This is a genomic window from Abiotrophia defectiva ATCC 49176 (genome assembly GCF_000160075.2).
Classification (GTDB): domain Bacteria; phylum Bacillota; class Bacilli; order Lactobacillales; family Aerococcaceae; genus Abiotrophia; species Abiotrophia defectiva.
Map to the genome: position 1 here is coordinate 1,082,546 of NZ_KI535340.1, position 55,631 is coordinate 1,138,176.

Annotated in this window: 57 protein-coding genes and 1 tRNA gene (2 of these 58 running past the window's edge); 45 read left to right on the forward strand and 13 right to left on the reverse strand. The window is 49.6% G+C overall.

Features of this window, described 5'->3' with window-relative positions; genetic code table 11:
* The 6 genes from GCWU000182_RS04995 to GCWU000182_RS05020 all read left to right on the forward strand — a co-directional run.
* Positions 1-1,269, forward strand: the 3' portion of a protein-coding gene (locus GCWU000182_RS04995) for an ABC transporter permease (protein ID WP_023391693.1). It extends 27 nt beyond the left edge of the window; the window shows 1,269 of its 1,296 coding nt (coding positions 28-1,296); its start codon lies off the left edge, out of view; the stop codon is at positions 1,267-1,269.
* Positions 1,270-1,282: 13 nt separating this feature from the next.
* Positions 1,283-1,933: an ABC transporter ATP-binding protein gene (locus GCWU000182_RS05000; protein ID WP_035364132.1), complete on the forward strand. Its 651-nt coding sequence runs from the start codon at positions 1,283-1,285 to the stop codon at positions 1,931-1,933.
* A gap of 15 nt (positions 1,934-1,948) precedes the next feature.
* The gene (locus GCWU000182_RS05005) at positions 1,949-3,328 is read left to right on the forward strand and encodes an ABC transporter permease (protein ID WP_023391695.1); all 1,380 of its coding nucleotides are present in this window, start codon (positions 1,949-1,951) and stop codon (positions 3,326-3,328) included.
* Between the two features lie 310 nt (positions 3,329-3,638).
* Entirely contained in the window at positions 3,639-4,295 is a 657-nt protein-coding gene (locus tag GCWU000182_RS05010; protein ID WP_023391696.1) for a response regulator transcription factor, read from the forward strand.
* Positions 4,292-5,626: a sensor histidine kinase gene (locus GCWU000182_RS05015; RefSeq protein WP_023391697.1), complete on the forward strand. Its 1,335-nt coding sequence runs from the start codon at positions 4,292-4,294 to the stop codon at positions 5,624-5,626. Before GCWU000182_RS05010 ends, GCWU000182_RS05015 begins: the two co-directional genes overlap by 4 nt.
* 94 nt (positions 5,627-5,720) lie before the next feature.
* Entirely contained in the window at positions 5,721-6,173 is a 453-nt protein-coding gene (locus tag GCWU000182_RS05020; RefSeq protein WP_035364134.1) for an HIT family protein, read from the forward strand.
* Between the two features lie 49 nt (positions 6,174-6,222).
* Here the strand turns inward: GCWU000182_RS05020 and GCWU000182_RS05025 are convergent, their stop codons facing one another.
* Positions 6,223-6,405, reverse strand: a complete 183-nt coding sequence (locus GCWU000182_RS05025; protein ID WP_035364136.1) for a YdeI/OmpD-associated family protein — start codon at positions 6,403-6,405, stop codon at positions 6,223-6,225.
* 143 nt (positions 6,406-6,548) lie between these two features.
* Between GCWU000182_RS05025 and GCWU000182_RS05030 the strand changes: the two genes are divergently transcribed.
* From GCWU000182_RS05030 to GCWU000182_RS05075, 10 genes are all read left to right on the forward strand, one after another.
* Positions 6,549-6,944 (forward strand): hypothetical protein, encoded by a 396-nt coding sequence (locus tag GCWU000182_RS05030; protein ID WP_023391700.1) that lies wholly within the window; start codon positions 6,549-6,551, stop codon positions 6,942-6,944.
* A gap of 414 nt (positions 6,945-7,358) precedes the next feature.
* A complete protein-coding gene (locus GCWU000182_RS05035; protein ID WP_023391702.1) occupies positions 7,359-8,651 on the forward strand; it encodes a DUF2130 domain-containing protein in 1,293 nt (430 codons plus the stop codon).
* Position 8,652: 1 nt separating this feature from the next.
* Positions 8,653-9,048, forward strand: coding sequence for a hypothetical protein (locus GCWU000182_RS05040; RefSeq protein WP_023391703.1), 396 nt, complete (start codon positions 8,653-8,655; stop codon positions 9,046-9,048).
* A 1-nt stretch (position 9,049) separates the two neighbouring features.
* Entirely contained in the window at positions 9,050-9,385 is a 336-nt protein-coding gene (locus GCWU000182_RS05045; protein WP_023391704.1) for a TfoX/Sxy family protein, read from the forward strand.
* Positions 9,382-9,837, forward strand: coding sequence for a GNAT family N-acetyltransferase (locus tag GCWU000182_RS05050; protein ID WP_023391705.1), 456 nt, complete (start codon positions 9,382-9,384; stop codon positions 9,835-9,837). Before GCWU000182_RS05045 ends, GCWU000182_RS05050 begins: the two co-directional genes overlap by 4 nt.
* An 18-nt stretch (positions 9,838-9,855) precedes the next feature.
* On the forward strand, positions 9,856-10,335 hold the full coding sequence (locus GCWU000182_RS05055) for a GNAT family N-acetyltransferase (RefSeq protein ID WP_023391706.1): 480 nt from the start codon (positions 9,856-9,858) through the stop codon (positions 10,333-10,335).
* An 18-nt stretch (positions 10,336-10,353) separates the two neighbouring features.
* A complete protein-coding gene (locus GCWU000182_RS05060) occupies positions 10,354-11,697 on the forward strand; it encodes a low temperature requirement protein A (protein ID WP_023391707.1) in 1,344 nt (447 codons plus the stop codon).
* A gap of 33 nt (positions 11,698-11,730) precedes the next feature.
* Entirely contained in the window at positions 11,731-12,447 is a 717-nt protein-coding gene (locus GCWU000182_RS05065) for a response regulator transcription factor (protein WP_023391708.1), read from the forward strand.
* Entirely contained in the window at positions 12,447-13,343 is an 897-nt protein-coding gene (locus GCWU000182_RS05070; protein ID WP_023391709.1) for a sensor histidine kinase, read from the forward strand. The genes GCWU000182_RS05065 and GCWU000182_RS05070 overlap by 1 nt, the downstream gene beginning before the upstream one ends.
* 42 nt (positions 13,344-13,385) lie before the next feature.
* Positions 13,386-16,982: a P-loop NTPase family protein gene (locus GCWU000182_RS05075; RefSeq protein WP_023391710.1), complete on the forward strand. Its 3,597-nt coding sequence runs from the start codon at positions 13,386-13,388 to the stop codon at positions 16,980-16,982.
* Between the two features lie 97 nt (positions 16,983-17,079).
* Here GCWU000182_RS05075 and GCWU000182_RS05080 read toward each other — a convergent pair whose 3' ends face one another.
* Both GCWU000182_RS05080 and GCWU000182_RS05085 read right to left on the reverse strand, forming a co-directional pair.
* Positions 17,080-17,844, reverse strand: coding sequence for an ABC transporter permease (locus GCWU000182_RS05080; protein WP_023391711.1), 765 nt, complete (start codon positions 17,842-17,844; stop codon positions 17,080-17,082).
* Positions 17,828-18,766, reverse strand: a complete 939-nt coding sequence (locus GCWU000182_RS05085) for an ATP-binding cassette domain-containing protein (RefSeq protein WP_035364138.1) — start codon at positions 18,764-18,766, stop codon at positions 17,828-17,830. Before GCWU000182_RS05085 ends, GCWU000182_RS05080 begins: the two co-directional genes overlap by 17 nt.
* A 190-nt stretch (positions 18,767-18,956) precedes the next feature.
* Between GCWU000182_RS05085 and GCWU000182_RS05090 the strand changes: the two genes are divergently transcribed.
* Genes GCWU000182_RS05090 through GCWU000182_RS05100 form a run of 3 tightly spaced genes read left to right on the forward strand, consistent with a single transcriptional unit; the run spans position 18,957 to position 22,957 of the window.
* Positions 18,957-19,412: a MarR family winged helix-turn-helix transcriptional regulator gene (locus GCWU000182_RS05090; RefSeq protein ID WP_035364140.1), complete on the forward strand. Its 456-nt coding sequence runs from the start codon at positions 18,957-18,959 to the stop codon at positions 19,410-19,412.
* Positions 19,405-21,174 (forward strand): ABC transporter ATP-binding protein, encoded by a 1,770-nt coding sequence (locus GCWU000182_RS05095; protein WP_023391714.1) that lies wholly within the window; start codon positions 19,405-19,407, stop codon positions 21,172-21,174. The genes GCWU000182_RS05090 and GCWU000182_RS05095 overlap by 8 nt, the downstream gene beginning before the upstream one ends.
* On the forward strand, positions 21,164-22,957 hold the full coding sequence (locus GCWU000182_RS05100; RefSeq protein WP_023391715.1) for an ABC transporter ATP-binding protein: 1,794 nt from the start codon (positions 21,164-21,166) through the stop codon (positions 22,955-22,957). The genes GCWU000182_RS05095 and GCWU000182_RS05100 overlap by 11 nt, the downstream gene beginning before the upstream one ends.
* A gap of 62 nt (positions 22,958-23,019) precedes the next feature.
* Here the strand turns inward: GCWU000182_RS05100 and GCWU000182_RS05105 are convergent, their stop codons facing one another.
* Positions 23,020-23,898 (reverse strand): YitT family protein, encoded by an 879-nt coding sequence (locus GCWU000182_RS05105; RefSeq protein WP_035364142.1) that lies wholly within the window; start codon positions 23,896-23,898, stop codon positions 23,020-23,022.
* 138 nt (positions 23,899-24,036) lie between these two features.
* On the opposite strand from GCWU000182_RS05105, the gene GCWU000182_RS05110 reads away from it, so the two are divergent.
* The 5 genes from GCWU000182_RS05110 to GCWU000182_RS05130 are packed head-to-tail and all read left to right on the forward strand — an operon-like array spanning position 24,037 to position 27,209.
* Complete coding sequence (locus GCWU000182_RS05110; RefSeq protein ID WP_023391717.1) at positions 24,037-24,588, forward strand: hypothetical protein; 552 nt, start codon at positions 24,037-24,039, stop codon at positions 24,586-24,588.
* 30 nt (positions 24,589-24,618) lie between these two features.
* The gene (locus tag GCWU000182_RS05115; RefSeq protein WP_023391718.1) at positions 24,619-25,203 is read left to right on the forward strand and encodes an NAD(P)H-dependent oxidoreductase; all 585 of its coding nucleotides are present in this window, start codon (positions 24,619-24,621) and stop codon (positions 25,201-25,203) included.
* A gap of 20 nt (positions 25,204-25,223) precedes the next feature.
* Positions 25,224-25,742, forward strand: a complete 519-nt coding sequence (locus GCWU000182_RS05120) for a hypothetical protein (protein ID WP_023391719.1) — start codon at positions 25,224-25,226, stop codon at positions 25,740-25,742.
* Between the two features lie 3 nt (positions 25,743-25,745).
* Positions 25,746-26,360 (forward strand): hypothetical protein, encoded by a 615-nt coding sequence (locus GCWU000182_RS05125; RefSeq protein WP_035364144.1) that lies wholly within the window; start codon positions 25,746-25,748, stop codon positions 26,358-26,360.
* A 27-nt stretch (positions 26,361-26,387) separates the two neighbouring features.
* On the forward strand, positions 26,388-27,209 hold the full coding sequence (locus GCWU000182_RS05130) for an HAD family hydrolase (protein WP_023391721.1): 822 nt from the start codon (positions 26,388-26,390) through the stop codon (positions 27,207-27,209).
* A gap of 47 nt (positions 27,210-27,256) precedes the next feature.
* On the opposite strand, the gene GCWU000182_RS05135 is transcribed toward GCWU000182_RS05130, so the two are convergent.
* The gene (locus GCWU000182_RS05135; RefSeq protein ID WP_023391722.1) at positions 27,257-28,930 is read right to left on the reverse strand and encodes a formate--tetrahydrofolate ligase; all 1,674 of its coding nucleotides are present in this window, start codon (positions 28,928-28,930) and stop codon (positions 27,257-27,259) included.
* Between the two features lie 59 nt (positions 28,931-28,989).
* On the opposite strand from GCWU000182_RS05135, the gene GCWU000182_RS05140 reads away from it, so the two are divergent.
* The 5 genes from GCWU000182_RS05140 to GCWU000182_RS05160 all read left to right on the forward strand — a co-directional run bounded on the left by GCWU000182_RS05140 (position 28,990) and on the right by GCWU000182_RS05160 (position 33,137).
* Positions 28,990-29,199 carry a hypothetical protein gene (locus tag GCWU000182_RS05140; protein ID WP_035364146.1) on the forward strand — a complete coding sequence of 70 codons (210 nt, stop codon included), beginning with the start codon at positions 28,990-28,992 and terminating at the stop codon, positions 29,197-29,199.
* Between the two features lie 207 nt (positions 29,200-29,406).
* A complete protein-coding gene (locus GCWU000182_RS05145) occupies positions 29,407-29,859 on the forward strand; it encodes an Rrf2 family transcriptional regulator (RefSeq protein WP_023391724.1) in 453 nt (150 codons plus the stop codon).
* Between the two features lie 57 nt (positions 29,860-29,916).
* Positions 29,917-30,519 (forward strand): nitroreductase family protein, encoded by a 603-nt coding sequence (locus tag GCWU000182_RS05150; RefSeq protein WP_023391725.1) that lies wholly within the window; start codon positions 29,917-29,919, stop codon positions 30,517-30,519.
* Between the two features lie 467 nt (positions 30,520-30,986).
* Complete coding sequence (locus GCWU000182_RS05155) at positions 30,987-32,240, forward strand: DUF4767 domain-containing protein (RefSeq protein ID WP_023391727.1); 1,254 nt, start codon at positions 30,987-30,989, stop codon at positions 32,238-32,240.
* 576 nt (positions 32,241-32,816) lie between these two features.
* Positions 32,817-33,137, forward strand: coding sequence for a hypothetical protein (locus GCWU000182_RS05160; RefSeq protein WP_023391728.1), 321 nt, complete (start codon positions 32,817-32,819; stop codon positions 33,135-33,137).
* Between the two features lie 353 nt (positions 33,138-33,490).
* Here the strand turns inward: GCWU000182_RS05160 and GCWU000182_RS05165 are convergent, their stop codons facing one another.
* Genes GCWU000182_RS05165 through GCWU000182_RS05175 form a run of 3 tightly spaced genes read right to left on the reverse strand, consistent with a single transcriptional unit; the run spans position 33,491 to position 35,264 of the window.
* On the reverse strand, positions 33,491-34,360 hold the full coding sequence (locus GCWU000182_RS05165) for a DUF4097 family beta strand repeat-containing protein (RefSeq protein WP_023391730.1): 870 nt from the start codon (positions 34,358-34,360) through the stop codon (positions 33,491-33,493).
* A gap of 24 nt (positions 34,361-34,384) precedes the next feature.
* On the reverse strand, positions 34,385-34,954 hold the full coding sequence (locus tag GCWU000182_RS05170; protein ID WP_035364148.1) for a DUF1700 domain-containing protein: 570 nt from the start codon (positions 34,952-34,954) through the stop codon (positions 34,385-34,387).
* Positions 34,947-35,264 carry a PadR family transcriptional regulator gene (locus GCWU000182_RS05175; protein WP_023391732.1) on the reverse strand — a complete coding sequence of 106 codons (318 nt, stop codon included), beginning with the start codon at positions 35,262-35,264 and terminating at the stop codon, positions 34,947-34,949. Before GCWU000182_RS05175 ends, GCWU000182_RS05170 begins: the two co-directional genes overlap by 8 nt.
* Positions 35,265-35,451: 187 nt before the next feature.
* Between GCWU000182_RS05175 and GCWU000182_RS05180 the strand changes: the two genes are divergently transcribed.
* From GCWU000182_RS05180 to GCWU000182_RS05230, 11 genes are all read left to right on the forward strand, one after another.
* The gene (locus GCWU000182_RS05180) at positions 35,452-37,926 is read left to right on the forward strand and encodes a heavy metal translocating P-type ATPase (RefSeq protein ID WP_409360454.1); all 2,475 of its coding nucleotides are present in this window, start codon (positions 35,452-35,454) and stop codon (positions 37,924-37,926) included.
* A gap of 20 nt (positions 37,927-37,946) precedes the next feature.
* Positions 37,947-38,147: a heavy-metal-associated domain-containing protein gene (locus GCWU000182_RS05185; RefSeq protein ID WP_023391734.1), complete on the forward strand. Its 201-nt coding sequence runs from the start codon at positions 37,947-37,949 to the stop codon at positions 38,145-38,147.
* 448 nt (positions 38,148-38,595) lie between these two features.
* The gene (locus GCWU000182_RS05190) at positions 38,596-39,024 is read left to right on the forward strand and encodes a Dps family protein (RefSeq protein ID WP_023391737.1); all 429 of its coding nucleotides are present in this window, start codon (positions 38,596-38,598) and stop codon (positions 39,022-39,024) included.
* 158 nt (positions 39,025-39,182) lie between these two features.
* A complete protein-coding gene (locus GCWU000182_RS05195; RefSeq protein ID WP_051372926.1) occupies positions 39,183-40,961 on the forward strand; it encodes a glycerophosphoryl diester phosphodiesterase membrane domain-containing protein in 1,779 nt (592 codons plus the stop codon).
* Positions 40,962-41,191: 230 nt separating this feature from the next.
* Positions 41,192-41,683 carry a preQ(1) synthase gene (gene queF, locus GCWU000182_RS05200; RefSeq protein ID WP_023391739.1) on the forward strand — a complete coding sequence of 164 codons (492 nt, stop codon included), beginning with the start codon at positions 41,192-41,194 and terminating at the stop codon, positions 41,681-41,683.
* 8 nt (positions 41,684-41,691) lie between these two features.
* Positions 41,692-42,345: a 7-cyano-7-deazaguanine synthase QueC gene (gene queC / locus GCWU000182_RS05205; protein ID WP_023391740.1), complete on the forward strand. Its 654-nt coding sequence runs from the start codon at positions 41,692-41,694 to the stop codon at positions 42,343-42,345.
* Entirely contained in the window at positions 42,335-42,805 is a 471-nt protein-coding gene (locus GCWU000182_RS05210; protein ID WP_023391741.1) for a QueT transporter family protein, read from the forward strand. Before queC ends, GCWU000182_RS05210 begins: the two co-directional genes overlap by 11 nt.
* Positions 42,806-42,956: 151 nt before the next feature.
* On the forward strand, positions 42,957-43,931 hold the full coding sequence (locus GCWU000182_RS05215) for an asparaginase (protein ID WP_023391742.1): 975 nt from the start codon (positions 42,957-42,959) through the stop codon (positions 43,929-43,931).
* 88 nt (positions 43,932-44,019) lie between these two features.
* Positions 44,020-44,853 carry a DivIVA domain-containing protein gene (locus GCWU000182_RS05220; RefSeq protein ID WP_051372927.1) on the forward strand — a complete coding sequence of 278 codons (834 nt, stop codon included), beginning with the start codon at positions 44,020-44,022 and terminating at the stop codon, positions 44,851-44,853.
* Between the two features lie 57 nt (positions 44,854-44,910).
* Entirely contained in the window at positions 44,911-46,485 is a 1,575-nt protein-coding gene (locus GCWU000182_RS05225) for a peptide chain release factor 3 (RefSeq protein WP_023391744.1), read from the forward strand.
* Between the two features lie 29 nt (positions 46,486-46,514).
* Complete coding sequence (locus GCWU000182_RS05230) at positions 46,515-47,999, forward strand: nicotinate phosphoribosyltransferase (protein WP_023391745.1); 1,485 nt, start codon at positions 46,515-46,517, stop codon at positions 47,997-47,999.
* 74 nt (positions 48,000-48,073) lie between these two features.
* On the opposite strand, the gene GCWU000182_RS05235 is transcribed toward GCWU000182_RS05230, so the two are convergent.
* Positions 48,074-48,352, reverse strand: coding sequence for a DUF1827 family protein (locus tag GCWU000182_RS05235; protein ID WP_035364153.1), 279 nt, complete (start codon positions 48,350-48,352; stop codon positions 48,074-48,076).
* A gap of 275 nt (positions 48,353-48,627) precedes the next feature.
* Here GCWU000182_RS05235 and GCWU000182_RS05240 point away from each other — a divergent pair, with 275 nt between their 5' ends.
* From GCWU000182_RS05240 to GCWU000182_RS05250, 3 genes are all read left to right on the forward strand, one after another.
* Positions 48,628-48,894, forward strand: coding sequence for a phosphocarrier protein HPr (locus tag GCWU000182_RS05240; protein ID WP_023391747.1), 267 nt, complete (start codon positions 48,628-48,630; stop codon positions 48,892-48,894).
* The gene (gene ptsP / locus GCWU000182_RS05245) at positions 48,894-50,630 is read left to right on the forward strand and encodes a phosphoenolpyruvate--protein phosphotransferase (protein WP_023391748.1); all 1,737 of its coding nucleotides are present in this window, start codon (positions 48,894-48,896) and stop codon (positions 50,628-50,630) included. The genes GCWU000182_RS05240 and ptsP overlap by 1 nt, the downstream gene beginning before the upstream one ends.
* Before the next feature lie 271 nt (positions 50,631-50,901).
* Positions 50,902-50,975, forward strand: a tRNA-Arg gene (locus tag GCWU000182_RS05250).
* A gap of 534 nt (positions 50,976-51,509) precedes the next feature.
* Here GCWU000182_RS05250 and GCWU000182_RS05255 read toward each other — a convergent pair.
* The 4 genes from GCWU000182_RS05255 to GCWU000182_RS05270 all read right to left on the reverse strand — a co-directional run bounded on the left by GCWU000182_RS05255 (position 51,510) and on the right by GCWU000182_RS05270 (position 54,100).
* Complete coding sequence (locus GCWU000182_RS05255) at positions 51,510-52,151, reverse strand: SdpI family protein (RefSeq protein WP_023391751.1); 642 nt, start codon at positions 52,149-52,151, stop codon at positions 51,510-51,512.
* Positions 52,132-52,419 carry an autorepressor SdpR family transcription factor gene (locus tag GCWU000182_RS05260; protein WP_023391752.1) on the reverse strand — a complete coding sequence of 96 codons (288 nt, stop codon included), beginning with the start codon at positions 52,417-52,419 and terminating at the stop codon, positions 52,132-52,134. Before GCWU000182_RS05260 ends, GCWU000182_RS05255 begins: the two co-directional genes overlap by 20 nt.
* Entirely contained in the window at positions 52,403-53,302 is a 900-nt protein-coding gene (locus GCWU000182_RS05265) for a CPBP family intramembrane glutamic endopeptidase (RefSeq protein WP_023391753.1), read from the reverse strand. The genes GCWU000182_RS05260 and GCWU000182_RS05265 overlap by 17 nt, the downstream gene beginning before the upstream one ends.
* 363 nt (positions 53,303-53,665) lie before the next feature.
* Positions 53,666-54,100, reverse strand: coding sequence for a PH domain-containing protein (locus GCWU000182_RS05270; RefSeq protein ID WP_023391754.1), 435 nt, complete (start codon positions 54,098-54,100; stop codon positions 53,666-53,668).
* A gap of 160 nt (positions 54,101-54,260) precedes the next feature.
* Here GCWU000182_RS05270 and GCWU000182_RS05275 point away from each other — a divergent pair, with 160 nt between their 5' ends.
* On the forward strand, positions 54,261-55,616 hold the full coding sequence (locus GCWU000182_RS05275) for a hypothetical protein (protein ID WP_023391755.1): 1,356 nt from the start codon (positions 54,261-54,263) through the stop codon (positions 55,614-55,616).
* A gap of 5 nt (positions 55,617-55,621) precedes the next feature.
* On the forward strand, positions 55,622-55,631 hold the start of the coding sequence (locus GCWU000182_RS05280; RefSeq protein WP_023391756.1) for a molecular chaperone HscC. 1,823 nt of this gene lie beyond the right edge of the window; the window shows 10 of its 1,833 coding nt (coding positions 1-10); its start codon is at positions 55,622-55,624; its stop codon lies beyond the right edge, outside the window.

Here is a 55,631-nt window from a genome sequence, read left to right on the forward strand (position 1 = left end):
TATGTCAGCCGTAAGCGAGTCAGAGTAGGGCTGCTTTTCCTCATCTTATCTCTGATCACGACCGCTGTCTTAGCTGTTTTCGCGATTCAGATTAGCACCCAACAAGTTCAAGATAAACTCCTGTCCCTCTCCAATGCGGGATTCCAGCTCCAAGGTCAGGGCTTGCAGGCAGGTATGAAAGAGTCGGATATCAGTCAAGTGGCTCAAGTAGAGGGAATTGCAGACGTTCAGTACCAATCAGAAGGGCTGGCCAAGTTTGAGTCCGGCCAAGTCATTCAGGCCCAACAAGCCGTGCAACGTGACCAAGGCGACGATATCTTTAATCAGCTCTTATCCATTCAAGGTCGCCAAGACAGTCAGACCGACTTAGATTTTGCGAGCGGGGCCTTGACCCTCAGCCAAGGGCGCCACTTGACGCCAGATGACAAAGACAAGGTCATGGTCCACGAGGCCTTTGCCGAAGCTAACAAGCTCCAGCTAGGCGACAAGATTAGTCTCAAGGGCACCCAGCTAACAGAAGGTGGGGAAGCCAAGGACGGGGAGGCCAAGGAATTCGAGATTGTCGGGATCTATAGCGGGAAACGCAGTGAGACCTTCACCGGGCTCAGCTCCGATTTGACTGAAAACCGGCTCTACACAGACTACGCTAGCAGTCAGGCCCTCTACGGGCGGCAAGCAGACGACTATCAAGTACGTCTGGCTCAGTATCGGGTGAAAAATCCTAAGGAACTAGACCAAGTTATTAGCCGCGTTAAGGCCTTGTCGCTGGATTGGGACCAAACCCAATTGACAGCCAACAGTCAAGCCTTTGACCAGGTGGCAGCGCCTATCGCTAGCTTCCAGTCCCTCATGAACCTCATGACCGGCGCGGTCTTAGTGGTCAGTGTGATTACCCTCTTCCTAGTCTTGCTCTTCTGCTTGCGGGAACGAGTGCATGAATTCGGCATTCTGCTCTCAATCGGGATTTCCAAAGGCCAAATCATTGGCCAAATCCTGCTAGAGCTCTGGGGCCTATCCATTGGGGCCTGGGCCATCGCGGCCGCAGTGGCTTATCCACTGGCTAACAGTTTCTTCTCCAGCCTCTTAGTCTCCAATGACCTGCCAGATCAGGTCCGCAAACTCTTCGCGGCCGCTGCCCCAACTTGGCAGGCTGGCCTAGTCGCAACAAGTTATGGCGTCGTCCTCCTCATTATCGTAGTAGCGGTCATGGCTTGTGCCGGCTTAATTCTCACCAAAAAACCTAAGGAAATCCTAGGACAACTCAGTTAAGGAAGTGATCATGATGACATTATTGAAATTAGACAACATTTACTATCGTTATGAAGGGGCACAAGAGAGTGTCCTCAAGGAATTAGACGCCAAATTTGATGCCGGCACCTTCTACGCTGTCGTGGGTAAATCCGGGGCTGGTAAGTCGACCTTCTTATCCCTCTTGGCAGGCTTAGATAGCCCAACCAAAGGTAAAGTCCTCTTCCAAGGCAAGGACATTGCCCAAGAGTCCTATAGCGCCCACCGCCGCCACAATATTTGCTTGGTCTTCCAAAACTACAACCTGATTGACTACTTGACGCCACTAGAAAATGTGCGCCTAGCCAATGCGGAAGCTAGCGAAGACTTGCTCTTACAACTAGGCTTGGGCCAAGACTTAATTCATCGTAACGTCCTCAAGTTATCTGGTGGTCAACAACAACGGGTGGCTATCGCCCGGGCTTTGGCCAGCGAGGCGCCAATCATCTTAGCGGATGAGCCAACCGGTAACTTGGACGAAGGGACCGCCCAAGAAATCATCGACATTTTACGTCAAGCTGCCCATGAACGAGGCAAATGTGTCATCGTCGTGACCCACAGCCCACAAGTGGCAGAGGCAGCCGATACGGTTCTAGAACTCAGCCATGGTAAGCTGAAAGCTGCTAACGGACATAAAGTGAAGTAGAGAGGGGGAAGCACAATGCGTTTATTGAATAATGCTTGGGCCTATGTCTGGCGTAAAAAATTTAAGACTCTGATTATCTTCCTTATTCTCTTAGTCATGTCCACTGTTTCCTTAAGTAGTTTGGCTGTTAAGCGGGCAACCGACGTGGCCTCCAAAGAAACCTTCAAGGGCATCAGCTCTTCCTTCTCGATGGAAATCGATCGCCGTAACAACCAAGGGACCAACCGCGGGAGTGGGAACTTGCGTGGTAAGGACATCGCGGCCATTCAAGGCCTAGATGGCATTAGCCAAGTAGTCAAACGTATGGGGATTGTGGCCGACTTAGTCGACAAGGAACTGGTTTCCCAAGATGGCCTGCCACGAATTGATGCCGACCGTCAACGTCGCTTCGGTAAGGCAGCTATGTTGACTGGGACCAATGACTCTTCCTTGGACGATCGCTTTAGTGCCGAAACCTTCAAGCTAGTTGAAGGCCGTCACATTAAGCCTGAGGACAAGAACGTGGCCATGGTCCACGAAGAATTTGCTAAGAAGAACGGCCTCAAGGTAGGGGACACGCTCAAGCTCAAGTCCAACATCTATGATGCCGATAATGAAAAGCAAGCCAATGAAACGACTGAAGTTACGATCGTAGGGACCTTCAGCGGGAAAAACAAGGGTGGGGTAACGGCCATCCAAGAGCTCTACCAAAACAACCTACTGACCGACTTAGGGACCACTCAAAAGCTCTACGGATATACCGACGAAACGGCTATCTATCAAGATGCTAGCTTCTTCGTCGACGGTAACCATGACTTAGACAAGATTATGTCTGAAGCTAAGAAGTTGTCCATTAACTGGCGGGCATACAGCTTGGTTAAGAGCAGCCAAAACTTCCCATCCTTGCAAAAATCAATTGGTTTAGTCTATGGCATGACCGACAAGTTACTCTTGGGTAGCCTGATCTTCTCAGGTGTTGTTCTCATGTTGATCCTCTTCCTCTGGATGAACGGTCGTCGTAAGGAAATGGGGATTCGTCTCTCCCTAGGGATGACCAAGCCACAAATCTTGGCTCAATTCCTAGTCGAAGTCCTCATGGTCAGTCTAGCAAGCTTTGTGGGAGCCTTCCTCCTAGGTGGACCTGTCAGCCAATGGGTAGGCAATACCATTCTGGGCAGCGTCAACCAAAGCATCGGCCAACAATTGGCAACTGAAGCTAAGAATACAACGCTTGGGGGCGGGGCAGCCATCGATAGCTTCAACAAGACCTTGACCGAATTATCCATCCAAGTACAAGCCATGGATATGGTTTGGGTAGTAGCCTTAGGCTTAGTGGTCATCCTGGTAGCTGTACTATTGGCTTCCATTACCCTCATGCGTAAGCAACCTAAATCACTCTTGGCCGACCATCAATAGGCCAATAAGTGGGTGAGTTCTCGTCATCGAGAACTCCTCATAGACCGGCCAAGTCGCCGTCATTGTTACTTACATACTCTCGTCACTCAGTCCAAGCAATGACGCCTTGACCGGCCTATGAGGGGTTCTAGATACCCCTTTATTCTCCACCTAAGGGACTTCCATTTGTAGATAATGTTCAGAATTTGGTTCAAGTGTAGGCTAGGAAGTCCATCATATTTTTTACCATGGAAAGTAGGGTTTGCGCAGGCTAATCCTACTTTCTATGGTATAATTGACTTAAGATTTTAATGTGAAAGGAAGTGCGCCCATGAATCTGATGATTGTAGAAGACGAAGCAGCCATCCGCGAAGGAGTCAGCGAATTTCTCCGCAGTCAAGGCTACTTTGTTTGGGAGGCGGCTGATGGCCAAGAAGCCCTGGACCTCTTTGGGGAGGTATCCGTGGATCTGGTCCTCTTAGATATTATGATGCCTAAGAAAAATGGCTTTGAAGTCTTAGCAGAAATCCGTAAAACCAGTACAGTGCCGGTCCTCATGTTGACAGCGGTAGCTGATGAAGAAGCCCAAATTAAGACCTTCGACTTGCTGGTGGATGGCTATATTCAGAAGCCTTTCTCCCTGGCCCTACTGGCTAAGCGCATTGAAGCCTTGCTCAAGCGCCATTACGGCGAGTTTGACATCTGGGAATACAAGGACAGCAAGGTCAACTTCTCCAGCTATGAAGCGACTTATAAGGGGGAAGTGGCGGATACCAAGCCTAAGGAGCTGGCAGTTCTCAAGCTCTTGCTGGACCACCAAGGCCAAGTCCTCAGTCGGGCGCAAATTCTCGACCATGTCTGGGCCAATCAGGATGATCCACCTTTTGACCGGGTAGTGGACGTCTATATCAAGCAATTGCGCAAAAACTTAGGATTGGATTGTATTGTCACGGTCAAAAATGTGGGCTATAAATTGGAGCTAAAATGAAACGACTAAGTTTATTTCCGAAAATTTTTATCTGGACCATCTCCATCTTGCTAGCCTTGGTGGCAGTGGCCCATCTCTCCATTTATTTGGTCTTTCCTCATTTCTATCTCAATGATCGCCAGACCGACTTGAGCCACAAGGCCGATGCCATGGTCCAAAACCTGGCCGAAGTAGAGGAAGCCGAAGTGGAGACAGCCCTGGAAGTCTATGCTAAGAATGAGGGCATTACAGCCTTTATGCAGCCACAAGGCTCGAGCTATACTAAGACTTTAGGCCGTAACCTCAACTATAATCAGGACAGTGACCAGAACTCGGTCATTATCGAAGAGCGGGAAGTGGTGACGCGGGATAAGAAACGCCTGCTAGTTCAGTTTGTTGCCACTACAGAAGTGGTCCGCCAGGCCACACGGGTGACCCTGACCTTGCTGCCTATGTCCCTGGGGGGCTCGGTGGCTTTGGCAGTGGTGGTAGCCTATGTCTACGCTCGCAGCCTGTCCCGGCCCCTCAGTCGTATGGCGGTCATGACTGGGCGCATGAAACAGTTGGACCGGACGGCCTTCTTTGCTAATATCCGCCAGGATGAGCTGGGCATGATGGAGCGACAAATCAACGAGCTCTATGGACATCTTTTAGCTGTTATTGATGAACTAGAAGAGAAGAACCAGCGCATGGTAGAGTTAGAGAAGCTCAAGGTCGACTTCCTGCGCAGTGCTTCCCACGAACTCAAGACGCCTTTGGCCGGTCTGCGAATTATGCTAGAAAATATGCGCTGGAAGGTAGGCAAGTATGCCGACCGGGACACTTATTTGGATGAGGCCATGCTCAAGGTCGACCAATTATCTGGCCTAGTCAAGGAAATTCTGGAACTCTCCAAGCTGCAAGAATGGCAGGCCGAGACAGGACCACTGGATGTGGCGACCATTGTGCCTCAGGTGCTGGCTGACTATGAAGTCCTGGCTCAGGCTCAGCACTTGAAGATTGACTATCAACTCGACCAGGCCACCCTGGCTATGAGTGAGTCAGCCTTCCGCAAGGTCTTCTCCAACCTCATGAGCAATGCGGTCCGCTACTCCACACCCGGCGGCACCATCCGCATCTATCGTGAGGGGCAGAAGCTAAGAATTGAGAATCCTTGTCAGCCTATGTCTGACCAAGCCCTTCAGTCAGCCTATGACATTTTTAGTCACCAGGACAGCGACCAGCAGGGCAATAAGGGGACCGGTTTGGGGCTCTATATGGTTCATAATCTGCTGGAAAATTATCATATTGCCCATGACTTCTATGCCATTGAAGGCGGCATGCGCTTTGAGCTGGAAGTGCTGGAGGATTAGAAAAGAAAAGCGCCCTAGGGCGCTTTTTTTGAATGGGAGAGTGACTTATGCTATAATTGGGTCAAAGCAATAGTGTAGTAAAGGAGCCTAGACCATGTGTTTAATTTGTCAACGAATTGAGATGATTAGGGAAGGCAGCAATCCTTACCTAGTCAAGGAACTGTCCACTGGCTATGTGGTCTTGGGTGACCACCAATACTTCAAGGGCTACACGCTCTTCCTAGCCAAGCAGCATGTGCGGGAGCTACATGACTTAGACCCTGAGACTAGGTTAGCCTTCCTGGCTGAAATGAGTCAGGTTCAAGAAGCGGTGGCCAAGGCCTTTGGGGCAGAGAAGATGAATGTCGAATTGCTAGGCAATGGCGATGCTCACCTACACTGGCATCTATTTCCACGTTGCGCCGGCGATATGGGGACCTACGGCCACCAGGGGAGCGGGCCCGTCTGGTGGGTGCCCTTTGAGGAAATGACGGATGAGGCAGTGCGACTGCAGGAGCCCGAGCTGTCCCAGATGCGCCAGACACTGCTAGAGGCCTTAGAACGATAAAGGCAAAAAAATACAGGCATCATGACAGAGATGCCTGTATTTTTTGATTTTATGGGGTTAATTGGTCAATCATCTTGGCCAGGCGACGCTCCTTAGTGACTTCCTGCTTGGCTTCGTTGAGGTACGTAAGCCATTCGGCTTGGTGACTAGGGGGTAGACTGAGAAAATGTTGTCTGACTGGCTCAGGTAGTAGCGGCGCTAGGCTTTGACTGGTGTAAGAACTTGTGGACATCTTCATCCTCCTCCTTTGCCTTTTAGTATAACAAGGGGCCTTAGGGCAAGCCAGAAAGAGGGCTTGAAAGCCTACAAATCTTGAATTTAAGGCCTAAAAATGCTATATTGAGACTATCCAAAACTAAAGGAGTGGATTCAACTATGGCAACACGGACAGTACTCTCTCGTGACGCGGCGCGTAACCTACGTGAGGGAGTCTATACAGATGGCGAGTTACAAGGTGTGATTCTAGAATTAGCAGAGGTGCAGGCGCGCCTAGACAAGAACTTTAAGTGGGTCATTATTATTATGGCGTTTCTGTTTGTAGCGGCAGGGGGGTTATACTTAAGCAAGCCGGGTACCGGTTTTGGGTCTACCCTTTCATCCCTTGTCGGTTTTCTTGGTGCAGGGCTTATTGCTCTCTTCTACATTCATTTCCGTTATACGACGCCAGTCAAACGGGCTTTTCTGCGTAACTTGCGCAAGGGCTATCCGGATCAATATGACCACTATGCTTCGCTCTTCCATAGTTACGTGGAAGAAGCTAAAAATAATTAAAAAATAGACTTGCTTAGTTGCAAGTTGCCAATGGCGGTAGTGATACCGCCATTTTTTATGTCTTCGCTTGATTGTCAACCGGCGGCCTTGCGCCCAATCTTTAGCTAGGAGCGCCTAGGATGCTGGGCCTATGAGTGGCCTTGGAGCGGAGCGACTTAGGCCACCATAGACCAGCAAAGTGGAAGACAGCTGCAGGCTGGCTGAAGCCGGTCCCGCTCCCTAGCCAAGATTGGCTAAGCAAGGCCAGAGGTTGAGACCTCACTAAACTGACACCAAGCCCTTTACAAGTTTGGCGCTTACAATTCACGAATAATAGGCAGGCGCCCCTTGTCCAAGGCTAGCTCCCACTACAAGCCGGGGGCTTTTTTTGTTATAATAGAGGAGACAAAGTGATGAAAGGAGTCCCCGTTTTATATGAAAGAAATCCAGTGTCCCCATTGCGGGACCCACTTTACCATTAATGAAACCCAATATAGCGAGTTGCTGGCCCAGGTGCGGACGGCTGAATTTGATGCCGAAGTGCAAGCTCGCCTTCATCAGGCCCTAGACTTGGCCGAGCAGCGCTATCAGAACCAGGAGCAGGCTTTGCGGGCCCAGAAGGACCAGGAACTGAGTCAGCTGCAACATCAAATCCAACAATTTGAAACGGAGAAGGCCCTGATTCAAAAGGAAACCGAGACCGCCCTCCAAGGCCAGTTGACGGCCAAGGATCAGGCCATTCAAGCTCTGGAATTCCAGCTCAAGCAGGCTCAGTTGGAGCATCAACAAGCCCTGCAAGCGGCCAAGACCCAGTTGGAGAAGGAACGCGATGCGGTCGCCAACCAGCTAGCCTTGCAAGAGAAGGAAGCCCAGCTGTCCCGCAAGGCTGATCAAGAGAAGTACGAATTGGAGCTGCGCAAGAAGGACGAAACCATTGAGTTTTACAAGGACTTCAAGGCCAAGCAGTCCACCAAGATGATTGGCGAGAGCCTGGAACAGCACTGCGAGTATGAATTTAACCGTAACCGCATGGGTATGTTTCCCAAGGCACAGTTCGGTAAGGACAATGATGCGCGGACGGGGTCCAAGGGGGACTATATCTACCGCGAGTATGATGACCAGGGTGTCGAAATCCTCTCCATTATGTTTGAGATGAAGAACGAAGGCGACGATACTGCCAGCAAGAAGAAGAACGAGCAATTCTTCAAGGAGCTAGATAAGGACCGGCGGGAGAAGGGCTGCGAGTATGCCATTCTAGTTAGTCTGTTGGAAGCCGACAATGAGCTCTATAATAGCGGGATTGTCGATGTGTCCTATGTCTACGACAAGATGTATGTCATCCGGCCGCAATTCTTCCTGCCTATGATTACCCTCCTGCGCAATGCGGCCATGAATGCCCTCCATTACAAGCAGGAACTGGCCCAGATGCGGGAGCAGAATATTGACATTACCCATTTTGAAGAAGACCTCAACGCCTTCAAAGTGGCCTTTGCCAAAAACTATAACTCGGCCAGCAACAACTTCGCCAAGGCCATCGAGGAAATCGACAAGGCCATCAAGCGCATGGAGGCCGTGAAAACGGCCCTGCTGACCAGCGAGAACCAACTACGCCTGGCCAACAACAAGCTGGACGATGTCAGCGTTAAGAAGTTGACCCGTAAGAACCCAACCATGAAGGCCAAATTCCAGGCCTTGGACCAAGCCAAGGATCAGACAGAGGAGGGATAAGGTGTTAGAAGGACTCAGAAGTTTAGGGGCAGTTAAGATTGATCTGCCCACTATCGCCGAAGATAGCGTAGAGTTACGCCTCTTGCCCCATTTGGTGCCAGACAGCCGGCAGGTCAGCCAGGACTATCTGGACCAAATCCTCAACCAACTCTATAAGGTCGGCGACTGGTATGCTTATGCCCAGACCGTCCTCCAGTCCGAGGATGCCACTTACGGCTACCTCAAGACTCTCTACATCGCCTGGGCGCCGGGAGAAGAGCCTGGCCGTCTAGGTCTGGCCTTCCAAGTCCCAAGCGACCTGGCCGGGCGAGGCATGGTCTTGACGACTGAGCCTCTTGAGCTAGAAGCCTATGGCAATCTGACCTACCTTAAGGACTATCTGAAAGGAGGGAACTAAGATGGCTACCAGTCCGGATTATCTAGCCTTTATATTAGACCTTTGCCAGCATGATCCAGATGTTACTAGTCGGGCCATGATGGGCGAGTACCTGCTCTACTATCAAGGCAAATTAGTGGGTGGTCTCTACGATAACCGCCTGCTAGTCAAGCCGGTGCCTGCCGCCCTATCCTACCTAGCCAAAGAAGCCAATGTCCTTCCTTATCCGGGTGCCAAGCCCATGATTGAGGTGGAGGACCTAGAGGAATCAGGCTATGTCCTAGCTTTGTTTGAAGCCATGTGGCCTGAATTACCGGCCCCCAAGCCTAAGAAAAAGCCAAAGGGGGACAAGCCATGATTCAATTAGTGCAAGCAGGTCAAGACCGCTCACAACTAGTAGCCAAGGTCTTGGCCGACCTACCTGAATGGTTTGGTCTGCCCGACTCCACCCAGGAATACATTGACCAGGCCAGCGACCGGGTCTGCTTTCAAGCTGGGGAGGGCTGGGGCTTTATCACCCTCCAAGAAACTTCCCCTGTCTGTCTGGAAATTCACTGCATGGGCGTCCTCAAAGCCCATCAGGGCCAGGGCCTGGGGCGACAACTCATGGCTGCGGCCGAGCACTATGCTATCAGCCAGGGCTATCATTATCTGCAGGTCAAGACGGTGGCCCCGGGCCATTATGAGGCTTATGATGCCACTAATGCCTTCTACCAGGCCTGTGGCTACGAGGCCATTGAAGTCTTCCCGGATCTCTGGGATGAATGGAATCCCTGCTTACTTCGACTCAAGTATCTCAAGACCAATTAATAAAATGAGGTGAATGTCATGTTAGAAACCAAACGCGTTTCAGTGATTCAATTAGTGCAAGCAGGTCAAGACCGCTCACAACTAGTGGCCAAGGTCTTAGCCGACCTGCCTGAATGGTTTGGTCTGCCAGACTCTACCCAGGAATACATTGACCAAGCCAGCGACCGGGTCTGCTTTCAAGCAGGGGAGGGCTGGGGCTTTATCACCCTCCAAGAAACGTCGCCTGTCTGTCTGGAAATTCACTGCATGGGCGTCCTCAAGGCCCATCAGGGCCAGGGACTAGGCCGCCAGCTCATGGCTGCGGCCGAGCACTATGCGATCAGCCAGGGCTATCATTATCTGCAGGTCAAGACGGTAGCGCCCGGTTACTATGAGGCTTATGATGCCACCAATGCCTTCTACCAGGCTTGTGGCTATGAGGCCATAGAAATCTTCCCGGATCTCTGGGATGAATGGAATCCCTGCTTACTTCGACTCAAATATCTCAAAACCAATTAATAAAATGAGGTGAATGCCATGTTAGAAACCAAACGCGTTTCAGTTTTAGAAATTTTTTATGATTTTGTTTTTGTTACCGGCCTGTTCACTCTGCTCTATATGTTAGCAGATATTACCAAGTATCCCCTGGAGACCAACCTGATCTGGCGTTTTGCCCTGACCCTGTCGGTCATTCTCTATGTCTGGTTCAGCCAAGCCGCTTACAACAATCGTTACTTGAAGGAAGGGCCCCTGGACTATGTCTGTCATTTCTTCGATATGACCGTTTTCCTCTTCCTCTTTAAAGGCAATACGGCTTCTTGGAAGGATAGCTGGGTCCTCTTGTCAGCATGCCTGGCCTTCCTCAGCCTCAGTTTGGCCCTACGCTACGGCCTTCAATGGCTCAAGGCCCAGGACGACCAGAACAAATACTTTGCTGCTAGTCATGGCTTGATTTTCTTGGCTCAAGGGGTCTTGCTTCTGCTGGGCACCAAGTTGCCTTATGAATGGGGCGTCGCTGCTTTGGTAGTAGCAATTCTAGCTGGCTGGTTAGCGCCATTTTACTTTTTGCGTGACCGCCAAGTGCCAGCCCTGGACTTCGACCGGTTGAAGGACCGTACTTCGCTCATGACCATGATGTACTCAGCCGGCTTGGTTGTCCTCAGCTTGGGTACCTTCCTATCTCTGGAGACGACCACCTTACTAGGTCTTATCCTCGTTGCCTGCCTCGTTCTCCACTATAAGGTTCAAATCGACCGGGTGCCGCAAGGGGCCGACCAGTCAGCTGCTGGCTTTATTTACAGCCACTATGTGATTATGATTGGCTTGAGTCTTGTCATTATTGCCTTGGGTGGCTTTATGACCCCTTATGTGCGCATCAGTCATATTGTGGACCTAAGCTATGCCGGCTTGGCTGTTTACTATCTGGGCATTCTCTTACTGAGCTTTAAGAGAAAGCCTGAATTCTTGGGTGGCTTTGCTACATGGAAAATCTATCTACCTCTCTTAGTGGGATGGATCCTATCCTTGCGTTCACCTGCCACAGACGACGTGGAATTAGTCCGTCTAGTAGTGGTGGTTGGCTTGATTTTTGCCGGCCAAGTATACTTGCTTAAGAAGCCAGAACAAGAGCCAGTGCCCGTCTTAGAAGGGGCGCCAGTTGAGGGTGACCAAGGTCAAGCACTAGAGGCGACTGAAGAAACACCTGTAACAGAAGTGGCTAAAGAAGCTGAGCCTGTAGCAGAAGTGGCTGAAGAAGTAGCGCTTGAAACTGAACCTGCTGAATCAGAAGCTGACGCAGCTCAAGTGCCGGCAGCTCAAACACCTGAATCGCAAGACCAAGCAGACCTACAAGCTGAAAGTCCGGCTCCAAGCCAAGACTAAACTTTAGTAAGACCCGCATGAAAGGAGGCCGCTATGGCACGCCTATTGATTATCGAAGATAACCAGGACATCCATGCCCTGATTAAGCAGTCCCTGGGCCAGGAACATGAACTGGTCTCTGCCTTTGCCGGGACCGAGGGGCTGCTTTACTGCCAGTCCCAGCCGGTGGATTTGGTTCTGCTGGACTATATGTTGCCGGGCATGAATGGCCAGGCGGTCCTGGAGGCCATTCGGGCCTTCAGCCAGGTGCCGGTCATTATGCTGACGGCCTTGGGAGATAAGAAGCTGATTAGTCAGATGCTGCTGGCTGGGGCCAATGACTACATGGTCAAGCCCTTCGACTTCGAGGAGCTCTATGCCCGGGTGGCCGTCCAGTTGCGGACAGCCGGCCATGAGGCGGGCGCTAGCAGTCAGCCAAGCCAGGCGATTACCCGTCTAGGCCAGCTAGAACTCAAACCTGATAGCTTTGAAATCAGTCGGGAGGGCCAAGCAGTCCGCCTGTCTAAAAAGGAATTTGGCATTCTAACTACCTTGCTAGGCGAGCCCCAGCGGATTTTTACCAAGGAGCTGCTCTATGAATTGGTCTGGCAGGATGCCTTCATTCCGGGCGACAATACCCTTAACACTCACCTGTCCAACCTGCGCAAGAAAATCAGCCAGCTGGATGATAGCCAGGATTATATTGAGACAGTCTGGGGTCTGGGGGTCCGCCTAGCTCAAGGCGTCCGGCCAGGAGGGGAGGCGACCTAATGTTGGGAATTATCTTGGGCCTAGGCCTCTGTCTGCTAGGGACCATCCTCTATTTATTTCATCAAACCTACACCGTCCGCCAGCTGACCCGGCAGATTGAGACCAAGCGCCAGACCAAATCCCAAGGGCGCCTGCGTCTCAGCCAGCAGAGTCGAACTTTAGTGGACTTGAGCCAGGCTGTCCAAGAAGTCTTCAAGGACCAGGAAGCCGAGCGGCTCACCAGCCAACAGGAGCGGCGGGATTTGGACCAGGCCATCAGCAATATTGCCCACGATATCCGGACCCCGCTGACCATTGCCTCGGGTTATACCCAGCAGGCCCTTAAGCAGGTCAAAGCCCAAGAGCTACCCGATGTCCAGGCCTTGGAAAAGGTCCATCAGCAACTCAAGCAGGTTTCAGGTCGGCTAGAGGCCCTCTTGGACTATCGCCGGGTCTTGGAGCACGAGGTCAAGCCAAGCTTTGCGCGCGTGGATGTCCATCAGCTCTTGTTGGAGACGGCCTTGACCTACTATGAATCCTTCCAAAGAGCGGGGCTTAGCGTCGACTTGGACCTGGCGCCAGGGCCTATCTGGCTAGAGACCGACCCAGAACTTCTGGTGAGGGTCCTGCAGAACCTGCTAGGCAACTTGCTTAAACATGGCAAGGGTCAGGGGCGAATTAGCCTGAGCCTCCAAGCAGGCCAGCTGCAAATTCGCCTCGATAACCAGATGGCCCAGCCCATCCAGCAGGTCCGCTACTTGACCAAGCGCTTCTATTCAGAGAACCTGTCAGAAGTCGAGTCTTCTTCTGGCCTGGGGCTCTATATTAGTCAGCAAGTAATCCAATTACTAGGTGGGAATCTTCTATTGAGTAGTAAGAATCTAGATTTTTCTGTAATAATTTTACTCCCTAAATAATAGGATATATAGATTTACATTAACTATAATGGAGATGCACATATGTCACTGATAAATACGATTGAGAATAAAATTAAAGAGCTGAGTGGAGGTAAATTTCAGAAACTATGTGATGCTTTTTTAGCGAAAAAGTTTCCGGACTATAAACTTATCGCATTAGGATCACAAGAAGGAACAAATAAGCCCACAAAAGGAATTCCAGATACTTATTTAGTACTTCCGAACGGTAAGCAAATTTTTGTGATGTATGGGACTCATGCACAAGTAAAAAAGAAAATATCGGGGGATATTAAGTCAGTAAAAGAAAAGATTGAAAAACTCGGCTTAGGTACTGAGCAGATAGAGAAAATAATATGTTGTCATACGAGCTCAAATATTGGGCCTGAGAAGAAAAAGAAATTTGAAGAAGAAGCAAGCCCTTATGAATTAGAATTGATTGGTATCAATGAGATTGCAAATACGTTATGCTATAATATTGGTTATCATTACATTGCTAGAGATTTTTTAGGGGTGAGTGAATCTACTGATCAAGTATGGGATATTGAAAGTTTCATAAAAATACATGATCATAGTAAAACTAATGCGCCTATTTCAAATGATTATTTAGGTGGGAGCGTAGACAATTACGTATCTTTAATAGAATCGGATATTCAAGTTTTACTAATAGCTGATAATGCTGGAGTAGGCAAAACAAGACTGGGAATTGAAATATGTAAAGAATTGGAGAAAAAAGGATACATTGTACTATGTATAAAAAGCAACGGACAGGCGACTTATCAAGACCTTAAGAGATTTATTGACGGAGGCAAAGATACAGTAGTTTTCATTGATGATGTCAATTTGGTATCGGATTATGAGGCAGTTATTGCATTACTGAATTTTGATGAAAAAATAAAATTTATCGTAACCTGTAGATCGTATTCCAGAGAATCTATTGAGCCATATCTTAAGAAATATCAATATATGGAAATCTCTGTAAAAGAATTGGGGTTAGATGAAAGAAAAGATTTGATTAGGCAATTTTCGAACGATAATATTCATTCAAAGACTATTCAAGATCTTATTGAGGCCGGACAAAACAATCCTCGATTATTGGTTTTGGCTGCAATTTTATCGAAAAAGGAAAAATCGAAGAAATATGCGAATTGTTATGAGATATTGAGGGATTACTATGAGGAGATTCTATCGTCAAGCGAAGTAGATTCTGGAGACCTAAATGTCTTGTTCATTGTGTATTTTCTAAATCGGCTTAAGTATAAGGATAGAAAAGAAAATGTAGTTTATTCTAAATTAGCAGACTTATTTCAAGTGAATGATTTAGAGGTAGAAGATCGAATCAAAGGACTCTATAAAAAGGAACTTATTGATATTCACAGTGAGTACATTTGCAAGATTGCGGATCAAACCTTAGGTGATTATGTAGTGCTCAAGTACTTGAGTACTAGCAAAAATGCTATTAGCGGCCTATTTGAAATATTATATAGCATTGATAGAAAGCGTTTTGTAGAAATGCTAGCTCAGTCTCAAATATATTATAAAGATAATCAATTTTGGAATGCCGTTCAGAGGGGAGCGGCTACTTACTACTCCAAGATACCGAATGATGATTGTGAGGCTCAAGAAGAGTTTCTGTTGTCTTTTGGTTCTTTGGTACCGTACGAAACAATTAAATTTGTTAATAAAGCTATTTTGCAGGCGAATAAAGAACTAGTGCAAGTTCCTATAACTATTGAACAGATAGCGAACAAGAATAATTCAGTTCGAGATAAACTACTCAGACTGTTAAGCACATTAATTGAGACTGGTCACATTAAGGTCTCGTTGCAACTCTTATTTGGATACTTAAGTAATAAACCAAGTATAGTTAATCAGATTTTTAAAGTATTAGTCAATTGCTTTAACTCTCTCCTGAAGAATGGCGGAGACTATTCTTTTATGGGAGAAGTCATAGAAATCTTAAGTAATACTAATGAGATTGATGTAAAAAATATAACAAGCCTCAGTGTTGTAGTATACGAAGATTTTTTAAAACTATATCGAGAAAGCGTTGTATTAACAGAAAGTTGTTTTTCGCATATTGCATACACACTTCCTGAAAATGAGCTTATCATAGAATATAGAGAAAAGATATTTGAGAATCTGAACAATATATATATGTTTTGTGGGGCAGAGCATGAAAAGTACATTATCAATCTGCTGCTGAAGTATAGTGAAGACAGTAAAAAATATCTAGTATCTCATTCTAAGACGATTAAATCTGATTTGGCAAAGATAAGAAGCACATTTTTCTGTGAGATGCAAAATCTTTCTGTGTTAGAAGAAAAGGCACTATATCAACTATGTGAGTTATCCAATCAAATTGGTAGCAACGCTTTTGAAGGATATGAAGTTTCAGAGCGTCAAAAGGTTTACGGAATTATTTCGTCTCGTAGTTTAGCATATCCATATAAGCCTAAGCATGAGGAAGAAATCGCCCGGATTGCAAATGAGTATGAGGGAGAATGGGAACCATTTTTCGTAAACCTAAAGCTAATAACCGACGTAGATGAAATGCTCTCTGGTAATAATGTTGAAAATGTGTTGTATAATCTATATAAAAATTTGCCGTTTTTAGAACAATGTAGATTTATCCAAGCTATGTTAAAAGCAAATTATAGGCCATTCGGATTACAACCGTCCGACTTTTTACGTGAGGTTTCCCCTCTTAACTATAGCGATCTATTAAGCTTTATACCAGATTTGCATAAAACTGAATGGCGGTTAGCTACTCTCGTAATGGCAAAAGAGGTCACAAAAGAACAATACGACAGCCTCATTGAGCTATTGAAGGATTATTCAGTCCCATTGTACTATTCGATTATCTCTTTTTTGAAATTTGAAGAGTTCTGTCCAGGTTTACTATCAAAAGGTATTCTGAAATCTGATTCTGAATATTTTTGGATACCAAATTATATACGTGATGAAGAGGCTATACAAATAGTAAAAGTTATTAATTATGACATCTTGGAGAGTCTCTATTTTTCGAATCTAGATAAACCTATAGATGAATCTTGCTCCTTACTTGGCTTATTGATCAAACATAATCTAAGCTTTGGACTTGAGGTACTTAAGGAACTATATAAAAACGAGACTCTTAACGGACAAATATTGGAGAGCATTCTTTACCGACTAAAAAATTATGAGTTCTTTGACGAATTAATTATGGGGTTTGCTCTTTATATTATAAGAGAGGGCGATTTACTATTTTACTATAATAATACGTGTCTGAAAAAGCTGTTAAAGAATAGACAGGATTTAATATTGGAATTATTAAGTAGATCTTCGGATGAAGAAGAGTTTATAAAAGTAATTAATATAGGTACTGAAGTTTTAGATCCAAATGATATGATAAGTGCATATAATCTCATGAAAGATAGAGGATACGGTCTATCAACGTACATGAAGATTCATTTTCATAAGTATTCTACTAGTTGGAATGGAAGCCAAATTCCGGTTTTAGAAAAACAAATTAGCCGACTAGAGATGATAAGATACATATTTTCTGACGATATTAGATATATTAATCTTGTAAGTCGAATTGAGAAATCAATAGGTGCTTTTCAAAATGAAATTTTACTCGAAAAGGAAAGAGAATTCTAACTAGCGATAATAGAGTGTTGATAAATTGAAGCCTATGTAAGCTGATTTGAATATTATGAATTAAAAGAAGCTAGGACCTACATCCTAGCTTCTTTTATTATAAGTCACGTCTTTTGAAAATCTGGTAGCCTAGGCAGCCGAAGATGGTACTTAGGACTAGCGACAGGCCCACGGCCAGAGCTAGATTGGGGTCTGATAGGAGGGCGAAGTCGGCTTGCACATCGACATAGCGCAGCCAGGTGTTTTTTGGCAAGAGCATGGCCAGATAATTGGCGGTAGGTCCGAATAGGAAGAAAAAGACCAGGCTGATGGGGATGGAGTGGGTCAAGTGGAGGAGGGTCAGGATGACGGCCACCCAGAATTGGATGAAGAGCCATTGGAGCAGGAGGACTTGGACTCCTTGTCCAAGCACCTCGGGACTTAGGCCCGACATATCCAGGAAGAGACTGGCATATAGATAGCGGGTGCTGGTGTAGAGGAAGAGGTTGAAGCCGGTTAAGAGGAAAATCATCAGCCATTTATTGAAGTAGTAGCTGAAGCGGGAGATGCCGGCGGACAGAGAATTTTTATAGAGTTGGTGGTTGAGTTCAGGCCCCACCAAGTAGAGGGTCAAAAAGAGCATAAAGATCTGAATACCAGCTCCACTCTCAATGGCCTGGCTGACAGCGGTCAAACCATCCAATCTCAGCTGCTCCAGGCCCTCGGCACCGCTGACTCCTTGGAGGCCCGAGATAAACTTGAGGACGGTAGGATGAGCTAGGAGGACAATGAGGAAGTTGAAGGCCAGTAGCAGGATTTCCATGGTCCAGAAACCCTTTGAATGAATCAGGCGGCGGAAATCGGCTTTAAGAATGGCTAACATGGTGAGCATCCTCCTCGTGAATCAATTGGGTAAAGTAGTTTTCTAGGTTCTGCTTAGCATAATAAATCTCATCCAGGGCCACTTGGCCTTGAACCAGGGCGGTATTGACAGCCGACAACTGGTTGGCAGGCGCGAAGACATGGATTTCACCCGTTTCGGCCACCACCTTGAAGGGATAGCTGAACTGGCTTTCTAGCAGACGGCTGGCAGCTTCCACCGCATGGGTCTTGAGGACAATATAGTCTTCGGACAGGCTATCGAATTCAGTCTTGGAGATTTCCTTAATTAGCCGTCCATCTTTGATAAAGCCAAAGCGGTTGGCCACTTGCTGGAGCTCGCTTAGGATGTGGCTGGAAATAATCATGGTCATGCCTAACTCGCGGTTGAGGCGGAGGAGGAGGGCGCGCAAGTCGCTAATGCCGATGGGGTCTAGGCCATTGACCGGCTCATCCAAAATGAGCAGGTCGGGCTTGGCCAAGATCGCCAGGCCAATGGCTAGGCGTTGCTTCATCCCCAAAGAGAAGTCCTTGAAGGGCTTGCGACCGGCATTCTGCAAGTCGATGAGTTCCAGGGTCTCCTGGATGACTTGCTCGGCTTGGGGTAGGCAGAGGAGGGTGGCTTGGTAGCGCAGGTTCTCGTAGGCCGACAGATTAGGGAAGGCGGCTGGCGACTCGATGACGGCACCCACCCGAGTCAGGGCCTGGCTCCACTCCCGGTCGCTGCTAGAGCCGAAGAGGGAGACGGTGCCTGAAGTAGGGTGAATGAGTCTGGTGATAAGCTTGAGTAGGGTCGTCTTACCGGCCCCATTTTGGCCGATTAAGCCGTAGATGTCGCCTTCTTCTAGGCTGAGGCTGACCTGGGTCAGGGCCGGGCCAGAGGCATAGTTTTTAGTTAGGGACTGGGTGCTAAGGATGGGGGTCATGTTGAACACGTCCTTTCTGCTAATTAGGAGCTTGGCTCCTTGGTAGTTCTTAGTATAGGACCTAAAAATCAAATATCTCTCAAGCAATTCTAAAGTATTTCTAAAGTTTTGTCGAGAGGGCTGGAACTTGCCAAGGGCTTGGGCCTATGCTAAAATAGTTAGCATGATAACTATTGACGGAGGGATGCCAATGGAAGGTTGTATCCATGATACGGTGGTCTTCAGCCATCGCCTTAAAAATCAAGCCCAGAACCTGGCCAAGGAAGCCGGGATGGACTGGTTAGCTGGACCCCAAGGGCGGGTAGTGACCTATCTCTTCCACCACCAAGAGCGACCGGTTACCATGATGGAAGTCGCAGAGAAAATGAAAATCTCCAAGCCTGTGGCTAGCCAACTCTTCAAGCGTATGGAGAAGAATCAGCTGATTGACATTAAGCCGGATCCTCGCGACAAGCGGCGCAAGTATGTGACCCTGACCGAGCAAGGCCTAGTCAAGCAAGCCCAGGTCGGTCATTTCTTGACCACCATCCACGACCAATTGCTGGAAGGACTCAGCGAGCAAGATCTAGCAGTCTTCCATCGGGTAATCCGCCAATTGACGCAAAATCTGGAACATATTCAATATAAAGGAGTAGACCATGTTTAAATTAATTAAGCGACTCAGCGCCCGCGAATGGGGCATGGTGGGTCTTACCGTGGCCTTCATCTTCCTAGCCGTCTACTTGGACTTAGAAGTTCCAAGTTATATGAAGGAAGTGGCCACCCTCTTACAAACACCTGGCGTGGGCCTAGACCAGTTAATGGGCCCTGGCGCCCTCATGTTAGGCCTATCCCTGGCTAGTTTTGCTAGCCTAGTCATGGTGGGTTACCTATCTGCCCGCTTGGCTGCTAGATATACCACCCGTTTGCGATCGGACATCTATAGCCAAGTGCTTAGCTATTCGGATGCTGAAATCAAACGCTTCAGCATTCCCTCCCTCTTGACCCGGACCACTAATGACATCAGCCAGATTCAGCTGCTGATTACCATGGGCCTCCAAGTCATTGTCCGCGGTCCCATTATGGCTATTTGGGCCATGACCAAGATTGTGGGCAAGTCTGAGGCCTGGCTGTGGGCAGTGGGGGTAGCGGTCTTAATCAACATTTTAATGACCGTAGTCCTCATGACCTTGGCCTTTCCTAAGCAAGCAGTTATACAGAAATTAACCGATAAGCTCAATGCCGTTACCCGCGAGAGCCTGATGGGGATTCGGGTCATTCGGGCCTATAATGCTGAGGACTACCAAGATGCCAAGTTCGAAGCCACTAACAATGAAGTGACCCGACTCAACCTCTTCGTTAACAACCTCATGGCCATCTTCAACCCTATCATGTCGGGGATTTCCTCTGGTTTGACCCTGGCCATCTATTGGATTGGGGCCTACCTGATTGCTTCCGCTAACTTATTTGATAAAGTTGGCCTCTTCAGCGACATGATTGTCTTCATGTCCTATGCTATGCAGATTGTCATCGGCTTCCTCTTAATGGGGATTATCTTCTTCATCCTGCCCCGTAGCTTGGTGGCAGCGGGCCGGATCAATGAAGTTCTAGAATTGGAGCCAAGTATTCATTCACCAGCCCAAGGCCAGTCTCCAGACCCAAGTCTTAAGGGGCAAGTCACCTTCCAAAATGTGACCTTCCGCTATGCCCAAGAAGCCGAGCCGGTCATCCAAGATGTATCCTTCCAGGCCCAAGCTGGCCAAACCGTGGCCTTTATCGGCTCAACCGGTTCAGGTAAATCCACCCTGGTTAACCTGATTCCGCGCTTCTATGATGTGTCAGAAGGCCAGATTCTGGTCGACGGCGTCAACGTGGCTGACTACGACTTAAGCGAACTGCGCAAGCGAGTAGGCTATATTCCCCAAAAGGCCGTCCTCTTCTCAGGCGACATCCAGTCCAACCTGGACATGGGGGATAGCTTAGAAAGCCCACTGACGGAAGCCAAGATGTGGCAGGCCCTTGAATTGGCCCAAGCTAAGGACTTTGTGGAGGCCAAGGAAGGCGGCCTAGCCGAGCATGTGGCCCAAGGCGGGACCAACTTCTCAGGGGGTCAACGTCAACGTCTGGCCATTGCCCGGGCGCTAGCGCGTAAGCCAGAAATCTTGATCTTCGACGATTCCTTCTCAGCCCTAGACTATAAGACCGACCGCATCTTGCGTGAGGCTTTGACCAAGGAGACAGCCCACATGACCAAGTTGATTGTGGCCCAACGGATTTCCACCATTATGGAGGCTGACTTGATTCTGGTCCTAGACCAAGGTCGGGTGGTCGGCCAAGGGACCCACAAGGAATTGCTCAAAGACAATGCAGTCTATCGCGAAATTGCTTACTCTCAATTATCCAAGGAGGAATTAGAAGATGGCCAATAAGACATCCAAACCATCCCTCTTTAAGGGAATTAAACCTTATATTCAAGGCTTTCAACTGCCCTTGGTCTTGGCTCTGATTGGGGCGACCATTTCCAGCATGATTACGGTCTATGGGCCACGGAAGTTGGAAGAAATGACCAACCTGATTGGCCAAGGCATGTCAGGCAAGATGGACCTCAAGGCCATCTCAGCGGTGGGTTTCTTGCTGGCCGGGCTCTACGCCTTCGGGGCGGTGATTAACTACCTCCAAGGTTTCATTATCACCACCATGATTCAGCGCCTGTCCCAGCGTCTTCGCCGGGCCATCGCCACCAAGATTAACCGTCTTCCCTTGGCCTACTTCGATAGTCATTCCCAAGGGGATACCCTGTCACGGGTGACTAACGATGTGGACACCGTCGGTCAATCCCTTAACCAGAGTCTGGCCAATGTGATTTCTTCGGTTATCATGATAGTCGCGGTCCTGATTATGATGTTCACCGCCAATGTCATCCTCTCGCTGGTGACGGTAATTTCTGTCTTCGTGGGCTTTATCCTGATTATGTTTATCGGTATGCGGGCCCAAGGCTTCTTCAAGGCCCAACAAGTCAACTTGGCGGCCGTCAATGGCTTCGTCGAGGAAACTTATTCGGGCCACAATGTGGTCACCAGCTACAATGCCGTACCTGAGTCTCTGGCCCAGTTCGCCAAACTCAATGGTCAACTCCATGACAGCATCTGGAAGTCTCAATTTATCTCGGGCATTATGATGCCGCTTATGATTTTCATTGGCAATTTCGCCTACGTCCTAGTCATTATTGTTGGGGCTATCTTGGCCTTGCAAGAGGGCAGTGGCGTGACCATGGGGACCATCGTGGCCTTTATGGTCTATGTGCGAATCTTCGCCCAACCCATTTCCCAACTGGCCCAAGGCATGACTTCCCTGCAACAAGCGGGAGCAGCCATGAGTCGGGTCTCCGAATTCCTCAATGAAGAAGAAATGGCGGATGACCACGACTTGCCACAGGCCTTGACCGACATTAAGGGGCAGGTCACCTTCGACCAGGTCACCTTCGGTTATTCGCCTGATAAGACCATCATTAATGACTTTACGGCCCAAGCCCGTCCTGGTAAGAAGATTGCCATTGTAGGGCCGACCGGGGCAGGTAAGACGACCATTGTTAACCTGCTTATGAAGTTCTATGAAATCAACCAGGGGACCATCGCCATTGATGGCGTAGACCTGGCCCAAATGAAGCGGTCGGAAGTCCATGATGCCTTCGCCATGGTCCTGCAGGATACCTGGCTCTTTGAAGGGACCATCAAGGAAAACCTCATCTTCAACCAGACTGGCATTAGTGACGACCAAGTGATCGAGGCGGCCAAGGCGGCTGGCGTCCACCACTATATTATGACCCTGCCTAAGGGCTACGACACGGTCCTGGATGACACGGTCACCTTGTCGGTCGGGCAAAAGCAGCTCATGACCATTGCCCGCGCCTTGCTTAAGGACGCTCCACTGCTGATCTTGGACGAGGCCACTTCTTCGGTGGATACCCGGACCGAAGAACTGATTCAACAGGCCATGGATACCCTCATGGAGGGGCGGACTTCCTTCGTCATCGCCCACCGTCTGTCGACTATTAAAAATGCCGACTATATCCTGGTCATGCAGGAAGGTCGTATTATCGAACAAGGCAACCACCAGGAGCTCATGGCTCAAGGCGGCTTCTATGCGGACCTCTATAACAGCCAGTTCGATAAGAATTCTAGTGGCATGGACTTCGAAGAACTCTTGGCTTAAGGCTAAAAATAAGTAGACAAAAAAGGCTGGCATCCCGCTCTGGGTGCCAGCCTTTTGTTGTCTTATAATTCGTAGGAGTGTTCCTTGAAGTTGCCCAAGATGTTGTTGATGTTGGTAATGGTGATGAAGGACTTGGGACTGGTTTGGGCGATAATTTTCTTGAGGGTATGCAGCTCATTTTGCTGAATAATGAGGATAATCATGTATTGTTTCTGGTGGGAATAGCCACCTTCCACTTCAATAATGGTCGAGCCCCGGCCCAGACGGGAGTTGATGGCAGACACGACTTCTTGCGGATTGAGACAGATAATGGAACATTGGATATAGGCCGAGAAGAAGCGTTGGATGTTCTTCATGGTCTGGTTACGGACGAAGCTCATAATCAGGGCATACATGACGTGTTGAATGTCGAAGGTCAGCCAAATCAAGCTGTAGACCAGGATGTCCTGCATGAGGAAGACCGTCGGGATGCTCCATTTGAAGCGCTTGGCCAGGAATTTACCGGTAATGTCGGTCCCACCTGTTGAAGCACCCGCAATCAGCAGAAAGCTCATTGCAATCCCCGAGATAATACCACAGAAGATGGCGGCCACTAGGGAATCGTTGAGTTCAACTGGGGCTACCATATTGGGCAGGTTGTTAATGAGGAAGGAGGAGGCCAAGATAGTGGCCCCGGTTAGTAGGAGAAATTGCTTGCCAATATATTTGTAGGCAATGTAGAAGAGGGGGACGTTGAGGGCTAATTGGGTGGTCCCGATGGGAATGCCGAAATACTTCTGCATAATCAGCCCAATCCCGATAGTGCCGCTGGCCCCAATCCCGTTATAAGGGACTAGCAGGCCGGCATAGACACTAAAAAGTAGGATGCCGATGACCAGGAAGAGAATGTCTTTGAGTCGTTTGTGTTGGTGGGGGGCATAGACGCCTTCAAGCAGTTGCATAATCGAAGTCAAATCCTTTACAGTGTACTCTTTCATCTATCATTTTAATAATTCTGACCACATAAATCAAGGATAAGGGGGAGGACTTGGGGGCTAATTGCCTTTGTGCTATAATAGAGCTATCAAGGAGGTGTTAAGATGGAGCCAAGCAATGTCAGGAAACTGAGTCCAGAGGACAGGGACAAGCTGGTCCTTCAGCTAGAGCGAGAAGAGGCTGACCTGACTGAGCGCGACTACGATCGCTACCAGGAGCTGATTAAGCAGGACCTAAGTGGTCTGACCGCTAAGAAAATCGTCCAGTCCCTGCTGGCTCTGCTTGATACCCTAACAGATGGTCTGCTCTTTATCTTGGGCTTTGCCCTTTTGGTCCTAGTAGTAACATTCTTGAATGGTCATTTGGACCAGGCCTGGCCTTTCTTAAAGACCATGCTGACGGGGCTCCTAGCGCTAAGGCCAGACCAGTTTGTTTGGAACCTGACCTCGCTCTGCCTAGTCTTCCTAGTCGCTATGAATGTCTATAACCACTGGCGCTACCGCCAGGCCACCTTGCGCCTCCAGGTCTCAGTGGATGCCATGGTCCGCGTTCAAGCCGAAATTGCCCAACGTCCTGTCGTCCTAACCCGTCTGGCCAGCTACCTCTACGAGTATGGCTTCCAACGTCTCTTGGCCGAGGAGGAGCAAAGCGACTAATACCGCGTAGATTATAAGGAGGTTATTACCATGAAAGTCTTAATTGTTTATGCCTACCCAAATCATCAAGGTCTCAATGCTCAGATCCTAGCCCGCGTGCAGGCTGGGCTGGCGGGCCGCCATGAGGTCAAGACCTTGGATCTCTACCAGGAGCACAAGGAAAAGGGCTTCGATCCCTGCCTAGTCTTCGACCAAGACCATAAACGTCGCGATTTAGACAAGGACCCTCAAATGGCTCCTTATCGTGACTTGGTGACTTGGGCTGACCATCTGATCTTCATCTATCCTATTTGGTGGGGCGGCATGCCTGCTATACTCAAGGGCTTTGTTGATCGCGTTTTGGTTAAGGGCTTTGCCTATGATTATAGTGATAATCCAATCCCTCAAGCCCTGCTTAAGGGCCGAACGGGCTGGGTCATTACCACCCACGATACAGTAGGCTTCTTCGCCCGCCTCTTCATGCAGGATTATGGTCGCGTTTTAGCTCGCCATATTCTGCGCATGGTGGGCATTAAGCCAGTCCAACAAAGCCAATTAGCCTATGTGCGTGGCAGCAAGCCTGAGAAAATTGCGGCCTTCCTAGATAAAGTTCAAGCCCAGGCGGCCAGCCTCTGAGAAGGGAGCCAAGTTAGTTGATGACCAGTCCCTTATTTGACGCCTTTTTAAGCATTGCTAGAGCCCTTAATGAGCGGGGCCTTGTGCCACTTTTGATGGGGTCGGTCGGTCTGGAAGTTCGGACGGGCCGCTCCTGGCAGGCGCGCGACCTGGACATTCATGTGCCGGGTGACCCGCGGGGGTGGGAGGCGCCTGACCACTTACGTATCTATGACTTTGAGCTGCTTGAAGAACTCATGGAGGAACTGGGCTATGTCTTGGTAGATCGACACGAGCATGAATTCCAAGGGCCTGCCGGCTCAGTGGAGTTTGGCGCTCTGGATACTTTGCCAGACTTTGCCGGCGTAGCCTTGGAAGACCTGCCCCTGGAAGACTGTCAGGGGGTCCGCTTCTATTTACCTACTATGAGCCAGTATCTGGCTATCTACCGGGCCTCTTCCCAGGATTCCTATCGTAATGATCAAAATAACCATAAAGACTTGGCTAAGATCGCCTACCTAGAAGAGCGCTTAGCATTAGATTGTCAAACTAAGGAGTAAACTATGCCGCAAAAAGCTACCCCACCAGGTCCTCTGCCTAATAGTCATTTCCCGAGGCACCGCATCTATGGCCTAGGCCTCCGCTCGCGCTATGGCGCCATTGCTCGTTGCCTATTCAGCCTAATCTTAATGTATGTAGTGGGCGTCCCACTTCTAATTTTTGGTTCGCTTCTAATCGCTCGCTTGATTTGGTTAATCCGCCAATGCTGGCTCATTCGCCGCCACAATAAGGAGCGTTGGCACTACCTAGTCCAAAACTATCCCCAAGTGGAAAGCGATGACTTCCAACCCGACCGGGAGTGGCCGGAGATTACCTGCATGGTCTATCAGAACCACCTGATCTTCTGGGGCGATGGACTAGAGGTCTGGCATTTCAATGATATTCTGACCCTGGACTTCGATATTAACTGGGAAGAGCCCGACCAGAATATGCGGCCAGCTGAGTCTAGTCGCCATCAACGCAACTTGTGGGGCCGACTGCAGAAAACTCGCTATCTGATTGTGTCCCTGGCTAACTGGCAAGTCCTAGAGTTACGCCTGCCCAAGAAGGCAGAAGAAGTAGACTTAGAAATCGCCATTGACGAGCTCAAGGAATACTTTGCCAAGGCGGAGTACTAGTAAGCACAAGCTAGCAAGGAGGCAACCATGATTAAACATCTTTTTTCCGATATGGACGGCACCATTCTGCGGGAGGACGGCCGCATTAGCCCGGAGACGGCCCAGGTCATTCGCCAAGTGGGCCTGCCCCTGACCCTGGTCTCGGCCCGCTCGCCTATGGAAATGCGGGAGGCCATCGATCAACTAGGGCTGCATGATGTCCATGTGGGCTTCAATGGGGGCTATATCTTCCAGGCCAGCCCTGAGGGCTACCAAGTTATTCATGAGGTCCGGATGGACTATGACTTGGCCAAGACCCTGGTCCTGGATTTAAGAGGGCGCTATCCTGATCTCAGCATTAGTGTCTTCGATGACCAGACCTGGTTTGTGGACCGTTACGATGACTGTGTGGCCTACGAGCAGAACTTGACCGGCCTCGACTATGTCCTGGTGGACTATGAGGATTTCTTCCAGGCCCCTTGGCGCAAGGTTTTCAAGCTCATGCTGGTGACTTTCGACCATGAGCTCATGGAAGCCGTCAAAGCCTATCTGCCAGCAGCCTATCCAGAAGCCGAAATCGGTCTCTACCAGACCAGCATTCCTTATCTGGAAGTGACGCCGCGTCTGGCTCAGAAGTCTCTAGGCATCCAGTATATCCAGGAGCGAGAAGGGCTGACCCGCCAGGAACTCATGGCCTTTGGCGATGGGGCCAATGACCTGGCCATGTTCCAAGTGGTCGGCCAGGCGGTGGTCATGGCCAACGCCAGTGAGGCCATTAAGGCCCAGGCCGACTATGTGACCCTGTCTAATGAAGAAGACGGTGTGGCCTACGCCTTGCTGCACTATTTGCCAAGTTTACAAAAGCAATAAAAGAGAGCCTCTGCCATTGGGCAGGGGCTCTTTGCTTGTTTATTAGATTAGAAGAGGCCGGTCACCTTGCCGTCGGCATCGATGTCGATACGTTCAGCGGCAGGGGATTTAGGCAGACCTGGCATGGTCATGATGTCACCGGTCAAGGCCACGATGAAGCCGGCGCCGGCTGAGACTTTGAGTTTCTTAATGGTGACGGTGAAGTCCTTAGGTGCCCCAATCAGGCTAGCATTGTCGGAGAAGGAGTACTGGGTCTTGGCCATACAGATTGGCAGTTGGCCGAAACCAAGGTCTTCTAACTCCTTGAGCTCACGCTTGGCCGCTGGGGTCAGGCTGATGCCTGCGCCACCGTAGACCTTTTGAACGATCTTGGTGATCTTGTCTTGGATGGAATCTCCCAGGTCGTAGATGTAGCGGAAGTCCTTAGCTGCCTCCGTCAGAGCCACCACTTTCTCAGCCAAATCGCGACCGCCGGCCCCGCCTTGGCCCCACACATCGGAAATGGACACGTCGACGCCACGGGCTTTGCAGGCTTGGTAGACGGCCTCGAGTTCAGCCTCGGTGTCGGTTGGGAACTTGTTGATGGCCACCACCACTGGCAGGCCAAAGGCTTCTTGGATAGTCGCCAAGTGCTTGTCCAAGTTAGGCAAGCCAGCCTTAACAGCTTCCACGTTTTCAGGGCCTAAGTCGGTCTTAGGAACGCCACCGTGCATCTTGAGGGCCCGGATGGTGGCAACTAGCACGACTGCGTCAGGCTCTAAGTCAGCCAGACGGCACTTGATGTCTAGGAATTTCTCTGCCCCTAGGTCCGCCCCAAAGCCTGCTTCGGTGACTACATAATCAGCTTGGCGCAGGGCTAGCTTGGTAGCTAGAACCGAGTTACAGCCGTGGGCGATGTTAGCAAATGGTCCGCCATGGACAAAGGCAGGAGTGCCTTCCAGGGTTTGAACCAGGTTAGGGTTGATGGCATTCTTGAGCAGGGTGGCCATGGCGCCTTCAGCCTTGAGGTCAGCGGCTGTCACGGGGCGACCGTCGAAGGTGTAGGCCACGATGATGCGGGCCAGGCGCTCCTTGAGGTCGGACAGGCTAGTCGACAAGCAGAGGACCGCCATGATTTCAGAAGCCACGGTGATGTCGTAGCCGTCTTCGCGTGGCACTCCGTTAATTTTGCCTTGGAGGCCGTTGACGATATGACGCAACTGGCGGTCGTTCATGTCGACTACCCGTTTCCAGGTGATGCGACGGCTGTCGATGCCTAGGGCATTGCCGTGGTGGATGTGGTTGTCCAGCATAGCCGCCAGCAGGTTGTTAGCTGCGCCGATGGCATGGAAGTCCCCAGTAAAATGAAGGTTGATATCTTCCATAGGAATGACTTGGGCATAGCCGCCCCCAGCGGCGCCACCTTTGACCCCAAAGACTGGGCCAAGGGACGGTTCGCGCAGGGCGATGGCGGCCTTTTTGCCAATCAGGGTCAGGGCATCAGCCAGACCTACTGAGGTCGTAGTCTTACCTTCGCCGGCGGGTGTTGGCGTGATGGCAGTCACCAGGACCAGTTTGCCCGGCTTGCTTGCTTCTTTGGGTAAGGAAGCAAGGTCCACTTTGGCGATGTGATGGCCGTAGCGGAAGAGCTGCTCGGGTTTTAAGCCCACGGAAGCAGCGATGTCTTCGATGGGGCGAGGGGTAACAGAGTTGGCGATTTCAATATCAGATAAATGGGTCATGGATTAGTGGTCCTCCTAGAATGCTTGGTAATGGCCAGCCCTTGCAAGGGGCTTCTGCTATGATTATAACAGAAATGTCAGGCCTTGTGACTAAAAAACGAATGGCCGGGGCTAAGAAAAATGGCCTCGTTCGTGTTTGGGGTCAGGACAAATGGGAGGGGGCTAGCCTGCTGGCCTCAAAAAATTTTGCCACCGCACTCGCTATGGTTAAGTCAAATTGGCTAGAAAGGGCGCTATATCAAGGAAAAATGAGCCCTATAAATTTTTAAGGCAAGAGGGTTGACAAATAAAAGAGTGGGTGATAAGATTTAAGCACAAACTTGTAACAGAGAAAGTTACAAGTTACCATCTCACAATAAAGGAGGGTAGATCCACTCGTTGTCCCAGTAGCCAATGGTAAACCAGGCAGATGGTTGCTTAAGCAGCCTTAAGTCGTCACAACCATGGTCAGAAAGTAAGAAATAGGATGTGATTCTATGCAAATATCAAGTCGCTTTACCATTGCAATCCATTCATTGGCGGTCATCTATTTGAGACAAGACCATCAGCGCGTGACCAGTAACTTCCTATCGGAGAGCATTCAGGTCAATCCCGTGGTCGTGCGGTCGGTCCTATCCGGCTTGAAGGCGGCTGGCATTATCGAGTCGCGTCAAGGCAGTGGGGGGTCACGCTTGGCCAAGCCCCTGGATGCCATCACTTTTTATGATATCTATGTCACGGTAGACAGTGTTGACAAGGAGGGACTCTTTAACTTCCATCCTAACCCACATCAGGACTGTCCGGTCGGTCGCAATATTCACCAAGCGGTGGATGGCAAATTGATACAAATCCAAGCCGCCATGGAAAATGAACTCAAGCGCATCACCATGCAAGATGTGGTGGATGATTTAGAAAAGGCCATTGCCCAAAGCGCCCAATCATCTAAGTAAATAAAATATCCCTTGGGGATTAGAACATATCAAATAGAAAGAATAGAGGTAATTAATATGTCAAACTTTAACCAATTACAAGCAAAACGTCGTTCAATTTATGCACTCGGTAAGGAGCTGCCAGTATCTAATGATGCCCTAGTTGAAATCGTCGAAAAAGCCATGAAGGAAGCTCCATCTGCTTTCAACTCTCAATCTAGCCGTGCTGTCATCTTATTCGGCAAAGACTCTGAAGACTTCTGGAACGAGATTGCTTACAGCGAACTTGAAAAGGTAACCCCAGCGGAAGCTTTTGAAGGGACTAAAGGTCGTTTAGCTGGTTTCGCAGCAGGGGCTGGGACCATCCTCTTCTTCGAAGACCAAGAAGTGGTAGAAGGCTTGCAAGCTAACTTCCCACTCTACGCTGACAACTTCCCAATCTGGTCAGAACAAGCACACGGGATCAACTTATACGCTGTATGGTTGGCATTGGCTGAACAAAACATCGGCATGAACGTGCAACACTACAACCCATTAGTAGACGAAAAAGTAGCCGCTAAATACAATATCCCATCTACTTGGAAATTACGTGCTCAAGCACCATTCGGTAGCGTGGTAGCGCCAGCTGGCGACAAAGAATACATGGCTGACCAAGATCGAGTTAAGTCATTCGGTAAATAAGACAAGCGATAGCTTGAGGAGGACAGAGGTCTGAGTGACCTCTGTCTTTTTAGTGTCTGCCTCGGTCAGCCTTGGCCAGGTCGGGTGCTGAGGGCAAAGTGGGCCCTTGTGGCGGGACCGGCTCCAGCCTCGCCGGGCGAGTCTTCCGCCTTGGTGGGCTATGGTGGCCTAAGTCGCTCCGCTCCAAGGCCACTCATACGCCCGCCATCCTGCAGGCCACAAGGGCCACTTTGCCCGCACCGGACCAGGCCAAGGCTAGGGAGTGGGTTGAAAACAGGGTTCTTGGCGCAAGTCTTTGGTCGCCCCCAATTTCCTTAAGTTGGTTGCAAAGTTTTGGGTGACAAAATAGTCTATAATAAGACACAAAATAGTCTATATTTAAACCATGTAAGCCCTTGTTTTTTTCTTTGTGAGGACTATAATAAGGCTGTAAGTAAAAGTCACAAGCAAAAAGGAGGCGCGTCACCATGAGTAAGCGGTATGCATTACTCGTCGGTACGGTTATTGGAGCCCTAGCCCTGAGTGGGTGTGGGCATGGTCAAGGCAATCAGGGAGCTACTAGCAGACAGGTCGCGAATTCTGTGACCAGTGAATCTGTCAGCAGTGTGTCTACTAGTCAATCCAGTCACAGCCAGTCAAGTAGTCAGTCAGCAAGTGAGGCCAAATCTCAAGGGGCCTCGCAAGCCAGCCAGGAGCCGGCTAACGCCCAGGGTCAGCCCTCTTATTTCAAGCAGATGCAAGCGGCCTATCAAAAGCAGCTAGACTATCGCGATTCGTTGAGTGAAGATGCTCGGTCTTCAGTTCAAGTGCCTTTTACTGCGGCCTATCAAGAAGGTGAGCGGCTTAAGGGTCTCCACCCCCAAGATAGCCAGCGCATTGAGCAAGAGTCAGCGGACTTTCAGCACTTTCTCAATTGGGATAAGCAAGCCTTTGCTTCCTTCTTCCTCAAGTGGGCCCAAGGCATGAAGCAAGACTATCGGCCTTTGCATTTGGAGGATTTTGTGGGCATTGGCGATCGCGACAATCGTCTCAAAAATGCTATCGTTAATGGGCAAGCCGCGACCTGGAATATTATGGGCAATGTCAAAAACGCTCGTTACGATTACCTGGTCTTGGATAGTTATGAGACCACCGATTCGGACCCAAGTCAACGTCATCTTTACCTCTTCACTCTCCATCAAGGCCAGCCCCAAGTCCTCTACAGTCAGGCCCATTTGGCTGACAGCGATCAGTTGGATTTCAAAGAGACCGAGAACCAGGAATTGAGTCAGGGCTTTGCGCGGTACCTCAATCCTGACAATCGAGACAGTGGCCAGACGAGTGCTGAGGGCGCCATTGCGGGGCCAAGTGACCTTAGAAGGGATCATATTGCCCAAGTCATGGAAGCCTACGCTAAGGCCCAAGGCCAAACTTATCAAGCTGCCACGCCAGCAACAGCCTTGTCTTATTATGATTTGGCGGTTCCCGACCAAGTCCTCAACCAAGCCCAAGTGGACGGTCAAGCAGCAAGTTTCCAATTCTATGGCATGCAGCTAGGCAAGAGCGACTTGAACTATGAAGTGTCGGCCATTTATGTGCGCCAGGATGGCAAGCAGGTGATTGCCTTTGTTAAGCGCCACAATCATGCCTATATATTGGAGGCCACAGCCCAACCAGACCAAGAGGGTCAGGTCTCCTTCCAAACCACTCAGAACCCAGATTTAATGTCAGCATTTGATTAGTTATGAAAAGGACCCAGCCTCTTTGTTAGGGGCTAGGTCCTTTTTTGTTTCTGCCTCGGTCTGCCTTGGCCTGGTCGGGTGCTGAGGGCAAAGTGGGCCCTTGTGGCGGGACCGGCTCCAGCCTCGCCGGGCGAGTCTTCCGGCTTGCCGGTCTATGGTGGCCTAAGTCGCTAACGCTCCAAGGCCACTCATACGTCCGCCTTCCTTGAGGCCACAAGGACCACTTTGCCCGCACCCGGCCTGGACAAGGCTGGGGAGTAGCTAGGAAATTGGGGCTCAAGCCAAAGACTTGGCCTGGGGCTGGACCGGTTCGAGCCTGGCCAGCCAGTCTCTCGCCTTGCCTAGCTATTGAGTCCCTAAGTCGCTACGCTCCGAGGGCCTCTAATACGCTAGTCATCCCTTTAGCCCCTGGCGCAAGTCTTTGGGTGCCCCAATTTCCTTAAGTTAGTGCCGAAGTCAGGGGGACAAACTTGTCGAAAAAGCCCTGTATTTAAATGAAGTAGGCCTATTTATTTTTGTTTTAGAGGGCTATAATAAGGGTGTAAGCAGAATTATCAGTCAAAAGGAGGAAGCGTCATGTTTGTTGAAAATGATTATATCTTGCGCCAAATTAAGCAGGTCATTCGTAATTTGGCGGGACTCTTGAATTTGCAGACGGTTTTTGATTTGCTGAGTGACACTATCGACGTTCAGGATGAAGCCACCGTTCTTAGGGTGACCAATGATTACTATGCGGAATTAATCCGTATAAAATCCCAAAGTAAAGGGGCGGACTATCTCAAAAGATTGAGTGAGACTTCTGGCGTGTCCCTTGAAGCCCTAAATAAACTGATAGACGGGCAAGAGATTCTGGATCAAGAACAAGTAGCACTTCTAAAAGCCTACTTTGGGGATTAATAGAGTGGATGTGTGTCGGTATTTTCGCTAAATCCTTTAGAAAAATAAGACTTGAAGCCAGATAGACTCATAAATCTTGTTGGCTACACAAAATTTTTCGCTCTCTAGGCTTGGCAAGGCGGCTGCGGGGCAAAGTAGCCCTTGTGGCATTAGGATGGCGGGCGTATGAGTGGCCTTGGAGCAAAGCGACTTAGGCCACCATAGACCGCCAAGGCGGAAGACAGCCGCAGGCTGGCTGAAGTCGGTCAGCCACAAGGGCCTTGCTTTGCCTAGAGCAGCCACCGCGGCCAAGCCAGAACAAGGCAGAAGCAGTAAGACAAAAAGAGGCCCATGGGCCTCTTTTTCTATCTCGATTATTCTGAGAATTGGACGCTAACATTGCCAGTTGACGAGTGGGCCTTGACTTTCTTGCTGGCGCCTTCGTTTTCTTGGGTTTTGTTGCCCATGGTCTTGGTGTCGATTTGATAGTCCTTGCGTTTGCCTTGAATCGTGGCCTTAATATCACCCGTTGAAGAGGAGAGTTCAATGTCTGGGACATCATTCAAATCCTGAATGTCCAGGCTCCCAGTTGAACTATTGGCCTTGAAGGTCGTGCCACTAGCCTGGGTTTGCTTGGTGCGGATATCACCCGTTGAAGCAGATAGGTCAAAGTTTTGGCCGGAAACCTGGTCAAGGCTAATCTTACCCGTCGAGGCAGAGACGTTAATATCCTTGCTAGCCTTAACCTTTTCTAGCTGGATGTCGCCGGTCGAGTCATCGAGCTTGAGGTTGTCCTTGAGGTTAAGGTCGCTGACGGTGATAGAGCCAGTCGAGGTTTTGACGTCCACTTTGGCAGCCAGTTCCTTAGGAAGGGTAATGTTGATCTTGTGGGAATTGAAGATACCGAAGGGGTTGAAGACCCAGAAATTGAAGAAGAAGAACTGGCCCTTGGATTGCATAATCAGGCGGGAGCCTTCTTGCTTGATGTTATAGTTGATGCTGCGATCTTCGGTATAGTCAATCTTGATGTCGGATTGGTCAGCTCCTGTGACGGTCACATCAGCAATCGAAGCCTTGACGACCAACTCGGTCACATCGCTAGCTGAGGCTTGGTATTGCTTGTTCTCTGGCGTTCCGGCCATACTGAAGCGGGTTAGGTCGCCACCCGATAGGGCGAAGGCCGTCCCAATGGACATCATGCCTAATATAATGAGAACAATGGCGATTTTAGTCAGGTTTTTCATAAATAAGCTCCTTTCTAGGTGAGTCTAGTCGCGACGAGAGTGAATCCAGCGCAGTCGATGGTTGAGATTGCGAAAGCCGCGTTGGGCCCATGGCAAGAATAGGAGGCCTAGACCGACTAGGGAAAGACCTGCCCCGAAGTTGAAGAGGGCATTAATCAGGTTGAAACCGGAGGTGAAGGGGCTGGTCACTACCAGGAAAGCCCCACCGATGATAAAGGCAAAGACCGTGGCATAAAAGGCGAAAAGTAGGGCCGCCATAATCAAAACCAAGCCTAAGCCTAGAGCGCCGAACATTATAATAATTGGCAACAAGAGGGGGAAGGTCAGGGCAATCAAGACCCATTGTCCACCCGAAATAGGGCGTTTGGGTTTGAGTTTTTGCTTGACCCGTTCAAAGGGTGACATTTCCGCTAGAATCCGGTTAGCAATTTCATCTAAGTCACCCAAGTCAGCTACGGCTTGGTCCTCAGTCATGCCCTCGTCTAGGCGGTCATCAATCATCTCATCGAAGAAGGACAGGGTGGTGGCCAGTTCTTCCTCGGGCAGGTCAGCCAAGCGCCCGGCTAGTTGGTGTTTGAAGTCGTATCTATTCATGTCGATCATCTCCTAGGATAAAGTGGTAGGCTTTCATGACGGCGTCCCAGTCCTGGAGAAAGTTCTGGATTTGACTGTGGCCGACATGGGTCAGGCGGTAGTACTTGCGTAGACGTCCCTTATGCTCAATCGAGTAGGCAGCCACCGCCTGGTTGGCTTCCAGTCGCTTGAGGATGGGGTAGAGGGTGGATTCGGAGATCGGAATGTATTCCGACACATCTTTGACAATTTTGTAGCCGTAGGAGTCTTCTTGGCGCAGGGCGGCCAATACACAGACTTCCAAAAGGCCACGCTTGAGTTGAGCTTCCATAGGCGTTCTTCCTTTCTACACCTATACTATACGACACATAGTATAATGCGTCAAGAGATATTCTGTTATAAATAGTAAAATCGGTCTTAAGTCTGAGAAAAAAGAGGGGTTTACAAATGTAACCTAAGGTGTTATACTATAAATGAGGATTACGCTTGTAATCCTAAAAATGAGATTAAGGAAGGTGATGACCATGTCACAAGAATATGCGGTTCAAGGCTTGTCTTGCGCTTCCTGCGCCCATGCCGTAGAAGTGGCCCTGCAGGCCGTAACGGGCGTCAAGTCAGCACAAGTGAATTTAGCAACTGAAAAAGTCAGCCTGGAGACAGAAGGGAGTGTCAGCCCCCTAGACTTGCAGGCAGCGGTCCAGGCGGCCGGTTATGATTTGGTCCTGCCCCAAGTGACGCAAAACTTCGCCCTGACAGGCATGTCCTGTGCTTCTTGCGCGGCCAATATTGAGTCTGCAGTCAGCAGCCTGCCAGAAGTCAGCGCGGCTAGCGTCAATCTGGCCACTGAAGTCCTGTCGGTGACCTACCAGCCAGGCGCTATTAATGAAGAAATAATTTGCCAGACCGTGGCAGAGGCCGGCTATCAAGCCCAAGTCCTAGCAGATCAAGCTGGAGCTAGCCAAGCGCAAATCCAGCAAGAGGCGGATCAAGCGGCCCAAGCCAAGGCCAGTCACCAAGCAGCCCTCTGGCGTCGTTTCTGGCTGTCGGCCATTTTCGCCTTGCCACTGCTCTGTCTAGCCATGGCCGAAATGGTGGGCCTGACCCTACCAACTTGGCTCAGCCATCGCGGGGGTGGTCAGCTCTTTGTTAGTCTGCAACTGGCCTTGACCCTGCCTATTCTCTGGCTGGGGCGGTCCTTCTTCCTAAATGGCTTCAAGCATTTAGTCAAAGGGCATCCTAATATGGATTCTCTGGTGGCCCTGGGAACGAGTGCGGCGGTAGCCTATAGTCTCTATAGTAGTATTCAAGTCTGGTTGGGCGACCACCATGCGGCCATGTCTCTCTATTATGAGTCAGCCGGCGTCATCCTGACCCTGGTGACACTGGGTAAATATTTCGAAGCTCGGTCCAAGGGCCAGACTTCAGCTGCCATTCAGGCCCTGATTAAGCTTGCCCCTCAAGAGGCTCAGGTCTTACGAGAGGGCCAGGAAGTGACCCTGCCACTGGACCAAGTCCAAGTGGGCGACCTAGTTCGGGTCCGTCCTGGACAAAAGATTCCGGTCGACGGCCGGGTAGTGGAGGGCCAATCTTGGGTGGACGAGTCCATGTTGACCGGTGAGAGCCTGCCGGTTGCTAAAAAGGTAGGCGACCAAGTGGTAGGCGCCAGCCTCAACCAGCAAGGGTCTTTAATTGTTGAAACCAATAAAGTGGGCCAAGACACCACCTTGGCGCAGATTATTCATTTAGTTCAAGCAGCTCAAGGCTCTAAGGCGCCTATTGCCCAATTGGCTGACCGGGTTTCGGCTGTCTTCGTGCCGGTAGTTATGACCTTGGCTCTAGTGGCTGGTCTGGCCTGGTACCTGATTGGCGGCCAGTCCTGGGCCTTTGCCTTGACCATTAGCATTGCAGTCCTCGTGATTGCCTGCCCATGTGCGCTGGGTCTGGCCACGCCAACCGCCATTATGGTGGGGACCGGTAAAGGGGCTGAGCAGGGCATCTTGATTAAGTCCGGGACCGCTCTGGAAATGGCCCACCAAGTGGACGCCGTAGTCTTGGATAAGACGGGGACCCTGACCCAGGGCCAACCCCAAGTGACCGATGTCCTGCCTCTGACAGGCTGGACGCCAGATCAGTTACTGGCCTTGGCAGCTGCGGCTGAAGTTAACTCTGAGCACCCACTGGGTCAAGCCATTGTGGCCGGGGCCCGTGAGCGGGAGCTGGCTTTGCCTGAAGTGACTGACTTCCAATCACTGACCGGGTCGGGGATTCAGGTTCGGGTAGATCAGGCGACTTATTACCTGGGCAACCGACGGCTCATGCAAGAGCAGGGGCTGGATTTGGGTCAGGCAGAAGATCAGGCGGCGGCTTTGGCGGCTGGGGGCAAGACGCCAATTTATGTGGCTAATGAGCATGAGCTCCTAGGCCTGATTGCGGTAGCCGACCCGCTTAAGGAGACTAGTCCCGAGGCTGTCCGACGCCTCAAGGCCATGGGCTTGCAGGTTATTATGTTGACGGGCGACAATGCCAAGACGGCGCAGGCTTTGGCTGCAGAAGCTGGCATTGACCAAGTCATTAGTGACGTTCTGCCTGCGGACAAGGCCCAGGTAGTGGCTGATTTGCAGGCTAAGGGACTCAAGGTAGCCATGGTAGGGGACGGCATTAATGATGCGCCAGCCCTGGCCCAGGCAGATGTGGGCTTGGCCATTGGCCGAGGGACGGACGTAGCCATCGAGTCGGCCGACATGGTCCTCATGGGCTCTGACCTGACCAGCGTGGCGACTGCCATCAAGCTTAGTCAGGCCACCATCCGCAATATTAAAGAGAACCTATTCTGGGCTTTTGCCTACAATGTGTTGGGCATCCCAGTAGCCATGGGGGTCTTGCACCTCTTTGGCGGGCCGCTCCTCAACCCAATGTTGGCGGGCGCGGCCATGAGCTTCAGCTCCGTCTCAGTCATTGTCAATGCCTTGCGCCTACGTCGTTTTAAGGCTTAAGTCTAAAACGAGAGATTATAATGGAAAAAACTTATCTAGTAGAAGCCATGAAATGTGGTGGCTGTGCCAAGAATATTGAGAACTCGCTTAGCCAGGTAGCCGGCGTCCAAGCCGTCACCACCGACCTGGCCAGCAAAAGCGTGACCGTCACCGGTCAGGTAGACCAAGCCAGCTTGCAAGAAGCCTTGGCGCAAACTAAATATGTCCTGGCTCCTAAGTAGTTGGGTTAAGGAGAGAGACTAGCTCTATGGGGATGGTCTTTTTTCTTGGGTTTTGATGGAGGAAGGGAGCCCGACTTTGGGAGCTAGTGGTCCACTCTCCAGAGTGGACCACTAGCTAGGGTGGAAAGGCCGGAAAAGGGTTGGAAAAAGGGGAAAATGGGAAAGCCAGTGGACCACTTTGGAGAGTGGACCACTAGCTGGGGCGAAAAGGGCGGAAAATGGCTGGAAACCTGGGAAAATGTCAGAGCCAGTGGACCACTTTGAAGAGTGGACCACTGGCTGGGGCGGCTTGCCTTTCTTGGCCTTGCTTAGCCTGTTCTTCTAATAACAAGACCTAGGTTTATATGGTTCTCAATAAAAAGTGCATATTCCTTGCTTTACTATCTAAGAGGTCTATAATGGTAGATAGATAGGGAAATCCTATCAAAAAGTAAAGGAGTGTTTGATTATGTCAACCGTTCAACGTCTTAACGAAATCACAGCCAACTTAGGTGTTTTATATGCGAAATTGCATCAACACCACTTCTATGTAAAGGGCCAAGACTTCTACAAATTGCACGAACTTTTCGAAACTCAATATAACGAAGTTCACGAACAATTTGACGAAGTAGCCGAACGCATCCTCATGATTGGCGGCAAGCCAGTCTCAACTTTAGGTGAATTCTTAGCCTTGGCAACCATCAAGGAAGCACCCTACACGACTGAAAAATCAGCGCGCCAAATGGTCGAAGAAACAGTTGCCGACTTCGAGCTCTTCCGCACTCAATTGGAAGCTGCCATTCGTTCTGACATCGATGAAGTCAGCCAAGACCTCTTGATTGGCATGAAAGCTGTCTACGACAAGCACTTGTGGACCATGAAGGCTTACTTGGGCTAAAAAATATCAAATGAAGGAGTTGGGAGCCGTCTTCCGGCTCCTTTTTTTGCGTTTATTTTGGCTAATGGCCCTATGATTTTTATCACTTTTATGTTAGTCTAAACGAGACCCAGTTCTCGGGACTGGATAAGTTTAGATTAAGATAATGAGGAAGTTCTATGTCACCTACCCATACACACCACAAACCCCAACCCATCCGTCAGACCCTAAGTTTGATTAGGCGCCATGCCTTGGTCCTGCTGTCCATGGGGACGGCCCTGCAATTCCTAGTCAGTGGGCTAGGGGCTGGGCTGCTGGTCTATCTCTTCCGGCTGGCTCTGATAGCAGCCGACCAGACCAATCTGGATAAGAACAATATTAGTCATCTGCTGGCTAACCCGCTCTCTATTGGTATTCTGCTGGCCCTGGGGGCGGTCTTTGCCTTGCTCTTCTACCTGGAACTGTCGGCCATAGCATATGTGATTGATGCCTGTCGCCAGGGCAAACGCCTGTCCTATCGAGGTTTGCTGACCCATTCCCTGGGCCGGCTCAAATCCTTGACCGGGTTGGACTTTGTTAGTTTTTTTGGCTATTTGCTCATTACCTTGCCAGTCAGTGGCTTGGTCCTCGAGTCCAGTCTGACGGAGGGCATTTATGTGCCGGAATTCATTACGGGTGAATTGATGAAGACCCCCATGGGGACGGTTATGGTGGGGCTGGTTTTTCTAGTCCTATCCTATCTCAACCTGCGTCTGATTTACACGGTTCCCCTCATGGTCATTGGCGACCAGGCCTTCTCCCAATCGCTTAAAATGAGTTGGCAGGCCACGCGCCAGGGCAAGCGCAAGCTAGTGGGCGCCTTGCTGGGCTTTGAAGTAATCCTGGCTATCTTGGGCTTTCTATTTATTATTCTAGGTGCCAGCCTAGCCTTCCTAATCAATACAAAGGGCGATAATCTCTGGTTCCAGGCCGGCGTCCTGACCCTCTATCGGGGCGTCAACTTTGCCTTTGGTCTCTTCACCAAGGTGGGCGTCATGTCCATTCTCTTGATTTTCCTGGGGCGGCCTTTGGAAAGTCAGCCTTACTTGCTAGCCCAGGACAAGGGCAAACGCGGTTGGCGCTTCTATCTGCTGCTAGCCTTGCTGGGAGCCATGGCCTATGGGTCGGCGGCCTTTGAAGTCTTTAGCAGTGGACTTAACACTAAGCAGCAGGTCGTGGCCCATCGGGGCTATGTGGCCGAGGGAGTAGAGAATACTATCCCAGCCCTGGAAGCGGCGGCTGCCCAAGGGGTAGACCAGGTAGAGATGGATATTCTGCTGACCAAGGATTTGCAGTTTGTGGTCATGCACGACTATAACCTCAAGCGCCTGGCTGGCCTTGACCGCCGGGTTCAGGACATGACGCTGGCGGAAGTGGAGGGCCTGACCGTGCACCAGGACGGCCTGGAGGCCACCATTCCTTCCTTTGACGCCTATGTCAAACGAGCCAAAGAACTGGGCGTCAAGCTCCTAGTCGAGCTCAAGCCTCACGGGGGCGAGCCTGACAATTACGCTCAAATTTTTATCGACAAGATGCGTCAGCTGGGTGTGGAGACCCAGTATAAGACCATGTCCTTAGACCTCAAGGTCATGGAAGAAATTGAGCGGCTAGCGCCAGAAATCGAGACCGGCTATGTCATTCCCATCCAGCTAGGGGGATTTGGCGACAATCAGGTAGACTTCTTCGTCATCGAAGACTTCTCCTATCAGGACTACTTGGCTGACCAGGCCCACGACAGGGGCAAGGCCGTCTATGTCTGGACCATTAATGATAATGAAAAAATCCGTAAATACCTGCAAAAACCGGTCGATGCCATTATTACGGACCAGCCGGATCAAGTGGCCAGCATCAGACAAAAGCTCCAGTCCCATAAGGGCAACTACTTGGACTACCTGCTACAGTTAGCTTCGGGTAACTAGCGCCGGGCAAGTGCCTGAAGTTTTCGGATGGCCAAGCCCATCTCCCGCTAGGGCTTCAATTTCTACTTGGTCTCCTAGGCCAATTGTGCTATAATAGCTCTCAGACAGTTCGTAACCATCCTGTCTATAAACAAAACTAGGGACTCATTTAACTAAGAAATGATCATGCCTCATAGGCCCTAGTGTGCCTATGGGGCTCTTTTTGTGAGCCCAGAAAGAAGGAATATATTATGCGTCAAGCACAAGAAATGGGTTCTGTCAGCCACCTAGGTAGTCAGGGGACCCAATACCGCGATGATTATGCGCCAGAGGTTTTAGAGACCTTCCCAAACAAGCACCAAGGCAATGACTACTTCGTCAAGTTCAACTGCCCAGAGTTTACATCGCTCTGTCCCATTACGGGCCAGCCAGACTTTGCCACCCTCTACATCTCCTATGTTCCGGGTGCCCAAATGGTGGAGAGCAAGTCGCTCAAGCTCTATTTATTCAGCTTCCGTAACCACGGGGATTTCCATGAAGACTGCATGAACATTATCATGAAGGACTTGATTGCCTTGATGGATCCTAAATACATTGAAGTCTGGGGTAAGTTCACGCCACGTGGCGGCATTTCCATTGATCCTTACTGTAACTATGGCAAGCCAGGGACGCCTTGGGAGCAGGTTGCCTGGAATCGTTTGGCTAATCACGATCTCTATCCTGAGACCGTGGATAATCGCTAGGTGACGCCATGAAATGTGTACTCTTAAGTGGTGGAGCAGACTCCTCCACCGCCTTGGCCCTAGCCCTAAGCCGGGATCCCCAGGTGGTGGCAGTCTCCATTGCTTATAACCAACAACATGCCCAGGCAGAACTAGCGGCGGCTAAGGCAGTCGCCCAGCATTATGGGGTGGACCACCGAATCCTTGATTTGGCGGCGATTTTTGCTGACAGTCGTTCGGCCCTTAATGCGGCCAATGACTTGGTGGCTAGCCAGGGGGATTATGCGGACCAGGAAGCACCCAATACGGAAGTGGAGTTCCGTAACGGGGTCTTTATCGCCATCTTAACTTCTCTAGCCATGCAGCTGGGGGCTGATGCCCTCTATTTTGGTGCCCACCTGGATGATTCGGGCGTTATCTACCCGGATTGCTCGCCTGATTTCGTGGCCGCTATGGACCAGGCCGTGCGTCTGGGGACTGGGGGCAAGGTCCGCCTGGAGACGCCCTTTGGCCAGATGACCAAGGCCGACATTGTCAAGCTGGGGCTGGAGCTGGGTGTGCCTTATCACCTGACCTATAGTTGCTACGCAGGCAGCCAGCCGCCTTGTGGCCAGTGTGGGACCTGTATCGATCGTCGCAAAGCCTTTGAAGCAAATGGAGTGTTTGAAACTTATGACCAATAAAAAATTACGTTTAATCTTACAAAATACTGTCTTGGGTGCCCTCTATGTGGCCCTCACCTATATCAACCCCATTTCCAGTGGTATTCTGCAACTCAGAATTTCCACCCTGTTGATGGGTGTGCCTTTCCTTAAGCCACAACTGGCGCCGGGTTTGATTCTGGGGGTCATGATTGCCAATATCCCCAGTCCCTTTGGCTGGCTAGATATTTTAGGGGGCTTCCTCATTCAGACGGTCAGCCTCTATGTCTTCAACCGTCTCTTCAAATCCAACTATGTCAAAGCCCTGGCTTATGGCCTCTGGTGTGGGGTGGTCGTCTCTAGCGTCATCATGTTGGCAGCGGGAGCGCCTTTCTGGCCAACCTTCCTCAGCGTAGCCCTATCCAACATTTTAGTGGCCTGCCTAGGGGTCTTCCTAGTAGACAAGTACTTGAAGCCAATCTTAGACCGCTATGTCGATTAATAGACGCTAAAGAGGCCCCAGGGCCTCTTTTTTACAGGCTTAAGTCGGCCATTTTGTAGGGAATTTGTTACAGACACTGGGGGGTATTCATGTTACAATAAGGGGTGCAAGTATTGTATAGCCGATTAGGACCAAAGGAGGGAGGCAAGGGATGAAACGGATTGCCATATTAAACACAGGGGGAACCATCTCCATGAGTGAGGATCAGACCACGGGTAAGGTCTCGCCATCTTCCACCAATCCGCTCAGCCAGGAAGGCAATCTCTTCCGTTCCTTGGCTGACCTAACTATCATTGACTTCTTCCACTTACCGTCACCTCATGTGACGCCCCAGCATATGTTGGAGCTCAAGAACTGGATTGAGGCCCATCAGGCCGATTTCGACGGGGTGGTTATTACCCACGGGACCGACACCCTGGAAGAGACGGCCTATTTCCTGGAGTTGACCCTGGATCTGGACATTCCGGTCATCATTACCGGGGCCATGCGTTCCAGCAATGAGATGGGCTCGGATGGCCTGGCCAATTTGCGGTCGGCCATCGTCACCGCCGTCGCCGACCAGTCGCGGGGCAAAGGGGTCATGGTGGTCATGAACGAGGAAATTCACACGGCTACCTATGTGACCAAGACCCACACCACTAATGTGGCCACCTTCCAGACGCCAACCTTTGGCCCAAATGGGATTGTGTCTAAGAACCAGGTCCTCTACTTCCAGAAGTTGCTCCATACCGAGCACTATGAGCTCCAGGCGCTGACCAAGCAAGTAGCCCTGCTCAAGGCTTACTCGGGCATGACGGCTGATTTGTTTGACCACATTGTGGACTCAGGCACCTATGGTGGTCTGGTCATTGAAGGGCTAGGGGCAGGCAACCTGCCACCGGCGGCCTTGCCTGGCCTCCATAAGGTCTTGGCAGCTGGCTTACCAGTGGTCATGGTGTCGCGGGCCTTCAACGGCATTACGGAAGATGTTTATGACTATGAAGGGGGCGGCAAGCAGCTGCGCCAAGCCGGGGTCATCTTCACCCAGGGCTTGAGTGGGGTCAAGGCTCGCATCAAGTTGCTGGTCTTGCTTAACAGCCAGACGCCGGTCAATATCGCCCAGGCCTTTTATTTAGGGGCAAAATAAGTGAAAAATTATCAAAAAAGGGATGCCAAGGCGCCGTTTTTTTGATAAACTAATAGGGACAGTTAGAATGAGTAGAAAGGTGACCCATATGAGTCAAGTAACCCATATTGGATTAAGCTTCTTCGGCTACAATCGTAGTCAGGTAGAACGCGTCATTGAATCCAAGGATCAGCGCATCAGTGAGCTGGAAAAGCAAGTCGCTGACATCCAAGCACAAGTGACCAAGCTGCAAGCAGACATGGTCAAATATCAGGACATGGAACAAGCCCTTAAGGACGGGATTGTGGATGCCCGCCGCACAGGGAACCAGATTGTCCAAGAATCGACGGAAGAGGCCCAACGCCTAGTCGACCAGACCAACCAACAAGTGGTCCAATACAAGGAAGAGTTCGCCGCCTACAGCCATGATTTAGTGGAAGGCGGGGCCCAACTTAAGGACCAGCTCAATGAGATGAAGGCCCAAATGATGACCATCTTGTCACAGTATGAAGCCATCCTCAAAGACACGGACTTTGATGCCCTTTATCCAGAGAAGGAAGTCAATCGCTTCAACATCCAGCTTCAGGAATATGTGGCCGATGACGGCTTTAGCCTTAAAGGACGGGAAGATTTAAGCCACCTCTTACAAGACGGCAGCCTGACCGAAGAAGAGAAGCAAGAATTGAAGAAATTAATCCAGGAAGTGATGACGGTCGAGCCTAATCAAGAGGCGCCCCAATCGAACGCGTCATCATCCTCTGCCAAAGATAAGCAAGACCAGGAGGACGACGCCTCCTCTCAGTTCCAAGCAGTCAAGAAAGTTGTCGGGTCTGATCAAGTCTATGAAGAAGCGCCCGTAGGGGAAGAGTCCTCCAGCCCAGTCAGCGACGCTGACCGCAAGCTCGTCCCTTTTAAACCCAAACACAAGAAGAAACGATCATAAGCCTCAAGTCCCGTGTCAACCAACCACGGGCTTTTGCTTACTAAGAAGGAGCCTAACATGAGTTTAACAAGTCAAGTAGCCAAGCGCCGGACCTTTGCCATTATTTCTCACCCGGACGCGGGGAAGACGACCATCACCGAGCAACTCCTGCTCTTCTCGGGAGCTATCCGGGAAGCCGGGACGGTCAAGGCCAAGGGGAAGCAATCTAAGAAATTCGCCAAGTCCGACTGGATGGAAATCGAGAAGCAACGGGGCATCTCCGTCACTTCTTCGGTTATGCAGGTGGACTATGATGGCTATCAAGTCAATATTCTGGATACCCCAGGGCACGAGGACTTCTCGGAAGATACCTACCGGACCCTGATGGCGGTGGATGCCGCGGTCATGGTGGTGGACTCAGGGAAGGGGATTGAGCCTCAGACCAAGAAACTCTTCGAAGTCTGCTCCATGCGTGGTATTCCCATCTTCACCTTCATGAACAAGTTGGACCGGGACGGTCGGGAGCCCCTGGAATTGGTGGCGGAACTGGAAGAAGTCCTAGGCATTGATGCCTATCCTATGAACTGGCCAATGGGTATGGGGAAAAACTTGCTAGGCCTCTACGACCTCTACAATAACCGGGTGGAACTACGCGGTTTGGACGGGGAAGAGGACAGCTATATTCCTCTAGATGAAGACGGGGAAGCTCAAGGCGACCATGCCTTCAAGCAATCCTCTATCTATTCTCAAGCCATGGAAGATGCCCAACTCTTGTTAGAAGCGGGGAATGCCTTCGACCGCGAGCTCATTAACCGGGGTAAGTTGACGCCTGTCTTCTTCGGGTCAGCCTTAACAGGTTTCGGGGTCCAGACCTTCTTCGATGCCTTTGTGGATTTGGCGCCAGCGCCAGCCGCAGTGGAGGCAGAGGAAGAGGTAGTGGTCCAGCCAACCGATGAACGCTTTACTGGCTTTATCTTCAAGATTCAGGCCAACATGAACCCAGCCCACCGCGACCGGATCGCCTTTGTCCGTATCTGCTCAGGTAAATTCGAGCAGGGCATGAACGTGACCCTCAACCGGACCAAGCGGACCATCCGCATGGCCCACACCACCCAATTCATGGCCGATACCCGGGAAGAAGTGCAAGAAGCCGTGGCCGGGGACATTATTGGTCTCTATGATACAGGCAACCTACAGATTGGCGACACCCTCTACACGGGCAATGCCGGTCTGCAATTCAAGCCACTGCCACAGTTTACACCGGAACTCTTCATGAAGGTAACGCCTAAGAACGTTATGAAGCAGAAGTCCTTCCACAAGGGGATTGAGCAGCTGGTCCAAGAAGGGGCCATCCAGCTCTACAAGACCTACCACACCGAAGAATACATTATCGGGGCCGTGGGTCAGCTACAATTTGAAGTCTTCCAGTACCGCCTCCTGCATGAGTACAATGCGGAAGTGGACATGACCCCAATTGGCAACAAGATTGCCCGTTGGATTGACGAGAAGGACCTCAACCCTAACATGTCTTCCAGCCGTAACCTCTTGGCTAAGGACCGCTTCGGTCAGCCGGTCTTCTTGTTCGAGAACGCCTTTGCTGAAAATTGGTTCAAGGACAAGTACCCAGATATTGAATTGAAAAAATTACTCTAATCACTTGCTCATGGAAAGGAGCTAGGCCCATGAATACGCCAGTTACCCTCTTAGCAGATTTCTACAAACTCTCCCACCGGGAACAATACCCAGCCAAGACCGAATATGTCTACTCAGTCTTGACCCCACGTTCCAATGAACGGGCTCAATTTAGCCAACATGTGGTGGTCTTCGGGATCCAATACTATATCAAGGAATACTTGATTCGACGCTTCAACGAGGGTTTCTTCCAAAAGCCTAAGCGTCAAGTCATTGCCGACTATCAACGCTTCGTTAAGCACTCCTTAGGCTTGGACCCAGTGCCTGTGGCCCACTTGGAGGCCCTACACGACTTGGGCTATCTGCCTATTAAAATCTCTGCCCTAGCTGAGGGGACTCGGGCGCCTATCAGGGTGCCAGTTTTGACCATCGAGAATACCCATCCGGACTTCTTCTGGTTGTCTAGTTACCTAGAAACCGCCATGCTCAACACCCTCTGGTTGCCGATGACTAGCGCCACTGTGGCTGATGGCTACCGCCGGATTCTGGAAAGCTTCAGCCTGCAAACCACAGGTGGCGTTGAGGGCGTGGACTTCCAAGCCCATGACTTCGGTATGCGGGGCATGAGTTCCGAAATGACCTCGACCGTCTCAGGTGCGGCACATTTGCTCAGCTTCTTGGGCTCCGACACCATTCCAGCCGGTTGCTTCCATGAAGAATATTATGAGGCTGACTGCGAAAAGGCGCCGATTATTATGAGTATTCCGGCCACTGAGCACAGCGTCATGTGTGCCTATGGCGAGGACAGCGAGCAAGAACTCTTCCGTCACCTGCTGACGGATGTCTATCCTAAGGGCTTTGTCAGCGTGGTTAGCGATAGCTGGGACTTCTGGCGCGTGGTCGGGGAGTACCTGCCAGCCCTTAAGTCAGTTATTCTGGAACGTGAGGGTCGCTTGGTTATCCGGCCTGACTCTGGCGTGCCAGAAGACATCCTCTGCGGGACCGTCCAAGAATTTGGCAAGGGCCAAACGCCTGAAGAAAAAGGGCTGATTGAATGCCTCTGGGATACCTTCGGCGGCCAGGTCAATGACTTGGGCTACAAGGTCTTAGATCCGAGTATCGGGGCCATCTATGGCGACTCCATTACCCTGGAACGGGCCCAACTGATTTTAGAGCGCTTGGCAGCCAAAGGCTTTGCTAGCTCCAACGTGGTCTTCGGTATTGGCAGCCGGTCCTATCAATCCATGACCCGGGATTCCTTCGGCTTCGCCCTCAAGGCGACCTCTGTGGTCATCGACGGGCAGGAAAAGGCCATCTTCAAGGCGCCTAAGACCGATAAGGGTGGCACCAAGAAGTCGCAAAAGGGTCGGGTGCGGGTTTACCGCGATGACCAAGGCCAGCTGACCTATGAAGACGGCCATACCCGTGAAAGCTTGGCAGGCTGCGACAACCTCTTGCTACCAGTCTTCGAGAACGGCCGCCTCTTACGCCGGACTTGTCTAGAAGATATTCGCCAGCTCCTAAAGAATAAGTAATAATAGAAGCAAAAGAGACTGAAAGCAGGCCTTTCAGTCTCTTATTATATATAGCCACAAAAAAAACCGCCTGCTTATAGGCGGAGTTCTAACTCGACAAAGTTGTGGGCCTCTAGGATTTCGACATTGTCGCGGTTGTTTTGCTGGAAGAGTTTGGCAATGGCAAAATCAATTTCCTTGGCGCGCACAGGGCGGTTCTTATTGATGACGATGATGTTCTTGTGGGTTGGGGCAGCTGAATAGAAGACGGTTGTAGGACCTAGGGTGTAGACCTTGACAATGGATGCGTCCGAACATTCCAGCTGTTTAGTGACCAAGTCATAATGACTATTGGTGACGTCGATCATTTTCATACGAGACCCTCCTTTAAGTCTATTATAAGCCTTTTCAAGCCAAAAATATAGGGGAATTTCTAGAAAAAAACCGCGAAGAGACATTTTCATGATAAAAAGCGACTAGGATGGGGCCAAATTAGGAAAGCGTTTAAAAAATTTTCGTCTTTAGGGTCATTTTTTCATGCTAGACGGTTGTTCTATCGGGAAAAAAATGTTATCCTAGTACGTGAAGAGATGTAATCGCCATTACATCCTCATCTTCTAAACTATTTTTTCAAAGGAGTTTTTTTGATATGGAAAAGAAAGAATTTCACGTTGTAGCTGAAACAGGGATTCACGCACGTCCAGCAACTTTGTTGGTACAAACTGCAAGCAAATTCTCTGCTGATTTAAACTTAGAATACAAAGGTAAATCTGTTAACTTGAAATCCATCATGGGTGTTATGTCATTAGGCGTAGGCCAAGGCGCTGACGTAACCATTACTGCAGAAGGTGCTGACGAAAAAGAAGCGCTTGAAGCAGTAACTGAAACTATGAAAAAAGAAGGCTTGGCTGAGTAATGACTTACTTAGCGGGTATTGCAGCGAGTGATGGGATTGCCATCGCTCCTGCTTATTTATTAACGGAGCCAGATTTGAGCTTTGAGCGAGTAGCCGTAGCAGACACTGACGCCGAAGTTGCGCGTTTGGATGCTGCCTTGGCTCAAGCCAAAGAAGAGATCACAGCCATTCGTGACTTGGCATTAGACGCCTTAGGCGAACACGAAGCACAGGTCTTTGAAGCTCACTTGTTGGTATTAGGCGACCCAGAATTAACTGACCAAATCAAAAACACTATCCGTAACGAAAAGGTAAATGCGGAAGCAGCCTTGCGTGATGTAAGTGGCATGTTCATCCAATTGTTCAAATCAATGGAAGACAACCCATACATGCAAGAGCGTGCAGCCGACATCAAAGACGTATCTGAACGCGTACTTGCCGCTCTCTTAGGCGTTAAGTTACCAAGTCCAGCTACTATCTCTGAAGAAGCCATTGTCATTGCCCATGACTTGACTCCAAGTGACACGGCGCAATTGAACAAGAAATACGTTCGGGCCTTTGTAACAAATATTGGCGGACGCACGTCCCACTCAGCCATTATGGCGCGCTCTTTGGAAATTCCTGCCATTGTCGGGACCAAGGAAGTAACCCATGTGGTTAAGGATGGCGACTTACTGATCGTCGACGCCTTAGAAGGTAAAGTACTTGTTAACCCTAGCGAAGCGGAAGTAGCGGAATACCGCCAAAAAGCCCAAGCCTTCGCTGACCAAAAAGCAGAATGGGCGAAACTGGTCTCTGCACCATCCGTAACCAAAGACGGCAAACACGTTGAATTGGCTGCCAACATCGGGACGCCAAAAGACGTATCCGGTGTCTTGGCTAACGGTGGGGAAGCAGTCGGTCTCTACCGGACTGAGTTCCTTTACATGGACTCTGCTGATTTCCCAACTGAAGATGAACAATACGAAGCTTACAAGGCTGTATTGGAATCAATGGCTGGCAAGCCAGTAGTGGTACGTACCATGGATATCGGTGGGGACAAAGAGTTACCATACTTGGAATTACCACACGAAATGAACCCATTCTTGGGTTACCGGGCTATCCGGATTTCCTTGGACCAACGCGACATGTTCAAGACCCAATTGCGGGCTCTCTTACGCGCGTCTGTTCATGGTAACTTACGGATTATGTTCCCAATGATCGCGACCTTGAGCGAATTCCGTTCAGCTAAGTCCTTCTACGAAGAAGTCAAGGCTGAATTAGTCGCTGAAGGCGTGGCAGTAGCTGACGGCATCCAAGTCGGGATCATGATTGAGATTCCAGCTGCGGCTGTCTTGGCTCATCAATTTGCTAAGGAAGTAGACTTCTTCTCTATCGGGACCAACGACTTGATCCAATACACCATGGCAGCGGACCGGATGAACGAGCAAGTCTCTTACCTCTACCAACCTTACAACCCATCTATCTTGACCTTGATCAAGCACGTCATCGACGCATCGCATGCTGAAGGCAAATGGACTGGGATGTGTGGGGAAATGGCTGGGGACCAAACGGCTGTGCCACTCCTCTTAGGGATGGGCTTAGACGAGTTCTCTATGTCAGCGACTTCTATCTTGAAGACGCGTTCCCTCTTAACCAAGTTGGACTCTCAAGAAATGAAAGCCTTGGCTGACAAAGCCATCAACGAGTGCACTACTGTTGATGAAGTAGAAGCCTTGGTAGCTGAAGCTGTTGCTAAAGCAACTGGCCAAGCATAATACGCTAACCCTTAGGAGACTAGGACTGCGGTCCTGGTCTCTTTTTGTGTGGGCTGGGAGACTGTGGACTTGGGAGCTGGCGAGGAGGGGAGGCCAGGACTCAAGTTAAGTCAAAGAGCCGACCGGGAAGGGGCGCTTGCGAGATCTCGGCTTAGGACCAAGCTAGCGAATCTGCCAGCCAAGAAAAGGGGCCCGCCCAGGCCTGACAGACCTTGACAAAGCCCGCCCCATGCCGTAAAATAGATAAGTATTCGACTTGCGAATACAGCATGTCTCAGTAGCTCAGCTGGATAGAGCATTCGCCTTCTAAGCGAACGGTCGGGGGTTCGAATCCCTCCTGGGATGTAAAGGCAGGTTTTGCCTGATTTTACCTATTCAAAAAGCCCGCTAAGACGGGCTTTTTGTCTGCGAGTGCTATTGCATGTGTCAATTGGTGTGCACAAAAATTACACAGTATGAGAATGAAAGAAACGCCGCTAGCCAACAAAGGCTAGTGGCGTTTCTTTATTTATCTTTAATCTCAAATTCATGGACTCTATTAAAGACTAGGCCTTTTGCTTTATCGTTATCCTTATATTGGACGGCGTGTACTTTATGCTTGCCAGCATTTGTTTTTGTATCTGGAACATAGAGAGAACCATCCATGCCCAAACCAACCTGTTTGCTATCAACTTCTATTCCGTCAATGTAGAAATAGGTGAGCAAAGTACCATTGTCGTACTCTGCGATAAAGAGGTTTATATGAGTAACATTTCATTCATTTTTTCTTTTTGTAAATCATTCTTTTTTATAAAGGAATGAATTTGATTTTTCAAACCATACGCTGGGGAATTACGCATATCAGACCAACATCTCTAACTAATGACTCAAATACCTGTTTCAAGATTCTAATTTTGATAATTGATAAGAATAGACACTAGGAATTATCACTACAAAGAAAAGTGTCAAGAAGAATACCCAGTAAACATATAGTTGCACAAAGGAATTTAGAAACAATAACAATCCTCCTAATACCCAAATTTTTCCAGCTAGGCGATGCGTTTTTCTCCAGTTTTCATCATTCTCCAAGGTCCACGGTAGTCGAATACCGATTATATAATTTCGGTGTGTTTTTGGTAGATAATTTCCAATTACAATCATCACGACTCCCATAAAAATCTGAGCTAGTAGCCCACTCATCATGGAATAACCCAAAGATTCTCCGAAGATAGAAATCATTGATAGACAAGATACAAAAGGAATAATCCAGTAAATCAAAAGTTGTATTTTTAAACTGATATTGCTAGACTTAGGATCCTTAATCATTATAAATAGAAGCAACCAATGCATCAAAAGCATGAGAGTCGGTAATCCAAAGATAGCAAACATTTTATGATTGTAGCCATCTGCTTGACCCAGTAGATTAAAATGAGTGGGCATCTCCTCTGGTAATTGATACCAGAAAACACAACCTACAAGGGAAGGTAGTAGGATGAGAATGCTCGTAAATAATACCAATTTCTTATTGATTTTTATCTTCATCAAAATGATTTCCTTTCAGATCTGCTAACCAAACCATTATATCCTCTAAAACCGATGTATTTAACTCATAGTAAATAAAGTTTTTCTCTTTCATTTCATGAATCAAATCAGCTGCTTTCAAAATCGTAAGATGATGTGAAATCGTTGCACCCGTCAACTCGAAATAACTGGCAATTTCTCCTGCAGATAATCTACCTGTTTTGAGTAAATTCAAAATCTCTCTCCTAACTGGGTGAGATAAGGCTTTAAAGCTATTTGCAAAACTCATGGTTCTTCCTTTCCCTTTGTAATATTAGCAAGGCTAGGAATAAGCATGGTAGAACTGATAGCATTCCAGCCGGTGACGGGCCTAAAATCAAGAGGCCTGAAACTTTTTCTCCTGGTAATTGAAAGAGTAACCCAAGACCTGCAGTTGCATTGATTGCCCCATGAAATAGTGCTGAAGCCCAGATAGAGCCTGTCTTTGCCAACAACCAGCTTAACAATATTCCTAGGCTAAAACAAAATAGAAACATGGCGACAACTCCCAAAACAGGATAAGCGAAATAAGATAGTCCATAATTATAGCCTTGCAAATTGATTGGTAGATGCCAAAGACTCCAAATGAGACCAAGCAAGACATGAGTCTGGACTATTGAAAAGCGTTGTCTTAGAGCTGGGTAAAGATAGCCACGCCAACCAATTTCCTCTCCCAATGCAAAGAAACTATTAAGAAAAGGAGCGTAGGTCAAACTAGCTAGGATTTGAATCAAGGCCAAGGAAGATAAGGGAATGGTTGATTGAGAGACACCTTTTTCTTGTAAGATGGCTTGAATAGATTCCAAACCAAGGCTGAAATTGCTAGGAAATACAAGAAAATAAAGTCCTGCTCCTAAAAAACTGATGACTGCTGGTAACCAGATAGCTAGTAAGTAAAAGCGCCAGTTCCTCTTGAGATTCACGACTAATTTAGATTTGATTCCACTAGGTTGATTCGTGATTTTCCCTAAAATAAAGACTGCAAGCGCAGGCATCCACATGGCCACAGTACTAGCAAGCTGATTCCATGGAGAATTAAGACCGACACCACTTAGCCATAGTGCCAACCATATTATCCAAGCAAGGCCGTAAGCCAAGACCACAAAAAGAAGGATTGTTCTCTTATTTGACATATTGAGATACTTCACTTTCTATTTAGATGTTTTTCTAAATAGCATTATACACCTTTCCATTCTATATACAAGAACTATTTAGATGTTTTTCTAAATAGTTTGGAAAATTTTTATTTCCCCTCGCTCAGCTTCAGATAAGTGTTTGTATGATTGATTTGTGGCAGAATAATTAGTGGACATGCTCATCTTCCTTTATACTGATTTTCGCAACTCTAGTATATCAGATGAACATGTCTTTTTTGTTGCACTTCATTTTATAAGAGGGCAAAAACCGAAAATAAGTCCCTTATAATGATAACCTATTTCCAGTTTTTGTCACTGACTTGCTAAATAATAGTTAATTAGTAACTATATGTCTAATCTCTACCCATTCGCCCTTAGCCGGTTCTCATAGGCCAGTTTCATTAACATGGTATAGAGGGGGCCCATGTCATAGCGTTTGGGGAATTCCAGGGTCAGGGTCTGGCGGCTTTCGCTGTGGGCCTTGAGGCGGATGTTGTCCAGGTATTCAATGGTCAGTTCGCTGTCATCCAGCATGGCGCCAGCCGTTTCCAACTCGACATTAATAATGTTCATGAGGAAGATGGTCTTATAGCGGGCCTTCTTGCCGGTAGTGCCTTGGCGGTCGACAAAGAGAATGCGGATATTGGTGAAGATGACTAGGTCCCGAATGAGGGCATAGCCCGCCTGGATTTCTTCCTTTTCAATCAGTAGGTGGCCGTAGTCCTTGGCCAAGCTGTCCTTGGAGACCTCACTCATATTGCCGGATAGGCCTTGGAATAAATTGCCTAATACCATACTAATCCCTCCTTATGGGTTCTTAGCTCTAGTATAGCAGACCCATGCCGTCCTTGCCCAAGAAAAGGCCCTAACTTTCAACTGGCTTCAATCTGTAGTACAATAGAAGCACGAAAATCAAGCAGGAAAATATGACCGCGCGACGGAGGGGGCGACAGACATGTTAGCATATGAAATATTGGGCCTAGAGGGTCCCACAGAGGATGAGGCGGTCCTAGAGGCAGCCTATCGTCAACGCTATGAGGAGTGGCAGGAGGACGCCCAGGCTCTAGCCCAACTAGAAGCAGCCTACCAATGGGCCCTCAGCCAGCGGGGCGCTAGCCAAGACATCGCCAGCTTGTTTAATGACCTAGATGACCCGTCTGAGGAGAAGGGGACAGACTGGACTGACTTTGACCTGGAAGCCTGGATGGCGTCAGGCCTGTCGGGCCAATTCAGCCAGCAGGTGGCTCATAATCGGTTGGCCCAGAACTTGGCCGGGGTCAAGGCCCAATTCAATGACTGGTCAACCTGGCAGCAACTCCTAGTCGACCAAGCCAATAAGGACTGGCAGGTGCCCCAGGAAGACTTCCTGCTGGCCCTACAAGCCCTGCCCCTGGAAACTCTAGAAAATAAACGGGTGCTCTACACCCTCATAGGCTATGTTCCCAGCCTCAAGGGCGACCCGGACCTGACCCAAGCCCTTGGCCAGCGGGTCAATCAGCGCTGGCAGGAGCTAGTGGGCAAGTCCTGGTATCCCACCAACCGTCGCATGCTGCTAGCGGGTCTGATTACGACCTTTGGTAGTCTGGCTTGCTTTGGCCTACAAATCTTAATCTGGTTGGGGATCATGATTTGGCCCCAAGCCTATGCCGTCTGGCTGCCCTTGGTGGCCAGCAACGCCTTAGTCTGCTACTGCTTTGAACTACAGTACAGTACGGTCAACAACTGGGGCCACTTCCCGCATTACTTGGATGGCCGGGGCTATCGCTATCTGGCTCTGTCCAGTCTGCCCTTGGCCGGCCTCTATCTAGCTAGCCTGGTCTTGGGCCTCTTGGCGGTCTGGCAAGAGACCTGGTTGCCGGCCTTTGGCTGGACCTTTGGTCTGCTCATGGTCTTAGTGGCGGTCCTGCTCTTGGCCCAGCGGGGCTTAGGCATGGGGGCCTTTCACTTCAAGAATCAGGTCTATGATGCGGGCCAACCCATCCTCTATCTGATTTTGGCCGGCCTGGTCCTAGTGACCTTGGTTGCCTGGTTCTTGCGCATGAGCCAGCCTAATTTTTTGATCTTCTTATTAAGTAGCTTCTATTTATATATTAACGCCAAACTAGACCCGACCAAGAAGCCAGCAGGGCGCTACCTGATTAACCAGGTCAGCTACCTGATCAGCGTCTCGGCCTTGCTGGTGGCTTGGCGGCTTTACCAAGGTGCCTTCTGGCAGGTGCCCAACATTATCTGGTGGGTCATGGCCCTGACTTTAGTTCCCTACCTTGTGGGGACTTTGCTGGCCAGATTCCAATCGCGTGAAAAGGAGTAAGTATTATGACAGTTA

What these genes read in the sequence shown, in the direction of transcription:
- GCWU000182_RS05235 (WP_035364153.1), bottom strand. Translation starts at nt 48,352, where the DNA reads ATGAAAATGATCGACGTCACCAATAGTCATTATGACTTGGTCACTAAA.
- GCWU000182_RS05130 (WP_023391721.1), top strand. Translation starts at nt 26,388, where the DNA reads ATGATTAAACATCTTTTTTCCGATATGGACGGCACCATTCTGCGGGAG.
- GCWU000182_RS05005 (WP_023391695.1), top strand. Translation starts at nt 1,949, where the DNA reads ATGCGTTTATTGAATAATGCTTGGGCCTATGTCTGGCGTAAAAAATTT.
- GCWU000182_RS05010 (WP_023391696.1), top strand. Translation starts at nt 3,639, where the DNA reads ATGAATCTGATGATTGTAGAAGACGAAGCAGCCATCCGCGAAGGAGTC.
- GCWU000182_RS05105 (WP_035364142.1), bottom strand. Translation starts at nt 23,898, where the DNA reads ATGCAACTGCTTGAAGGCGTCTATGCCCCCCACCAACACAAACGACTC.
- GCWU000182_RS05035 (WP_023391702.1), top strand. Translation starts at nt 7,359, where the DNA reads ATGAAAGAAATCCAGTGTCCCCATTGCGGGACCCACTTTACCATTAAT.
- GCWU000182_RS05095 (WP_023391714.1), top strand. Translation starts at nt 19,405, where the DNA reads ATGTTTAAATTAATTAAGCGACTCAGCGCCCGCGAATGGGGCATGGTG.
- GCWU000182_RS05275 (WP_023391755.1), top strand. Translation starts at nt 54,261, where the DNA reads ATGTTAGCATATGAAATATTGGGCCTAGAGGGTCCCACAGAGGATGAG.
- GCWU000182_RS05260 (WP_023391752.1), bottom strand. Translation starts at nt 52,419, where the DNA reads ATGAGTTTTGCAAATAGCTTTAAAGCCTTATCTCACCCAGTTAGGAGA.
- GCWU000182_RS05230 (WP_023391745.1), top strand. Translation starts at nt 46,515, where the DNA reads ATGAATACGCCAGTTACCCTCTTAGCAGATTTCTACAAACTCTCCCAC.
- GCWU000182_RS05215 (WP_023391742.1), top strand. Translation starts at nt 42,957, where the DNA reads ATGAAACGGATTGCCATATTAAACACAGGGGGAACCATCTCCATGAGT.
- GCWU000182_RS05255 (WP_023391751.1), bottom strand. Translation starts at nt 52,151, where the DNA reads ATGAAGATAAAAATCAATAAGAAATTGGTATTATTTACGAGCATTCTC.
- GCWU000182_RS05190 (WP_023391737.1), top strand. Translation starts at nt 38,596, where the DNA reads ATGTCAACCGTTCAACGTCTTAACGAAATCACAGCCAACTTAGGTGTT.
- GCWU000182_RS05085 (WP_035364138.1), bottom strand. Translation starts at nt 18,766, where the DNA reads ATGACCCCCATCCTTAGCACCCAGTCCCTAACTAAAAACTATGCCTCT.
- GCWU000182_RS05170 (WP_035364148.1), bottom strand. Translation starts at nt 34,954, where the DNA reads ATGAATAGATACGACTTCAAACACCAACTAGCCGGGCGCTTGGCTGAC.
- GCWU000182_RS05015 (WP_023391697.1), top strand. Translation starts at nt 4,292, where the DNA reads ATGAAACGACTAAGTTTATTTCCGAAAATTTTTATCTGGACCATCTCC.
- queC (WP_023391740.1), top strand. Translation starts at nt 41,692, where the DNA reads ATGAAATGTGTACTCTTAAGTGGTGGAGCAGACTCCTCCACCGCCTTG.
- GCWU000182_RS05080 (WP_023391711.1), bottom strand. Translation starts at nt 17,844, where the DNA reads ATGTTAGCCATTCTTAAAGCCGATTTCCGCCGCCTGATTCATTCAAAG.
- GCWU000182_RS05225 (WP_023391744.1), top strand. Translation starts at nt 44,911, where the DNA reads ATGAGTTTAACAAGTCAAGTAGCCAAGCGCCGGACCTTTGCCATTATT.
- GCWU000182_RS05020 (WP_035364134.1), top strand. Translation starts at nt 5,721, where the DNA reads ATGTGTTTAATTTGTCAACGAATTGAGATGATTAGGGAAGGCAGCAAT.
- GCWU000182_RS05265 (WP_023391753.1), bottom strand. Translation starts at nt 53,302, where the DNA reads ATGTCAAATAAGAGAACAATCCTTCTTTTTGTGGTCTTGGCTTACGGC.
- GCWU000182_RS05155 (WP_023391727.1), top strand. Translation starts at nt 30,987, where the DNA reads ATGAGTAAGCGGTATGCATTACTCGTCGGTACGGTTATTGGAGCCCTA.
- GCWU000182_RS05075 (WP_023391710.1), top strand. Translation starts at nt 13,386, where the DNA reads ATGTCACTGATAAATACGATTGAGAATAAAATTAAAGAGCTGAGTGGA.
- GCWU000182_RS05150 (WP_023391725.1), top strand. Translation starts at nt 29,917, where the DNA reads ATGTCAAACTTTAACCAATTACAAGCAAAACGTCGTTCAATTTATGCA.
- GCWU000182_RS05220 (WP_051372927.1), top strand. Translation starts at nt 44,020, where the DNA reads ATGAGTCAAGTAACCCATATTGGATTAAGCTTCTTCGGCTACAATCGT.
- GCWU000182_RS05120 (WP_023391719.1), top strand. Translation starts at nt 25,224, where the DNA reads ATGACCAGTCCCTTATTTGACGCCTTTTTAAGCATTGCTAGAGCCCTT.
- GCWU000182_RS05270 (WP_023391754.1), bottom strand. Translation starts at nt 54,100, where the DNA reads ATGGTATTAGGCAATTTATTCCAAGGCCTATCCGGCAATATGAGTGAG.
- GCWU000182_RS05030 (WP_023391700.1), top strand. Translation starts at nt 6,549, where the DNA reads ATGGCAACACGGACAGTACTCTCTCGTGACGCGGCGCGTAACCTACGT.
- GCWU000182_RS05060 (WP_023391707.1), top strand. Translation starts at nt 10,354, where the DNA reads ATGTTAGAAACCAAACGCGTTTCAGTTTTAGAAATTTTTTATGATTTT.
- GCWU000182_RS05115 (WP_023391718.1), top strand. Translation starts at nt 24,619, where the DNA reads ATGAAAGTCTTAATTGTTTATGCCTACCCAAATCATCAAGGTCTCAAT.
- GCWU000182_RS05100 (WP_023391715.1), top strand. Translation starts at nt 21,164, where the DNA reads ATGGCCAATAAGACATCCAAACCATCCCTCTTTAAGGGAATTAAACCT.
- GCWU000182_RS05110 (WP_023391717.1), top strand. Translation starts at nt 24,037, where the DNA reads ATGGAGCCAAGCAATGTCAGGAAACTGAGTCCAGAGGACAGGGACAAG.
- GCWU000182_RS05160 (WP_023391728.1), top strand. Translation starts at nt 32,817, where the DNA reads ATGTTTGTTGAAAATGATTATATCTTGCGCCAAATTAAGCAGGTCATT.
- GCWU000182_RS05210 (WP_023391741.1), top strand. Translation starts at nt 42,335, where the DNA reads ATGACCAATAAAAAATTACGTTTAATCTTACAAAATACTGTCTTGGGT.
- GCWU000182_RS05195 (WP_051372926.1), top strand. Translation starts at nt 39,183, where the DNA reads ATGTCACCTACCCATACACACCACAAACCCCAACCCATCCGTCAGACC.
- GCWU000182_RS05180 (WP_409360454.1), top strand. Translation starts at nt 35,452, where the DNA reads ATGACCATGTCACAAGAATATGCGGTTCAAGGCTTGTCTTGCGCTTCC.
- GCWU000182_RS05025 (WP_035364136.1), bottom strand. Translation starts at nt 6,405, where the DNA reads ATGTCCACAAGTTCTTACACCAGTCAAAGCCTAGCGCCGCTACTACCT.
- GCWU000182_RS05090 (WP_035364140.1), top strand. Translation starts at nt 18,957, where the DNA reads ATGGAAGGTTGTATCCATGATACGGTGGTCTTCAGCCATCGCCTTAAA.
- queF (WP_023391739.1), top strand. Translation starts at nt 41,192, where the DNA reads ATGCGTCAAGCACAAGAAATGGGTTCTGTCAGCCACCTAGGTAGTCAG.
- GCWU000182_RS05055 (WP_023391706.1), top strand. Translation starts at nt 9,856, where the DNA reads ATGTTAGAAACCAAACGCGTTTCAGTGATTCAATTAGTGCAAGCAGGT.
- GCWU000182_RS05065 (WP_023391708.1), top strand. Translation starts at nt 11,731, where the DNA reads ATGGCACGCCTATTGATTATCGAAGATAACCAGGACATCCATGCCCTG.
- GCWU000182_RS05175 (WP_023391732.1), bottom strand. Translation starts at nt 35,264, where the DNA reads ATGGAAGCTCAACTCAAGCGTGGCCTTTTGGAAGTCTGTGTATTGGCC.
- GCWU000182_RS05000 (WP_035364132.1), top strand. Translation starts at nt 1,283, where the DNA reads ATGACATTATTGAAATTAGACAACATTTACTATCGTTATGAAGGGGCA.
- ptsP (WP_023391748.1), top strand. Translation starts at nt 48,894, where the DNA reads ATGACTTACTTAGCGGGTATTGCAGCGAGTGATGGGATTGCCATCGCT.
- GCWU000182_RS05145 (WP_023391724.1), top strand. Translation starts at nt 29,407, where the DNA reads ATGCAAATATCAAGTCGCTTTACCATTGCAATCCATTCATTGGCGGTC.
- GCWU000182_RS05165 (WP_023391730.1), bottom strand. Translation starts at nt 34,360, where the DNA reads ATGAAAAACCTGACTAAAATCGCCATTGTTCTCATTATATTAGGCATG.
- GCWU000182_RS05050 (WP_023391705.1), top strand. Translation starts at nt 9,382, where the DNA reads ATGATTCAATTAGTGCAAGCAGGTCAAGACCGCTCACAACTAGTAGCC.
- GCWU000182_RS05240 (WP_023391747.1), top strand. Translation starts at nt 48,628, where the DNA reads ATGGAAAAGAAAGAATTTCACGTTGTAGCTGAAACAGGGATTCACGCA.
- GCWU000182_RS05185 (WP_023391734.1), top strand. Translation starts at nt 37,947, where the DNA reads ATGGAAAAAACTTATCTAGTAGAAGCCATGAAATGTGGTGGCTGTGCC.
- GCWU000182_RS05125 (WP_035364144.1), top strand. Translation starts at nt 25,746, where the DNA reads ATGCCGCAAAAAGCTACCCCACCAGGTCCTCTGCCTAATAGTCATTTC.
- GCWU000182_RS05070 (WP_023391709.1), top strand. Translation starts at nt 12,447, where the DNA reads ATGTTGGGAATTATCTTGGGCCTAGGCCTCTGTCTGCTAGGGACCATC.
- GCWU000182_RS05140 (WP_035364146.1), top strand. Translation starts at nt 28,990, where the DNA reads ATGATTATAACAGAAATGTCAGGCCTTGTGACTAAAAAACGAATGGCC.
- GCWU000182_RS05135 (WP_023391722.1), bottom strand. Translation starts at nt 28,930, where the DNA reads ATGACCCATTTATCTGATATTGAAATCGCCAACTCTGTTACCCCTCGC.
- GCWU000182_RS05045 (WP_023391704.1), top strand. Translation starts at nt 9,050, where the DNA reads ATGGCTACCAGTCCGGATTATCTAGCCTTTATATTAGACCTTTGCCAG.